The following is a 57671-nucleotide window of genomic DNA, read 5'->3' on the forward strand; positions in this document are numbered from 1 at the left end:
TTCCAGCCGTGCGCAGCGATCGAAGTGCAGGGCGCGCCGCGCGGGTGGCGGGTGTGGAGGATGCCGGTGCGGTGTTGGGCCCGCATGTGCACGCGTTGCGTCTCGATGGCGAACGGCTCGACCCGTGGTTCGTCGCCGGCTTCTTGACGGGGGCCGAGAACGTCTCCGCGACAAGAACGTCCACCGTTCGGTTCGACCCGAGCCGACTTCGGATACCGGTGCTTTCGTTGCAGGAACAACAACGATACGGTGCCGTGTTCCGGCGGCTGTTTCTGCTGCGAGCTACCGCCGGTCGCGCTTTCACCGCCGCCGAACACGTCACCGAGCTCATGACGACTGGACTGACGGCGGGAGCTCTTCTTCCCGACAGCTCGATCGATGTGGGAAAGGCGCGACCGTGACCGACGGCTGGAACGATTACGCCACCCTGCGCGCTGCACTGCTCGACCAACCGATGTCGATGCCGCCCGCGCTGCTACCCAACTCGGCGTCCCATGGCACGGTTCTGCTCGAGGACTTGGTCGAGGCGGAGGCGGTCTCCGTTCACGAGGCGCCACCGGCGATCGGGTCCGGTGGTGGTGACCTTCCGATGCTGTCGGCGAAAGACATCCGCCTGGATCGGCCACCTTCGAGACGGGGCTCGGCAGATGGTCCGGGCGCCGTTACGGTGCACACCGGTGACGTCGCGGTCGTCGTCGGCGTGGGTGCCGCGGTGAGGGTGTGTGCAGAGGACGGCGTACTGCTCGGGCCGGGTATTCACCTGGTCCGTGGAAACCCCGACACGTTCGATCCACGGTTTCTCGCGTGTGTGCTGCGGAGTGCGGTCGATGTCGCCGACGGCCTTCCGTTCGATCTGTACAGGGTCGAGGTCCCCCGTATCCCGTTGGCTGAGCAAGACTGTTACGGAACAGCTTTCGAGCAGCTGATCGAGCTCGAGTCGTCCTGGCGCCGTCGACGTGCGAGCATCGAACAAGTGGTGCGCGCGGGCATCGGGGGATTGGCTGCCGGGGTGCTGCGGCCCAGCCCGGCCGAATAGCTCGGCGTGTCAGCACATCAGGACTCACGGAGGTAGCGGCGGTGCAACCGCAGGTCGTCGGAGATCGGTACGAACTCGTCAGAGAGATCGGCGCCGGCGGAATGGGGCAGGTATACGAGGGATTCGATCGCCACCTGAAACGGCGCATCGCGGTGAAGTTCCCGCAGCCGGGTCTCGACAGCGATCCGGACTGGACCAAGCGCTTCTTCCGGGAGGCAGAACTCATGGCGCGCCTGCGTCACCCCGGGATGCCCGTGATCCACGATGCCGGCACGGTCCCGGGCAACCCCGAGCGGCCCTATCTGGTGATGGAGTTCATCGAAGGAGTCACCTTGGGCGAACTCCTGGACCGGCGCGGGCCGCTGGCGATCGGAGCGGTCGCGACGCTTGGAGCCCAGGCCGCGGCCGTGCTCGCGGCGACCCACCGAAACCGCATCTACCACCGCGATCTGAAGCCGTCGAATCTCATGCTGTGCGCCGACGGGACCGTGAAGGTACTGGACTTCGGGCTCGCTGTCATCCTCGATACCGACATGACCCGGTACACCAGCACTGGGCACACTCTCGGTACGCCTGCTTTCATGGCACCTGAACAAGTCGAAGGCCGGCCGGTAGTGCCGCAGACCGATCTGTACGCGCTCGGGTTGGTGCTGCACGAGCTGCTCACCGGAGATCGGGTGATGACCGGTAGCACGCCGTACGCGGTGTGGCAGAACCAAGTCCACCTGCCCTCGCCCGATATTCGCGAGATACGTCCCGAGATCCCTGCCGATATGGCCGAGCTCATCATGAGCATGCTCGCCAAGTCGCCTGACCAGCGACCCGAGGATGCGGCGACGGTGCATACCTTGCTGCTTCGGCATGCGACGGGGTTGGGGATGCTGCCGGAGATCGACGATCTCCACGGTCCGGCTTTCATGTATGCCAAGGCCGTTGGCGCGGCGTCGGCCCATGGAGACACAGCTGACCCCGCACTCGGTCCGGCCGTCGGTAGGCGAGTAGACCTGCCGGAAGAGATCGCGGTGACTGCCGATTTCAGCCGCGGCGATCTGCAACGGGCGGTCGAACGTGCACGCGATCTCGCCGATGACTCGCAATACGATCCGGCACTGCATGCGCTGGAAACCATGGTGGACTTCGCTGTTCCGCTGTTCGGGTCGCGCGATGCGGATGTGATCGAAGCCAGGATGCAGCTCGCCTCTCTCCGCTTCGAAGCCGGCGACTACTCCGGGGCGGCCGAGATATACCGCAGCCTCATCGACGACATCACCACCGAGCGTGGGCCGTACGACGAACAGGTCATGTTCTGTCAACGCAAACTGGCGAGCTGCGACGCGCACAACGGCGATGTCCAAGCTGCCCTAGCCAGGCTCCAGCATCTGCACAGTCAGATGGCGGTTCGGTATGGCGAACAGGATCGGCGCGTCATCGAGCTCGCGACATTGATCAGAAACATCGAAGCCATTTAGACATTCGATACGCCAATGCTCGATGGGCATCGGGATCCCCGCCAGGTTCAGGTGACTGGGAACTGCAGGAGCTCACGCGAGTCTCTCGCGTGTACGTTTCGGGATACCTCCGCGGCTCCACGCGGCGCTCGCACGCCACGAAAGCGCTGGCCGACTACCCGCTACCTCGACTCGGACGATACTCGCCGCACAGGCGCGCTCCGGGAGCGAGCGGCGTCGACCACCGGAATATCGAGCACTGCGGATTCGGTCCGCAGGTGTCCGGCACTCCATCGTGGGACACACGTGGCGAAAGCAATACGCCAGACCCGAGCGAAGTCGGCGAGGGTGCGAGCCCGGTACAGGAGAAACCGGTCCCATAGCGATGGGCTCCTGTCCCATTCGATCAGGGATTCCATGGTCGGCTCGTGATAGCTATGTATTTGCGATTAGCCTTCGCTGGGGGCCTACTTGCGGTAGGTGGGTCCGCAGTCCGAGTCGAATGAGTTGTGCAACACGAAGTTCGGCTCGCAGCGAGACGTACGATACGATTCTGATTGTCAGTTTGCGGCCCGACGGGCTTCCGCTGCGCGGATAGGCCCCCGCTGCACGAGGTTTCGTGCTGCCTAGGGGTAGAAGGCGTGGTGGAGAGAGCTCTGCGGTCGACCGCGGCGGAGGTGCTGGCCTGGTCGGCCGAAGCGACGCTCGCCCAGATGATCGCCGATCATCTGCGACGGCAAGCGGGGCACCGTAACTCCGAGCTGCGGTCCTGGGAAGCCAGTCTTCCACGGATAGCACGGGACTTGCAGGATGCCGGCCTAGGGCAGGTCGACATGCTGATCGAATTTCGGTTGCCGGAGACGAATTCCCGGGCGGACGTGGTTCTCAGCGGGATCGATCCGCGGACCGGTGAGGACAGCTATGTGGTTGTCGAGCTCAAACAGTGGAGCGCGGCCGAGCTGGCGTACAACAGCGACCGCATTGTCAGGGCTCGTGGGCTACCAGACGAACAGCTACATCCGATCGAGCAGGTACGCGGCTACTGCAAGTACCTCGCACAGTATGTCGAGGTGCTCCACGATCGTCCGCATGCGGTACATGGCGTCGCCTACCTGCACAACGCGTCCGAGAACTCGATCAGTACCTTGCGCGCCCGACATCCCGATCAATTTGGCCGCATGTTCACCGGAGAGGGACGCGACGAGTTTCTGAAGTTCCTGAAGAGTCGGTTCGCGCCGGTGTCGGACGTTTCGTCGTCGGAACGATTGTTGAAGAGCCCGATTCGTCCGCGGCCCAGCCTGTTTGCCTTGACGGCATCGGAATTGCGTAGTGCGGCAACAGAGTATTCATTGCTGGACAAGCAGGAGATAGCGTACCAGCGGGTACTCGATCAGGTCCGGTTGTCCCACGAGCGAGATCAGAAGAGCGTCGTGATCGTGACCGGCGGTCCCGGCAGTGGGAAAAGCCTCATAGCGGTCACGTTGCTCGCGGAACTACACCGCGAAGGAAAACGGGTCCGCCACGCGACCGGCGCACAGGCCTTCACCGAGTCGCTGCGGAAGTTCCCAGCGAGAGGTTCTACTGAGCTGAAGGGCTTGTTCCAGTACTACCGTACCTTCGCCGATTATCGGAAGAACGAGCTGGATGTACTGATCTGCGATGAAGCCCATCGCATCCGGTCGGTTTCGACCAACCGGTTCACCAAGAAGGAGAAGCGCACCGATCGGCCGCAGATCGACGAACTCATCTCCGCGGCCAAGGTGCCGGTGTTCCTTCTGGACGAACATCAAGTCGTTCGGCCGGGTGAAGTGGGTACTTTCGACGAGATCCATTCGCACGCAACCCGTGCCGGCTACCCGGTGCACCACATCGCCTTGGATGGGTTGTTCCGGTGCGGTGGTAGTGAAGAGTATGACGAGTGGGTACGTCGACTACTCGGCTTGCGGGTCGGCGGGCCGACTCCATGGTCCGGTGACCCGAACTTCGAGGTTCGGGTGGCGCAGTCGCCGCAACAGATGCAGGACTTTCTGCGGGCGAAGAACGACGTCGGGGAGTCGGCGCGCATCACCGCCGGGTACTGCTGGCCGTGGAGCGATCCGAACCCGGATGGAAGCCTGGTCGACGACGTTCGCATCGGGTCGTGGTCGATGCCGTGGAATTCGAAGTCGGATAGGGCGGTAAATGGAGTTCCGTCCAGGTTGTTCTGGGCGACCGATCCGGCCGGTTTCGATCAGATCGGCTGCGTCTATACCGCGCAAGGCTTCGAATACGATTGGGCGGGCGTCATCATCGGTCCCGATCTGGTGGTTCGCAACGGGCGTCTCGCCACCGTGCGGGGGAGCAGCCATGACAAGGCCATGAAGTCGAAGCGACTGTTCGACGACGATTTCGACCGGCTTATCCGCAATGTCTACAAGGTGCTGCTCACCCGTGGGATGCGGGGGGTGGTCATCTACGCAACGGACCCCGAGACCCAGGAGTTCCTCACCGATCTGGTGCCTTGAGCGCCGGAGTCCAGGTGGGGCAACTGTGCGAAGAGCACATCGATCAAGCGGCTAACCAGCACTATCTGGCAGGACTTCTCGGCGGTCGGTGCCAGCAGCCGCTGAACGAAAGCCATATTCGACAGCGCAAAATCTCTGCCTGCGCCGTCTTCCCCCGGTTTACGCCGACGGCTGCCGACCCGATGACGAATTCGGAGATTCATCCGAGCGGGACTGCCCGATCCCGGGGTCGAATGGAGGCGCTGGCACAGCCGTGGGCGCGAGCCACGGCTGTCAGCCGACGTCCGGCGGTATCAGCTGCCGAAGCGGGCCAGTACGGAGCTGGCTTCCTGGGAGGCCGTGCCTTCCTCGGCGAGATGGGCCATGGCCGAAGGGATTTCGCGGCCGTGGTGGGTCATTGCCTGGGCGTAGAGGCGGCCTGCTCGGTAGGAGGAGCGGACGAGGGGGCCTGCCATGACACCCGCGAAGCCGATTTCTTCGGCGACCTTGGAGTGTTCGACGAATTCCTCCGGCTTGACCCACCGGTCCACCGGGTGGTGGCGGGGCGAAGGGCGGAGGTATTGGGTGATGGTGAGGATGTCGCAGCCCGCCTCGTGGAGGTCGCGCATGGCTTGGGTGACTTCCTCAGGGGTTTCGCCCATGCCCAGGATGAGGTTGGACTTGGTGACCAAGCCAGCCTCGCGGGCCGCGGTGAGGACCGCGAGGGAGCGCTCGTAGCGGAACGCCGGCCGGATGCGCTTGAAGATGCGCGGAACCGTTTCGAGGTTGTGCGCCAGGACCTCCGGGCGGGAGGAGAAGACCTCGGCGAGCTGGTCGGGGTCGGCGTTGAAGTCGGGGATGAGGAGTTCGACGCCGGTGTTGGGGTTCAAAGACTTGATGGCGCGGACGGTTTCGGCGTAGAGCCAGGCGCCGCCGTCTTCCAGGTCGTCGCGGGCGACGCCGGTGATGGTGGAGTAGCGGAGGCCCATGGCCTCGACGCTTTCGGCGACGCGGCGGGGTTCGTCGCGGTCGAGGGCTGCGGGTTTGCCGGTGTCGATTTGGCAGAAGTCGCAGCGGCGGGTGCACTGTTCGCCGCCGATGAGGAAGGTGGCCTCGCGGTCTTCCCAGCATTCGAAGATGTTGGGGCAGCCCGCTTCTTCGCACACGGTGTGCAGACCCTCGCGCTTCACCAGGCCCTTGAGTTCGGTGTACTCGGGGCCCATGGTGGCGCGGGTGCGGATCCACTTGGGTTTGCGCTCGATGGGGGTTTCCGCGTTGCGGGCTTCGATGCGCAGGAGTTTGCGGCCGTTGGGTGCGGACGCGTTGTGCGGTGTCGGGGTGTCGACTGAGGTCACTTGATCGACCTTACGCCTCGGGTGTCGGCCGCTGCCGGGGTGGAGGGGGCCGTGCGGTGGGGTGCGTTGGTGGCGCTGTCCGCCGCGCGTGCCGGGTCGGTGCGCCTGGCAGTGTGGGGCATCGTGGACATGCCTGCGGGTTCGGTGCCGTTGTCGGCGACCTTCACGTCGGCGGTCGAACCTGTGGGTGTCGCGGAGTCAGCCTCGGGCACACCTGCGCCGTCGGCGGCTTTGGCGTCGGCCGTGGTGCGGTGGGCGGGGACGGCCGCGGTCCGGTTGATGTCGTGGTCGCTGACGGGGAGATCCCCGTTCAGCGCGCGCACGATCGCGTCGGCGACCATCGGCTTGATCTCGGCGACCGTGACTTCGCGGCCGAGTTCGCGGGTCAACGTGGTGACGCCTGCGTCGCGGATGCCGCACGGGACGATGGCGCCGAAGCCGTCCATGGAGTTGCAGTTGAACGAAAGGCCGTGCAGGGCAACGCCGCGCTGCACGCGGACGCCGATGGCGGCGATCTTGCGTTCGGGGGACCAGTCGTTGGCGGGCAGCCAGACGCCGGAGCGGCCATCGACGCGGCCGACGGTGAGGCCGAGTTCGGTGCACACCGAGATCAGCGCCTCCTCGAGGCGGCGCACGTACTGGACGACGTCGACGGGCTCGGCCAGCCGGATGATCGGGTAGCCGACCAGTTGGCCGGGGCCGTGCCAGGTGATCTTTCCGCCGCGGTCGACCTGCACCACGGGGCTTCCGTCGATCGGCAGGTCCGCTTCCTCGGTGCGGCGGCCTGCCGTGTACACGGAGGGGTGTTCGAGCAGCAGCAGGCGATCGGAGCCGAGGCCTTCGGCGCGTTCGGCGGCGATGGATCGCTGCAGGTCCCAGGCGGAATGGTAGTCGATGAGCCCGAGGTCCTCGACGACGATCGGGGTGCGATCGAAGCGGGCGGACCAGGTGGTGCGCGTGTCGTTCACGCCGTTGACGGTACGCCCTGCGGTTGCGCGCTCGTCAGGGACTCGGTGTGCGGTATGCCACAGGCTTGCGGGCCGCCGCCGTGCGTCCGGTCGGCCGCAGAGGCTCGGGCTCATCCGCCGGAGAGAAATGGTGGGGCGGTACGGCATCTTTGGCGCGACGGGGACGTGCGCAACGCTGCGGGGGCCGCGGGGGTGATCCGCGGAACTGAGGCTCGGCCGAACTCGGGAATTCTCGATCACAGCGGGCTTTCGGGGACAGCCCATTCCAGCTGGTGAACCGAGCCGGGCAGACGAGCGGCGGTGTGGTCTGTGTGCGAGACAGCCGGTCCTACGCCACCCTGCGAGGGGCCGTCGAACGTATCCGCTGGGAACGATGCGGTCAGTCCGCCACCTTCGGCGAGCCGCGGCGCTTGGTCTGCGGTCCGTCACCGGAACCGCGGACCGGCATGCACCCTGTGACGGGAGTTTGCCGCGACCCGGGGACGCGATGGATTCAATCCACCTCGACCGGCAGCGTCAGCTGCATCAACGTCAGATCCATCCAGCGGCCGAATTTGTGGCCCACCTCGGGCAATTGGCCGACCACCACGAAACCGAATCGCTCGTGCAGTGCGATCGACCCGGTGTTGCTCGACTCGATGGCGGCGATCATCGCGTGCACTCGCGCGGATGTCGCGGCGCGGTCGATCAATTCGGTCAGCAGGGCGCTGGCGAGGCCACGGCGCTGGAAGCGGTCGGCGATGTAGACCGAGTTCTCCACGGAGTAGCGGTATCCCACTTTCGGCCGCCACTGGCCGTAGCTGGCGTATCCGGCGACTTCGCCGTCGACCTCGGCGACGAGGACGGGCATGCCCGCCTCGACCCGGGCGCGGAACCAGGTCTGGCGCTCGTCGATGCCGACTTCGTCGATATCCCAGATGGCGGTGGAGGTGGCGATGTTGGCGTTGTGGATGTCGAGGATCGCGGATAGGTCACCTTCGCGCGCGTCGCGGATGACGGTGGCGTTGCGGGTGTCCATGGCGGTCAACGGCGTTCTCCGTGGGTTCGGCGAAGGAGGTAGGCGGCGCCCGGCATGCGCGGTGTGTGCGGGCCTACGGTGTTCGAATCCGATCATCGCGCGTCAGGGAACCTGCGGCAATGCGGGCTGGATCACCTGTCGTCGGCGTCGGGTGTGGTCGCGACGCCGCACTTGCGCGGTGCCGTGGACGCGCGGGGAGCGGCTGCCGGCCACTGAGCGAGTCCGAGTGAGGGCGACATCCCGCCACGTGTGGCAACGCGGCCGCAGATCGTCTTGACCGCGCAATGCTTGCTGATGGCCGTGGTTCGTGGGATGCCCGATAGCCGGACTACAACGGCCGCGTCTTGGTCATGGCTGCGGCAACACGACGCGCGGTGGAATGACTCACCGGTCGTCGGCGTCGCGGCCGATGGTCGCCGCCAACGCCGCGCCGATCGTGGGATGACGGAAGGGGTAGCCCGCCTCTTCGAGCGCCGTGGGGATCGCACGCGGTCCACGCAGGATGGCTTCGTCCGCGAATTCCCCGATCAGCCCGCGCAGCGCGAACGCGGGCAGCACCAGCGGGGTCGGCCGGTGCAGCGCACGTCCGAGCGCGCGGTTGAATTCGGCATTGGTGACCGGGGCCGGGCCGACCGTGTTGATCGGTCCGGACACGCTGTCGTTGGTGAGCGCGAAGACGATCGCGCCGATCTCGTCGTCCAGCGAGATCCACGGCGTGTACTGGCGCCCGTTGCCCAGCCGTCCACCGAGACCGAGCCAGTACAGCGGGTGCAGCATGCCGAGCATCCCGCCGTGCTTGGACAGCACGACGGCGCTGCGCAACAGCACCGTGCGCACGCCCGCGGCGCTGGCGGGGCCGGTCGCGGCTTCCCAGTCACGGCACAGCGTGGCGAGGAAACCCGAACCGGCGGGGGAGGATTCGTCCACGACGCGGTCACCGGTGGCGCCGCCGTAGTAGTGCACGCCGCTGGCGTTGACCAGCACCGGCACGCCCGCGGCGGCCACCTTGTTGGCGAGGACGTCGGTCGGGGTGATGCGGCTGTCGCGCAGCTCCTGTTTGTAGCTGCCGTTCCAGCGGCGCCGCCCGAGGCTCGCCCCGCACAGGTTGACCACCGCGTCCGCTCCGCGCAAAGCCCGCTCGTCGAGCTCGGCGCGGGCGGGATTCCAGACGAACTCGTCCGGGGCGGCGGCGGGACGGCGCACCAGACGGGCCACCTCGTGCCCGTCGCGGCGCAGTGCCGCGACGAGCGCTGTCCCGATCAGCCCGGACGAACCGGCGATCACGACCTTCATGCGGGTCGAACCTTCCCGGGTTACAGGCCCAGATCGGCCTCGAACGCGGCCTCTTCGAGGCGGTGGCGGATCGTGGTCAGGAAGCGACCGGCGTCCGCGCCGTCGATGAGGCGGTGATCGTAGGTGAGCGGCAGGTAGCACATGGAGCGCACGCCGATCGACTCGTTGCCGGTCTCGTCGGTCACCACCACCGGACGCTTGACGATCGCGCCGGTGCCGAGCATGGCCGCCTGCGGCGGAACCAGGATCGGGGTGTCGAACAGCGCGCCCTGGCTGCCGATGTTGGTGATGGTGAAGGTGCCGCCCGCCAGCTCGTCCGGCTTCAGGCCGCCGTTGCGCGCCCGGTCGGCGATGTCGGCGATGGCGCGGGCCAGACCGGCGAGCGACAGGTCGCTGGCGTTGTGGATGACCGGGGAGAGCAGGCCCTGCTCGGTGTCGACGGCGATGCCGAGGTGCACCGAGGCGTGGTAGGTGATCTCCTTGGTGCCCTCGTCGTAGGAGGCGTTGACGTTCGGGTGCACGCCGAGCGCCTCGACGACCGCCTTCGCGAAGAACGGCAGGAACGTCAGGTTGACGCCCTCGCGGTCCTTGAACGCGGCCTTGGCCTGCGCCCGCAGCGCCGCGATCTTGGTGACGTCGGCCTCGTGGACCTGGGTCAGCTGCGCGGTGGTCTGCAGCGATTCGCGGGTCTTGGTGGCGGTGATCTGCCGGATCCGGTTGGCCTTCTGGACGGTCCCGCGCAGGTGCGCCAGCTGGGCGGCGGCCGGAGCCGACGGAGCCTTGGCGGCGGGCGCGGCGGCGGCCGGAGCGGGCGCTGCGGCGGGAGCCGGGGCCTTCTTGGCCTCGGCCGCGGCGAGCACGTCCTGCTTGCGGATGCGGCCGCCGACGCCGGAGCCCTGCACGGAGGCCAGGTCGACGCCGTTCTCCTCGGCGAGCTTGCGCACCAACGGGGTGACGTACGGGGTCGCGCCGTTGCCGTCGGCAGCCGGGGCCTTGGCCGCGGCGGGAGCCGGGGCGGGCTTCGGAGCCGGGGCAGGAGCCGGAGCGGGCTTGGGAGCCGCGGCGGCGGGGGCCGGTTCGGGCTTGGGCTCGGGCTTCGGAGCGGGAGCCGGTTCGGGCTTGGCTTCGGGCGCGGGGGCCGGAGCGGGAGCCGGGGCGGAGGCGGCGGGGGCGCCGCTGCCGATCACGCCGAGCTGTCCGCCGACGGAGACCACGTCGTCTTCTTGCGCCGTGATCTCCAGCAGGGTGCCCGCGACGGGCGAGGGGATCTCGGTGTCGACCTTGTCGGTGGAGACCTCGAGCAGCGGCTCGTCGACCTCGATCTTGTCGCCGACCGACTTCAGCCAGCGGGTGACGGTGCCCTCGGTGACCGACTCGCCCAGCTCGGGCATCTTCACCGGGGTGCCCTCGGCGGCGCCTGCCGACGCGGCAGCGGGCTGCTCGGCGGGGGCCTGCTCGGCGGGAGCCGGTGCGGCGGGCTCGGGTTCGGCTTCGACCGACTCTTCGGCGGCGGCCGGTGCGGCGGCTTCTGGCGCGGGCGCGGTCTCGGCGGCGGGCGCCTCACCTGCGTCGCTGATCACGCCGAGCTCGCCGCCGACCTCGACCACGTCGTCTTCCTGGGCGACGATCTTCGACAGCACACCCGCCGCCGGGGACGGGATCTCGGTGTCGACCTTGTCGGTGGAGACCTCGAGCAGCGGCTCGTCGACCTCGACCGTGTCTCCTTCCTGCTTCAGCCACCTGGTCACCGTTCCCTCGGTGACGCTCTCACCAAGAGCCGGCATCTGGACGGAGAAGGCCATGTCCGTTGACTCCTCTGACTGCTCGACGGGTTCTACAACAGTTGATCTCTGGCGGGTCGCCCACCGCTGGTCGCGGTGAAAACCCGGAAGCCACCATCATTCTGAGTGGCACCGGAGATCTGTGCGGTTCTTGTACCGCGGTCCATCCTTGCACTCGTCCGCGTGGCGTGTAGCACAGGGCATGTCTCTACCGGGAAGCTGGCAGTATGGGAGGACCGGGTGTGAGCATTTGTCCGGTGTACGAAGGAGGTCGGCGTCGATGGGTTTGCTGGATCGTTTCCGTGGCGCTCTGAACCGGGGCGGTCCCGCCGGACGTGCAAAGACCTCGGGCAACGAGGACGCCCGCTACCTCGCCGACTGGGTGCGCACGCACATCGGCGTGGAGGGGTACCTGGAGCCGAAGACCACTATGACGGATGTCACGGTGGTGTTGGTCGCCGCGGACGGGGAATGGACGCGTCGGATCGTCGGGGAGCGCGGGGCTCAGCGGTTGGCGAGTGATCTGAGCATTCCGGTGTACGAGGTTCGCAAGACCGGGTATCCGCAGCGGATGCGAGATTACGACGCGCGGAAGAGGATCGAGCGGCAGCGGGCGTTCGAGGAGGAGTTGCGGGATCTGTAGGGGGCGGGTTCGGTTGCGAGCCCGAGTGTTCGGTGGGGGTGTGCGGTCCGGTGCTTGTCGCTGGGGCGGAGGCAGGATGCGAGTTCGGTCAGGTCGACGCGGTTGTCCAGTTTCGCGCGGCGGTGCTGGGGGCGGGGGATCGGTGAGTTCGGTTCAGGCCGGGTGGGCGACGTGCCCCGGGGTCCTTGTCCGTTTCTGGTTCCTACCCAGGTTTGCCTCGGAGCGGTGCTGGGCGCGTCATGTGTCGTACCCGGCTTACCTTCCGCAGTCGGTGAGCGTGGGTGCGGCTTCCGGCCGGGTCGACCGGCTCTGGTTGCGTTCAGCGAGTGCAACCCCGAAGAGCGGGCGCGGTCTGTCAAGCCCGCAACCGCCATTTGACTACGGTCGATAGAGAAATGGATTCGACGGTAGTCATATGGTGGCAATCGAAGATCGAATAGCAACCATTTGACTACCGTCGATTTTCACGCAAACTCGACGCCCGACCCACCCCGAAGAAACGCGACCACAGCCGGTCGACCACGCCGGAAGCCGCACCCGCGCAGACCAACCGCGGGAGGTAAGCCGGGTACGGCTCCCAACGCGCCCAGCACTGTTCGAGGAAAACCCTGGGGCGTAGTCGATCTGGAAAGGCATACACCGGGCGACGTCGCGAACAGCACCGCGCCGGAACTACCCGTTCCGCCCGCACCGCGCCACGACTTTTCGCTGCGCCCCGCACGGCGCTGGGCTTTTCGTTCTGCCTCGCACGGCGCTGGGCTTTTCGTTCCGCCCCGCACCGCGCCGAAACCACTCGTTCCGCCGCACCGCGCCGGGACTTCTTGTTCCCTGCGGTATTGCGCCGCATACGACGCGTTCAGCCGTGAAGTGCCCCTCCCAGCCGCTAGCGAGCCACCAGTCCACCTGCGCTCTGCCGACCACGCATGGCGATCGAGTCCGACGACGCTTCACACAGCACCCGGCCGAGAGAAGTCGCCGTCGGACTCGGGACGAAGCGCAACCGCGACAGCAGCGTCACGATGCGCCGCCCGCCACCGTCGACAGCGAGTACCGCGCCGTCAGCCAGAACAGAACGCGAAAGACGGAAAGCGCGCCGCCCGCTGTCGATCGCGAAACAAGACCGAAGAGTGCGCCGCTCGATCCAAATCGCACGGCGCACTCCCGAACTCACTCCCCGGCGATGTCCTCGATCACTGCGATCAACGTCCGCACCGGTACACCGGTGCCACCCTTGCCGATGTACCCGAACGGCCCACCCGTGTTGTACGCGGGTCCCGCGACATCCAGGTGCGCCCATTCCACGCCCTCCGGCACGAACTCCTTGAGGAAAAGCGCCGCGGAGAGCATGCCGCCCCAGCGGTGCTGGGCGACGTTGGCGAGGTCGGCGATCTTGGAGTTCAGGTCGGCGCGGAGTTCGGCGGGAAGGGGCATGGCCCAACCGTTTTCGCCGACCTCGCGGGAGAGGCGAGCGACGCGGTCGCGGAAGTCGTCGGTGCCCATCACGCCCGGGGTGCGGGTGCCGAGGGCGACCATCTGGGCGCCGGTGAGGGTGGCGACGTCGATGAGGTAGTCGGGGGAGTCCTCACCGGCGCGGACGATGGCGTCGGCGAGGATCAGGCGACCCTCTGCGTCGGTGTTGAGCACCTCGACGGTGGTGCCGCCGTACTGGGTGAGCACGTCGCCGGGACGCTGCGCGGTGGCCGACGGCATGTTCTCGGCCATCGGGACAGTGGCGGTCACGGTGACCGGCAGGCTCAGACGCGCGGCGAGCAGGGTGGTGGCGATGACCGCGGCGGCGCCCGCCATGTCCGAGGTCATGTTCTCCATGTTCTGCGCGGGCTTGATGGAGATGCCGCCGGTGTCGAAGGTGATGCCCTTGCCGATCAGCGCGATCTTCTTCGGTCCGCCTGCGTAGGTGATCCGCACCAGCCGCGGCGGGCGCGAGGAGCCCTTGCCCACGCCGAGCACGCCGCCGTAACCGCCCGCCTCCAAAGCCTTTTCGTCGAGAACCTCGACCTCGAGACCGGCGGCCTCGGCCAATACCTGGGCGCGCGAGGCGAATTCGGCCGGGTACAGGTGGCTGGGCGGGGTGTTCACGAAATCGCGTGCGGTGGCGACGGCTTCGGCGATCAGCTGGGCGCGGAACAACGCCTCCTCGCCGAAATCCGCCTCGGGGACCAGGAATTCGATGCGGGCGACGGGCTGTTCGTCCGGCTTGGGCGCGGACTTCTCGGACCGGAACGGGTTGAACGAGTAGGCGCCGAGGTAGAAGCCCTCCGCGGCGGCGCCGAGATCCAGGCCCGACAGCGTGGTCGCCACCAGTTCGGTGCCGTTGAGCGAGCGGCCCGCGACACCGGCGGACCGGCGGATCTGCTCCGCGTCCACCTTGTCGGCGGCGCCGAGTCCGACGGCGAGCACGCTGGTGACGTTGTCCAGCGCGGCCGGTGCGGGCACCCTGGTCAGCTCTTCGGCCTTGCCCTTGGCGCCGACCGCGCCCAGCTGGTCGAGCAGCTCCGCGCGGATGTCGTCGGTGAGCACATCGCCGAACAGGTCGTCGGGCGCGATCGACGGACCGTTCTCCGAGGACGTCAATCCGATCACCAGCACGTCGGTGTCCGGCCCGATGGTCAGGGTGCGCGCCAATTCCGGTCCGAGTGAGCGATCTGCAACAGCGGTCATTGGCACAGGCTATTCGGTCTGCTTCGACAGCCGCATGGCGACGCCGTCCAGCAGCAGCTCGACGCCGGTGGCGACCAGCTCGTCGAGGTCGAGCTCGGGGCCGGGCGGTCCGGCGGCGAACAGTTTGCGCATGGTCGGCCTGGTGTCGACCAGTTCGGCGAATTCGGCGCGCAGCGACTCCGGCAGCGTCTCGAACTGCTCTCCGCGGTCGGAACGCAGCAACGCCAAGCCCTGGACCAGGCCGGAGTAGGCGAGATAGACCGTGATCACCTCGTCGCGGGTGAGGCCGCTGGCGTCCAGCGCGGTGAACGCGCGCTCGAGGACGTCGAACAGGGCGGGACCGATCGGCGGCTTGGTCCGCGCCAGCACCGGCAGCACCCACGGATGGCGCTGGTAGAGCAGCCACTCCTGTTCGGCCTCGTGGGTGAGCGCGGCGCGCCAGTCGGCCGGGGGCACCGGGGGCGGCGGGCTTTCGGCGAGGACGAGTTCGGTCATCGCGGTCAGCAGCGCCTCCCGGTCGGGGAAGTAGCGGTAGAGAGCGGCCGTCGCGACGCCGAGATCGCTGGCGAGGCGGCGCATGGTGAGACCGTCGATGCCCTCGCGGTCGGTCAGCTCGACCGCGGTCCTGGCGATTCCGACCGCGGTGAGCCGGGCGGGGCGCGGACGGGCGGCGGGCACGCGCCGATCGCGGCGGGCGCGGTAGGCGCGGGCCTGGCAGGAGCGCGAGCAGTAGCGGCGTGATCGGCCGCGGCTCGGTTGGGTCAGCGCCTTCCGACAGGTGGCGCAGGCCGGTGATTTCGACACACCAATAAGTGTGACGAAATGGTGGCTGTACCGCGCTGTGCTTCATAAATTGGCGAACGTTGACATCGTTCACCACGGGAGGTTCACCATGCAGCCCACAGTTCGCCGCGCGGGGATTCAGGAGATGGACGCCGTCGCGGCCGCCTTCGCGCGGGGGTCCGCCGACGAGGCGGTGACGGCCTGGGTGGTCGCCGACCATCCCGAGGTCGCGGAGGCCTTTCGCACCGAACACGCGCCACGCCTCGTCGAACGCGCGCTCCGCGAGGACGAGGTCTGGCTGGCCGGAACCGACGACGAGATCTGGGCGGTCTCGCTCTGGCAGAAAGTGACCTCGGCCGATCGGGTCCGCGCCGAGGCGGCCGAAGCGCGCGCCATGGCCGAGGCGGTCCCGAACGTGCGCCCACTGGAGCGGCTGGTGGCGGTGACCGCGCTGCTCGCCGAACACCATCCGCGCGAGTTCCCGCACCGCTACCTCCAGGCGATCGTCACGGTGCCCGAACACCGCGGCAAAGGGGCGGGCGGAGCGATCCTCGCCGACCGGATCAAGGCGTACTCCGACGCGTCCGAGACCGCGTTCCTGGAGGCGAGCACCGAACGCTCGTCGCGGCTCTATGCGCGCAACGGGTTCGTCCGCACCGGCGTCACGCATACGTTGCCCGACGACGGGCCGACGCTGATTCCGATGTGGTTCCGGGGCTGACCAGCAGTGGAGGCGCTCCGGTGTGGGCGGGTCGCCTCCGGTTCGTCCTGATCACGCTGTGGTTCCGGAGCTGACGTGTGGAGGAGCGGTGCCGGTCGCACGGCACGCTCATCGTGGTGCGCCGCGTAGTCCCCATTCGTCGAGACCGCCATCACAGATGACTGACGAAACCACCGTTGTAGACGCGGGCGACCCGCAACCTTGGTTGGTCGAAGCCTACGGCCTCTCCGGTATGGATCGCGATCAGCGAATCCGGCCCTCGCCACCATGTATCGGCAAGGCCTCGAACCTCGGGCACGGGTTCGAAATCGCGGGGCGGCAGCTCATCGATCGCGTCACCGCGAATTGTGGTGATCTGTCGAGCCCGAGTGGACGCGTGGTGAGCCAGCGCGACCGATTCGATCCAGCCTTCGATGCTCGCGTGCAGGGGCACCCACTGATCTGCGTCGATGCCGAATTCACCTGCGGGACCGATCATGAACGCGTAGCCCATCGACACACGCTGCGCACCCGCGTCGAACCACCCGACACGCTCGGGCTTCCCCGCGGGCAGGTCGCCCCACAGCATTTTCGGCCCGCCGTCGTAGTCCACCGACGGCGGCAGGACGAGTCCACCCCAGCGCTTCTGAAAATCCAGAATGCGATCGACCTGTGTTGCGGGAATACCGAACTCGAGCCACTGGTCCCCCAGCTTCTCGAAACTGGGCGATTCGACGCGAACACACTGCGTCGAAACAAACCACTCACCCCGACGCGTCAGAGGCTCAGCCGAATCGATGACGGGCCGCGTATCCACGCGACCGACGGTAACCGACTCGCGCGAACACGCGCTCCTGCCGCCTCCCCCGCGAACTTGAACGGTTTCCGTTCGTTGCCGCTGGCGCACCCTGAGGTGCGATGAGTTCCCCGGTCGACCCACACCCGGTTGTTCGGGACGCCGTGGCGCCCCGCCGAGCGGTTAAGCTCGCCGGGTGACCGAGACGAACCTGCTGCAAGGGCCGATCCATCAAGTCCACGTCGAGTTGGGTGCGACGTTCGCGCCGTTCGGCGGGTGGGAGATGCCGGTCTCGTACGCGGGGACGGTCGGGGAGCATCAGGCGGTGCGGACGGCCGTCGGCCTGTTCGATGTGAGTCATCTCGGCAAGGCGTCGGTCGCGGGTCCGGGCGCGGCGGCGTTCGTGAATTCGGCGCTGACCAACGACCTCGGCCGGATTCGGCCCGGCAAGGCGCAGTACACGCTGTGCTGCACGCCCGAGGGCGGCGTGATCGACGACCTGATCGCCTATTACGTCAGTGACGACGAGATCTTCCTCGTGCCGAACGCGGCCAACACCGCGGCGGTGGTCGCGGCGCTGCGCGCGGCGGCGCCCGAGGGGATCACCGTCACCGACGAGCACCGGGAGTACGCGGTGTTCGCGGTGCAGGGTCCGCGCTCGGCCGAGGTACTCGATGCGCTCGGCCTGCCCACCGACATGGAGTACATGGCTTACGCCGATGCCGAGTGGGACGGGCGCCCGGTCCGCGTCTGCCGCACCGGCTACACCGGCGAGCACGGCTACGAGCTGCTGCCGCGCTGGGCCGACGCCGAGGCGGTGTTCCGCGCGCTCGCAGCACAGGTGAAGGCCGCGGACGGCCAGCCAGCCGGTCTCGGCGCGCGCGACACCCTGCGCACCGAAATGGGCTACCCGCTGCACGGACACGAACTGTCCCTGGACATTTCGCCGGTGCAAGCGCGGGCAGGCTGGGCGGTCGGCTGGAAGAAGCCGGAGTTCTGGGGCAAGTCCGCACTGGAACAGGAGAAGTCGGCGGGACCGCGGCGAACCCTGTTGGGGCTCAAGGCACTCGACCGCGGCGTGCTGCGTCAAGGCCAGTCGGTGCTGCGCGACGGCGAACCCGTCGGCGAGACCACCTCGGGCACCTTCTCGCCCACGCTCAAGGTCGGCATCGCGCTCGCCCTGCTGGACACCGATGCCGATCTCCAGCCGGGCGAAGAGGTCGAGGTGGACGTGCGCGGCCGCCGGTTGCGCTGCGAGGTCGTCAAGCCGCCGTTCGTGCAGGCGCGCACCGCCTGAAACGGATTCGGCCGCGCCCGGTGTGGGCTGTAGCCCTTACCGGTGGGCGGCGGTGTGGCCTACCCGCGGGCTGGTTGGTCTTGCGATCGGCGCCGCCGCAACGCAGGCGCGGTAGTTGCTGTCTCGCCAGCGATAGCGGTGTCGATCCGTCGCCGATGACCGCGTTGAGGCCAGCGGCGTGCGCCGCGGGCGGCCCCACGGTTCGAGCCGATCCGGATGCTGATCGCATTTCGGTCACCGGTGTCGAGACGTCGCGGGTGACTGCCTGGCCGGTCGGACATTCGCCGAAATCGAGGTGGACGTGTCGCGGTCGCCGGTTGCGCTGCGAGGTCGACGAGCCGCCGTTCGTGCAGGCGCGAATCGCCTGAGAGGGATTCGCCGCAGCCGGTGCGGGCTGTCGCTCTCACCTGCGGCAGCGATGGCCGATGTGGGGCGGGCTGTTGTTCTTGCGAAAGCCGCCGCCGCCACATGGCGCGGGTGGTCGCTGTCCTCGCCAAGCGATAGCGGTGTCGATCCGTCGTGTGGCTGTCAGTGGTCAGCTGTCCTCGGCGGCCGCCTGTCCGGCCCGAGCCGAGCGCAGGTGTGCGGGGGCGGCGGCCCGACGGCTCGAGCTGATTCGTCTGCCGATCGCGCGGGCGCCGAGCCGATTCCCGACAGGTGGACAGACGAGAATCGGGCACCGATAGGATCACCTGCATGACCGTTGCCGCACAGTTCGCCCATGTTCCGCATCCTGCGCCCGCTCCGGCGCAGCGGGTACAGGAGATTCTGGCGGCGCCGGGGTTCGGCCGGTTCTTCACCGATCACATGGTGTCGATCGACTACACCGCTGGCGAGGGCTGGAGCAACGCGCGGGTCGAGCCGTACGGTCCGCTGCCGCTGGACCCGGCCACCATGGTGTTCCACTACGGGCAGGCCATCTTCGAGGGTCTCAAGGCGTACCGGCAGAGCGACGGCAGCGTCTCCTGCTTCCGTATCGACGCCAACGCGGCCCGCTTCCGCAAGTCCGCGCGCCGCATGGCGATGGCCGAGCTGCCGGAGGAACTGTTCATCGAGTCGGTGCGTCAGCTGCTCGCGGTGGACGAGCGTTGGGTGCCCGCGGCGGGCGGCGAGGATTCGCTCTACTTGCGGCCCTTCATGTTCGCCACCGAAGCGGGTCTCGGCGTGAAGCCCGCCGCCGCCTACAAGTACCTGCTGCTGGGATCGCCCGCGGGCGCGTACTTCCCGCGCGGTGTGAAGCCGGTGCGGGTGTGGCTGTCGACGGAGTACGTGCGCGCGGCGCCGGGTGGAACCGGCGAGGCCAAGGTGGCGGGCAACTACGCCGCCTCGCTGCTCGCCCAGGCGCAGGCCTCCGAAAAGGGCTGCGACCAGGTGGTGTGGCTGGACGCGTGCGAGCGCCGCTACGTCGAGGAGATGGGCACCAACAACCTGTTCTTCGTCTTCGGCTCCGGTTCCGAAGCGCGGCTGGTGACCCCCGAACTGTCCGGCTCGCTGCTGCCCGGCATCACCCGCGACTCGCTGCTGACTCTCGCCGCCGACGCGGGTTATGTCGTGGAGGAGCGCAAGATCTCGGTGGAGGAGTGGCGCAAGGGCGCCGAATCCGGCGCGATCACCGAGGTTTTCGCCTGCGGCACCGCCGCCGTGATCACCCCCGTCGGCTGGGTGCGTTCGACCGAGGGCGAATTCACCATCGGCGGTGGCGAACCGGGTGAGGTCACCATGGCGCTGCGCGACACGTTGACCGGAATCCAGCGCGGTACCTTCGCGGACATCCACGGCTGGATGCGCGGTATGTGAGCAGGGCTCCCCCCGGGGAGTGGGTGGGCCGTAGGCTCCGGCGGGACAGCCGGGGATTTGGGAGGGACGTCGTGCGTCGATCGGTAGTTGCCGGAATCGCGTTGGTGAGTATGGGTGTTTCGGCCTGCGGGGGTGGGGCGTCGGCGCCGGACAACGCGCTCAGCAGCACCACCACTATTGCCGCGCCGACCAGCACCGGGCGTCCCGCCAATCCCGAACCGGTGTGGTCGAAAGCCGCTCTGGAAATCGACAATTCACCACTCTCGTGGATCTCGACGGCCGGTGACGCGGTGCTGGTCCCGACGAAGGAAGCGCTGGTCGCGGTGGATCGATCGACCGGTCGCGAGCTGTGGCGCAGGGAACCCAAGCGGCCCGAGCAGTACTCCTACCGGGTGAGCGGCGACGCCGTCGTCTTCCTGGAGGACCAGGGCAAACCCGGCGACCCGGCGTTGGTGGAGGTGGTCGAGGCCGCCGACGGCCGGACCCTCTGGCAGACAAGCGCCGATGACGTGGTGGTCTTCGACAAAGCGATCTACACGGCCGACTGCGCGCGCGGCCGCGCGGACTGCACCTCCATGCGCCACGACCTCCGATCAGGGGAACCCACGTGGCCCGGCCCGGCTCAGGGATCGGTCGACGGCGATACCGTTGGCACCTGGCGCAATCGCGCTCCGCTGGAACCGGAGCTGGTGGCCATCGCGGTCGAGGACCCGGTCTCCACGGCGAAGCGCCCCTGGGCGGTCGTGGAGGCGTCGACGGGGACCGTTCTTCCGGGCCGGGCGGAGCATCATGCCTGGCATCAGCTCGGTGCGGGCGACCTCCTCGTGGTCACCGATCACCACGCACCCGGCGACTGCCGCGTCGCCATCAGCGCGACGGCCGCGCGCGACGGCGTCGAGCGCTACGACGCCGAGGTCTACAGCGGCCGCAAGAAGAACGGCGAGTGTCAGAACATGCTCGGCCCCGTCTTCGGCGACCAGTTCATCGGCGCGGGCACCCGCATAGCGGCGGTCACCGATTCCGGCGCGCCGCAACTGTTCGACCTCGCCACCGGCACGACGGTGTGGACCGGATCGGGCGTCGGCAGTCCGCTGGACGGCGACGACCGGTCACTGTTGTTCAGCGAGTTCGCCGACCAAGGCGCGCTGTCGTTGCTGGACATCACGACCGGCGCGACGAGATGGACGTTGCCGGATCCTGGCTTCTCGACAGCGGCGACGCAGCAACGCACGATCGTCGCCGGTGACCGGGTGGTGATCGGGGGCTTCTCCGCGTCAGAGACCGACCGCGGCTACCTCACCCTCGTCTACGACCGGGAATCGGGCCGCGAACTTCAGCGATACCGCGGCTACCTGTGTGGCGCGGGACCGGACTGGGTGGCTGTCTCGGCCGAGCGGGATGGGAAGCCGGTGCTGGAGTTCCATCGCTGAGGGAAGCGGATCACGGTGGATGTGGCCGGGTCCCTCGTGCAGCTCGGGCGCCCGGCCGCTAGGTCGCAGGGCGGGCGTGACAGCTCGGCGGTGCCCAGAGCCGAGGCCGTCGCCAGCGCAGGGCGCCTCACCCCTGTGATGGTGGGCGGCCGAACGCTCGAGGCGCGGCGGCCGGGCGCGGATGTCGCCGGGCCGCGGACTGCCACCTCACCCGTACAGTCCGGACCGTCGGTCGTCAGCCGGCACGAAGGCGACGGTGGTCGGGCAGCGGATGTGGCCGAGCCCGGCGGACAGCGCCGGCGGTCGGACGGCGGGGCCGCGGAGAGCGGTCGGCCGAGATGCCGGACGCTCAGCCCGGCATCAGCATCTGCCACTGCTCCAGGGTCTGCGGGCGCATGACGTAGTTGTGGTCGCGGATGGTCGACAGGGCGGCGCTGGGCTCGTGGGAGTACCAGTGGCCCGGGTAGACGACGGGGTCGCCGGGTAGGCCGGCGAGGTAGCGCAGGCTGCGGAACATCTCGTCGGAGTCGCCGCCGGGGAAGTCGGTGCGGCCGCAGCCGTCGACGAAGAGGGTGTCGCCCGCGATGAGGCGGTTGTCGAACAGGAAACACTGGCTGCCTGGCGTATGGCCAGGGGTGTGTAATAGCTCGATGTCGAACGCACCGACTTCGACCTTGTCGCCGTGCTCGTGGCCGGTGAGCTCGCTGGGTGCGATGCCGGTGACGTTGGCGACCCAGGCCAGTTCCTTGTTGTTCACGTGCACCGGGACGCTGGTCTTCTCGAGCAGCTCGCGCACACCGCGCAGGGTGAAGCCGAGCATGGTTCCGCCGACGTGGTCGGGGTGGTGGTGGGTGGCGAGGACGCCGGTGAGGCGCAGGCCGTCGGCCTCGGCGATGGACACCAGATCGCCCGCGGCGTACGCCGGATCCACCACAACGCATTCGCCCGTCTCCCGATCACCGATCAAGTAGGCGAAATTTCGCATCTGCGTCGCGATCGGATCACCGACGGCGTAGTCCCGCCCGGACAGCAGTTGCCGAAAATAGAGGCGCTCGGAAGACATACCGCCCACATTAGATCCTGGCCCAGACGGTTCGTGCGCCAAGTGCGTGAAAGATTCCGATAGGTCGGATCACGGCGTGCGCAAACAGGTGGCGAGTGGGTAGTGTTCCCGTCTTCGGGTGCGCGACGGAGGTCTTGATCGTCGGTGCGCAAAGCCACCGACGCCGAGCCCTCGCCGACTTCGATTGTCTGCCAAAGGTTTTCCCGGCTTGTGCGCTCGGCGCACGAACCTGGCCGAACATCGCCGCGCGACGCGACTCCGCCCGAGCCTCCTCGAAAACAGTGGTCAGCGAACCGCTCCGCAACGCGATGTGTCCATTCACGCCGGGCGGGAGAGAGACGAAGTTCATACACCGTCCAACGCGATATGAATTCGCGTGATACCGACGGTTACGTGAATTTGCGAATTATCCGGCGAGCGAGAGTCCGGCCGCCGCGATGGTGACCGAAATCTCGATTGCCGCGCCGAGCACGTCGCCGGACAAACCGCCGAATCGGCGCAGCATGTGCCGCACCACCACCACCGCGGCGACGCCCACCGCCACCGCGATGGCGACCGGTCCGAGCCAGGGATGCTCCGGCACCGCTAGGACGCCGCAAGCCAGCGCGACGATCACCCACGCCGCCCCGGTCAGCGGAGACTGGCTGTCCGCCACGAGCGCGCCGAAGGCGGTGCCCGGTGCGGGAGGAATCCCGCGGCGACATGCCAGGACGACAACGACCCGCCCGACCGCGACGGCCAGCGCCACCGCGAACCACCGTCCCGCGTCGGCCAGCGCGGCGAAGGCGAACGCCTGTACCCCGATGGCGAACACCAGCGCGGCCACTCCGAACGGCCCGACCCCGCCGCTCTTCATGATCTGCCGGGCCCGCTCCGGCGGCCCGTAACTGCCGAGACCGTCCATCGAGTCGGACAAGCCGTCGAGGTGCATGCCCCGCGTGAGCAGCGCCAGCGCCGCCACCGTCACGAGTCCGGCCAGCGGTGCACTCGCCCCGGCGGAGGTCAGCGCCCACAACAGGCCCGCCGCGATCGCGCCGAGCAGCACACCGACCAGCGGGGCCAGCGCGATCGCGCGACCCGCCGCTGCGCGATCGACGTCGTCCGGACCGCGCACCGGGAGCACGGTCAGCCACGAGACCGCCAGGCGAATCCCGCCGCCCGGTGTCATTTGGTCAGGTTGGGTGCGGCCGGGGTCTCCGCATCGGAAGTGCTGACGCCCGCCTCACCGAAAGTGGCCATCTCGGCGAGCGCGGCGACCGCGGCGCGCAGGATCGGCAAGACCGTGAGCGCGCCGGAGCCTTCGCCGAGTCGCATGCTCAGGTCGACCAGCGGTTCCATGCGCAGCTGCTTCAGCGCGAGGTCGTGCGCGGGTTCGGTGGAGCGGTGCCCCGCCAGCCACCAGGCGCTCGCGCCCGCGGCCAGATCCTCGGCGACCAACGCCGCCGCGGTGACCACAACGCCGTCCAGGATCACCGGCGTGCGCCGGGTCGCGGCCTGCGCGAGGAATCCGGCGATGGCGGCGATGTCGGCGCCCGCGGCGACACGCAGCAGATCCACCGGATCCTTGAGCACGGGTCGAGCGCGGCGCATCGCATCGCGGATCGCCGCGACCTTGCGCGACCAGCCCGCGTCGTCCACGCCGGTGCCGCGCCCGACCGCGACCACCGGCTCGGTGTCGGTGAGCGAGGCGATGAGAACGGTTGCGGGCGTGGTGTTTCCGATGCCCATGTCGCCCGCGACGAGCAGGTCGGCGCCGCTGTCTATCTCCTCGTCGGCGATGGCGCGGCCCGCGGCGATGGCGGCCTCGACCTCCGCTTGACTGAGCGCGTCCTCGCGGTCGATGGAACCGCTCGACCTGCGCACCTTGTGCTTGCCGACGACCGGATCGGTCTCGGCGTCGACCGAGATGTCGGCGACTCGCACGGTCGCGCCCGCGACGGCGGCGAGCGCGTTGACCGCCGCGCCGCCCGCGAGGAAGTTGGCGACCATCTGCGCCGTCACCTCACTCGGATACGCCGAAACACCGTGGCGCGCGACGCCGTGATCACCGGCGAAGACGACGACCCTGGCGCGCTCGAACTGCTTCGGCGGGCACACGCCCTGGCACGCGGCCACCCAATTGCCCAGCGTCTCGAGGCGGCCCAGCGCGCCTGCGGGTTTGGTCAGCTGCGTCTGCCGCTGTTCGGCGGCCGCGCGAATCCGCGCGTCGGGGGGCGCAACCGGTCCGAATCCGTGTGTCACTGTCGAGCCTCTCCGGTCGGGCGGCGTCGGCCGCACGTGCTTCCGACGCCCAATCTTGCCCGGAACGCGCCGCCCGCACCGCACCCGCCTCCGCCACCGACCGCCATTTCGCTATCGAGCGGAGTCATACGGATTCGACGGGAGTCGAATGGCGGTTCGACACGCCCGCCGAGCCACCATTTCGCTGCAGGGCATTTCTACTTCAGGCGGACGGGCAGCCCGGCGACGACGAGGAAGGCTTCGTCGCAGACCGCGGCGAGGCGCTGGTTCAGGATGCCGATCTCGTCGCGGAACAGGCGGCCGGAGCGAGTCGCGGGGATGACGCCCATGCCGACCTCCGGGCTGACGATGATCAGCCGGTCGCGGTAGTCGGCGACGGCGGAGACGAGGGCCTCGACGTCGGGGGTGACGGTGCCGCGCGGGGAATCCCAGGCGTTCAGCGCGTCGATGCGCGCGGTCAACCAGGTGCCGATGTCATCGACGAGCGTCGCGGCTCCGGGGGCGGGATCGGCGAGAACCGCTGCGGCGTCGACGCTTTCGACCACCGACCAGTCGCCGGGCCTGCGCTCCCGATGGCGGGCGATGCGTTCGGCGAAGTCGTGGTCGTCGGGATCGGGGACCGAGGTCGCCAGGTATCGCACTACCCCCGAGGCAGCGGCGAGCTGCTCCGCGAACGCGGACTTCCCCGAGCGAGCCCCGCCGAGCACAAGCGTCCGCGGCGGACGCGCGATTCCGGAATCCTGCGACACCCCCGCACGCTATCAACCGCCCGCCCACGCCACAGCCAACGCTCGGCAGTCCGATTCTCTGCTTGCAGCGGGAGCGAGCCGCCCTCCGGAAGGCTTCGGTGGCGGGGCGGGTATTCGGGCACACTAGGTGCCGCACGTCATCGCAGAATGTCGACGTTCCGGTGCTCGAGCTGAGCGCCTTCGGCTTCGGCGCGACGCAGGTGGCCTCGCCGCCGCCAGCATTGGGCGACGCCCGGTGAGCATCGCTGGACGGACTGTCCGCCCACGCCGAAGCGGTGGGACGAATCGCTCAGCTCGTCGGCGACGTAGCCCCGAAGCGGCGGCGGTATTCCGTCGGCGAGATGCCGACCAGGCGTTGGAAGTGGTGGCGGAGGAGGGCGCCGGAGCCGAAGCCCGCGCGGGCGGCGATCTGTTCGAGACCCTGCTCGGTGTCTTCCAGCAGGTGCTTGGCGTAGAGGACGCGCTGGTTGGTGAGCCATTTCACCGGTGTCGTCCCGGTCTCGGCGGCGAAGCGGCGGGCGAAGGTGCGCGTCGACATCATCGAGCGCGCGGCCAGGTCGTCGATGGTGTGCGGCAGATCCAGGTTCTCGCTCATCCATTGCAGGGTGGCGGCGAGGCTGTCGGACGTGCACGCGGGGACCGGGCGTTCGATGAACTGGCGTTGCCCGCCGTCGCGCTGCGGCGGCACGACCATGCGGCGGGCGATGCCGTTGGCGGCGGCGCTGCCGATCTCCCTGCGCACCAGGTGCAGGCAGGCGTCGATGCCAGCGGCGGTGCCCGCGCTGGTGATGAGGTTGCCCTCGTCGACGAAGAGCACGTCGGGGTCGACGGTGGCCGACGGGTAGCGCGCGGCGAGCTGATCGACGTAGCGCCAGTGCGTGGTGCATTTGCGTCCGTCGAGCAAACCGGCCGCGCCCGCGACGAACGCACCCGAGCAGACGGTCAGGATGATGGCGCCCGCGTCGGACGCGGCGCGCACGGCGTCGACGATCCGGGGGTCGAGTCCGTCCGAGAGCGCGGTGGCGGGCGCGGCGGGAATGGCGACCAGGTCCGCCTTCGGGAGTTCGTCCAGCGTGAACTCCGGTGTGATCGTCACGCCTGGCGTGGTGGAGCGGAGCGGGCGGCCGGGTTCGGCGCCGCAGACCTTGAAGTCGAAGCCGGGCAGTCCGTCGGCGGTCCGGTCGAGCCCGAAGACCTCGCAGACCACGCCGAACTCGAACATGGCCAGCTTCTCGAACAGCACGACGGCGACCTTCGACAGCATGATCCGAGGGTACCTGGCCGGATCTTTGCGAACAATGACTTTGCTGCCACTTTCGGCGGAAAATTGGTCAGCGCAAAATTACTGCCATGCTGACTTTCTTTCTCCTCGCGACAGTCATCGTGGCCGCGTCCCTGTTCCTCGCTCGCGGTCGCGGACTCACCGGCTCCACGCACGTGACCGACCGCGACGCGCAGCGGCTGCGGTCCGAACTCGACGCCATCCGCTTCTCGCACCACCGCTGAAACACGCCGTTGCCAACGCGCCGTGCGACCGCTGTCGCCGGTCAGCGCCGTTGGCGGCGGCGATCAGCGGCGAATCCGCTTGGCCGAGCCGCCGCGGTCGGTGCGGTCGGTGCGAAACGCCGAACGGCCGTTCGCGGCACCCGCCACGAACGGCCGAACTCGAGTAAGACGCAGCCGGTGCCGCGACCAGAATGGTCGGTGCGGTAACCGACCGAAGGCCGCCTTCATCCCGCCAGACCGACTGGACGTGACCTTCATTCACCCGATCTGCGTGCACCGGTGAACCGACCGAGGGTGACCTTTGGTGCGGTGGGGCGACCAATGGTGACCTTTGGTTGGCGTTGGGTGGCCAACCTTGTGGACGGGGCGCTAGAGGCGCTGCCGGACGAAGTCCATCTACAGCCCCGTGGTTGGAGCGAACGCGGAGGTGCGCCCTACACCGCGTCGCCGGGCGAGACCCGCGGCTTCGGCGCCCGCATCTTGCGGATCTGCGAGGCGCGGACGAAGGCGTACCAGCCGAGGCGGAAGCCGGTGTCGGTGCTGTCGGGGAACCGCTCGCGGACCCGGTTGTTCACGATCCGGCCGAGGATGACGCCCTCGATGATCATGAACAGCATCATCACCAGCATGGCCAACGTCACGATCGTCTGCAGGCCGGGCGCGGCGAACATCGACATGATCAGCACCAGCGCCATCGGCATGAACAGGCCGACGAGGTTGCGCCGGGCGTCGACGAGGTCGCGCACGTAGGCGCGGACCGGACCCTGGTCGCGCGGCAGCAGGTACTTGTCCTCGCCCGCGAGCATGCGCGCCCGGCGCTCCTGGGCCGCCTGCCTGCGCTCGGCGCTCGCGGCCTTGCGCTCTTCCTTGGTGCCGCGGGTCGCCTTGCGGCGGGCCCTGGCTTCCTTGGCGGTCAACGGCGCAGGCGCGACGGGCCCGCGCCGCTTGCCTTCGGCCTCACGGCGTTTCGGGGTCGGACGGCCTTTGCCCGGGGTGAGCGTGGGCGTCGTCTTGGTGGTGATGGCGGTCGAGCCGCCGTCCGCGTCCGCCGTGGTGTCGGCGGTCGCGTCGGTGGTGCTGGACTCGCCGCGACGGAACAATTTCACAGCAACCAGGCTATTCGATGCGTCAGCCGGCCGGAAATGCGGTCGTGCGATACACCACTGAACACCGAGGTTGTGTCATCGCGCGAGGGGCCGAGTGGCAAGATGGGGAATAGCAGCCCGCTGAGTGGTGTTGACTCCACGAGCCGTGCGCTGTTCACGGGTTGACCCACAGCTGTCCTTAGGAGAGTTCATGACTGTGCCGAACGAGACGACCACCCACGGTGTGACGCTGACCGATGCCGCCGCCTCGAAGGCCAAGGCGCTGCTGGATCAGGAGGGCCGCGACGACCTGGCGCTGCGCATCGCGGTGCAGCCCGGTGGCTGTGCGGGTCTGCGCTACCAGCTCTTCTTCGACGACCGCTCGCTCGACGGCGACCTGACCGTCGACTTCGGCGGCGTCACCCTGGCCGTCGACCGGATGAGCGCCCCCTACGTGCAGGGCGCCTCGATCGACTTCGTCGACACCATCGAGAAGCAGGGTTTCACCATCGACAACCCGAACGCCACCGGCTCCTGCGCCTGCGGCGACTCCTTCAACTGACCCGCGAAAAGAGCGCATTCGCTCGAAGTGTGCGCGGCTGTCGACCACTCGCGTCCAGCCGCGCCACCTGACGCCAGTGCCTCTGTAGCGCACCGCGGATCGGCTACGGTGGGAGCGGGATCACGATCTTCGCTCCCACCGCCTGCCGCCTACCGTTGAAGGGCTCAGCCTCGTGTCTATCGCCGTGTCCGCGTCCATCGCGACCGACCACCTCATGCGTTTCCCCGGACGGTTCGCCGATGTGCTCCTGGCCGATCAGCTCGACCATGTCTCGCTGAGCTTTCTCGTCGACGATCTGCAGATCCGCCGCGGCGGCGTGGCGGGCAACATCGCCTACGCCATGGGCGTGCTGAACCGCGAGCCGCTGCTGGTCGGCGCGGTCGGCGCCGATTTCGCCGACTACCGCGCCTGGCTCGAGCGGCACGGCGTCGACTGCTCGACCGTGCACGTCTCCGATCGCGCGCACACCGCCCGCTTCGTCTGCACCACCGACGACGACATGGCGCAGATCGCGTCCTTCTACCCCGGCGCGATGAGCGAGGCACGCGACATCTCCCTCGCCGAACTCGCCGAGACCAAGCAGCTGGATCTGGTGCTCGTCGGCGCCAACGACCCCGAGGCGATGCTGCGCCACACCGAGGAATGCCGCGAGCTCGGCATCCCGTTCGCGGCCGACCCCTCCCAGCAGCTCGCCCGCCTGGACGGCGATCAGGCGGTGCGCCTGATCGACGGCGCCGCTTACCTTTTCACCAACAAGTACGAGTGGGCGCTGCTGCTGCAGAAGACCGGCCTGAGCGAGGACGAGGTCGCCAAGCGGGTCGGGATCCGGGTCACCACGCTCAGCGCCGACGGCGTGCAGATCATCGACAACGACGGCACCGAGATCCACGTCGGCGTGGTCCCCGAGCGCACCAAGGTCGAGCCGACCGGCGTCGGCGATGCCTTCCGCGCGGGCTTCCTCACTGGCCACACCGCCGGCCTGAGCCTGGAGCGCTCCGCCCAGCTCGGTTCGCTGGTCGCGGTCCTGGTGCTGGAGACCATGGGCACCCAGGAGTGGACGCTCAACAAGGACGACGCGCTCGAGCGCCTCACCGAGGCGTACGGCGCCGAGGCCGCCGCCGACATCAAGCCGCTGCTCTGAGCATCGGATAGCGGCCGCCCGTCGACGGCGGCCGCATCGGACCCGGCCGGAGCGACATGGACGAACGCCGGAGCTCGCGAGACGACAGCACAGCGCCCCTCGGTCCACCGACCGAGGGGCGCTGTTGTCTTCGAGGCCTACGGCGTTGTCTTCGGGGCTTGACGACGCGCGCGTTTGCGGGCCGCTACAGCGACACCGGGTACACCGGCTCCTGGATCTCCGGCTTGATCCGATCCTCGACGAAGATGCCGTGCCACACCATGAACACCAGCAGCGTCCACAGCCGCCTGCTGTGATCGGAACGTCCCGCGCGGTGGTCGTCGAGCATGGTCTTGATCGCAGCCTTGTCCAGCAGGTGGTCGGTCTGCGAGTCGGCGATCTGCGCCTGCGCCCAGTCGTAGAGCTCGGTGCCGCGCAACCAATGCCGCAGCGGGACCGGGAAGCCCAGCTTGGCGCGGTGCAGCACGTGCGGGGGCACGATGCCCTCCAGCGCCTGACGCAGCGCGTACTTGGTGGTCTCCTTGGTGATCTTCTGCTCGAAGGGCAGTTGCTCGGCGACCTTCAGCACCTCGGCGTCGAGGAACGGCACGCGCAGCTCGAGCGAGTTGGCCATGGTCATCTTGTCGGCCTTGACCAGGATGTCGCCGCGCAACCAGGTGAACAGGTCCAGGTGCTGCATCCGCGCCACCGGGTCCCAGCCGCGCGACTGGCCGTAGATCGGGGCGGTGACGTCCTGGTGGGTCCACTCCGGGCGGAACTCGCGCAGCACGGCGCGCAGCTGAGCGTCGTTGAAGCTGCGGGCGTTGCCGTAGTAGCGCTCCTCCAGCGTCAGCGAGCCGCGGTGCAGCAGGCTCTTGCCTCGGGTGCCGTCCGGAATGCGGTCGGACAGCTTGCCCGCCAGCTTGCGCACACCCTTCGGCAGATACTCGAAAGGCTTGAGCGACAACGGTTCCCGGTAGATGGTGTAGCCGCCGAACAGCTCGTCGGCGCCCTCGCCGGAGAGAACGACCTTGACGTGCTTGCGCGCCTCTTTGGCGACGAAGTACAGCGGAACGAGCGCCGGGTCGGCCACCGGGTCGTCCAGGTACCAGACGATCTCGGGGATGGCGGCGGCGAATTCGGCGGGGGAGACCACCTTCACGATGTGGCGGGCGCCGATCGCCTCGGCGCTCTCGGCGGCCACGTCCACCTCGGAGTAGCCCTCGCGCTCGAACCCGGTGGTGAACGTGATCAGCTTCGGGTTGTGCCGCATGGCCAGCGCCGCGACCGCAGTGGAGTCGATGCCGCCGGACAGGAACGACCCGACGGTCACGTCGGCGCGCATGTGCTTGGCGACCGAGTCCTCGAGCGCCGCCGCGATCTCGCGGTAGCGAGCGGCTTCCGAACCCGCCGCGAACGGACGCACCTGGAAAGTCGGCCGGAAGTAGCGGGTGAACTTCGGCTCTTCGCCGGGACGGACGGTCGCGTAGGTGCCCGACTCCAGCCGCCGGATGCCCTTGTGCAGGGTCTCGGGCTCCGGCACGTACTGCAACACCGTGTAGTGCTCCAGCGCGCGCGGGTCCAGCTCGTCGGAGGACCGCAGCGCGGGCAGCAGGTCGAGCAGGCTCTTCTTCTCGCTGCCGAAGGCCGTGCCGCCGGGGCCGGTGGCCAGGAACAGCGGCTTGATGCCGAACGGATCGCGGGCAAGGAACAGTTCGCTGGTCTCGGTGTCCCAGATCGCGAAGGCGAACATGCCGCGCAGCCGCCGCACGGCCTCCGCGCCCCAGTAGTGGAAGGCCGCGACGATCGCCTCGCTGTCGCCCTCGGTGGCGAACATCTTCCCGTCCGGGAATTCGGCGCCGTGCGCCGCCGCCAGCTCCTCGCGCAGCTCGATGTAGTTGTAGATCTCGCCGTTGAAGGTCAGCGCGTAGCGCTGCGGGTTCTCGGCGGGTCCCCAGCGCAGCGGCTGGTGCGAGTGCTCGATATCGATGATCGACAGGCGGTTGAAGCCGAAGACCAAGTGGTCGTCGTGCCAGGTGCCGCGCTCGTCGGGGCCGCGGTGGCGCATGCAGTGCAGCGCGTTGTAGACCTGGTCGACCACGTCGGATGTCGCCGCGTCAGATGTCAGGAATCCGAGCAGTCCGCACACGGTGTCGGCAACCTCGTTTCTCCGGTGGGGACGCCACGCGTTCGGGCGTCCGGATGGCTGGGGGTGCTGCGGCGCGCGCCACGCACACCGCGGGCCGAAATGTTGTGTCCGAGTATGCCGCACGCGGGGGATCCGCGCGGCGCGCGCGTCCTGTCCTGCGCGGATGCGCTGGTGACCGCGCTTGCCCCCGCCCCGGCGGAGTGTCGAACGCGACCCGACGACAAGGAGGACGCCGGTTTGGTCTACGCTGCGTAGTACTCAGGCCATTCTCAGGCGACGCGTGCGCGGAGTCGGATGCCCGCCGGGACGGCCTGACATGTGCTTGGAATGTGTCGTCAGGGCGGATCGCGGCCCCGGCGGCGCACTGTCGGAATGTGTGGCGACCAGGAAGGCGTGAGCGTGGCGCACAAGGCGAGCGAAGAGATCGGGGCACGACCCGTGAAGGGTCGGCAGGGCCGCGTCCTTCGGCGGGCCGGGCTGGCGGTGTCCTTGGGGATCACCGCGATGCTCGTCTCGGGCTGCTCGATCGACAATGTTTGGCTGCGGTTCGGCTGGCCCTCGGGTGTCACGCCGCAGGCCACCCGGATGCGGGAGCTGTGGACCTGGTCGGTCGTCGCCGCGCTGGCGATGGGTGTGCTGGTCTGGGGTCTGACCTTCTGGACGATCGCGTTCCACCGCAAGAAGAAGGACTCCCCGGAGTTCCCGCGGCAGACCGGTTACAACGTGCCGCTCGAGCTGACCTACACGGCGATCCCGTTCGTCATCATCGCCGTGCTGTTCTACTTCACCGTGGTCGTGCAGAACTACGTCCACGAGAAGGTCGACAACCCGGACGTGACGGTCGACGTCACCGCTTTCCAGTGGAACTGGAAGTTCGGCTACCGCGAGGTCGACTTCAAGGACGGCTACCAGTTCAACGGCATCGACTCCGTCCGCGAGGACGCCGCGCAGGCGCAGCTGCGGGAGTACGAGGAGCGGACCAAGGACGGTCACCCGCAGCCGGGCCCGGTGCACGGCAAGCCGGAGAACGACATCCTCTCCTACCTGCACTACGACACCGTCGAGACCGTCGGCTCCAGCAGCGAGATCCCGGTCCTGGTGCTGCCGACCGGCAAGATCATCGAGTTCCAGCTCGCCGCCGCCGACGTGATCCACTCCTTCTGGGTGCCGGAGTTCCTGTTCAAGCGCGACGTGATGCCGAACCCGAAGGAAAACCAGTCGGACAACGTCTTCCAGATCACCAAGATCGAGAAGGAAGGCGCGTTCGTCGGCCGTTGCGCCGAGATGTGCGGTACCTTCCACTCGATGATGAACTTCGAGGTCCGCGCCGTTTCGCCGGAGAAGTTCACCCGGTACCTTGACGAGCGTCGCGCGGGCAAGACCAACGCCCAGGCGCTCGAGGCCATCGGTGAGTCCCCCGTCGCCACCTCTACCCGGCCGTTCAACACCGACCGCTCGGTCAAGAGCGCGGCCGCGCCCGAGACCAAGTGAGGACTGATCTGACATGAAGATCGAAGCGCGCATTTTCGAACTGCTGACGGTGTTCTTCGTCATCGTCGGCATCGTGTACGGCTTCTTCACCGCCCAGTCGCGCACCGGCATCGAGTGGGCGGGCACCACCGCGATCGTGCTGACCGCGGGCCTGTCGCTGATCATCGGCACCTACTTCCGGTTCGTCGCCCGTCGTCTGGACCTGCGTCCTGAGGACTACGAGGACGCCGAGATCGTGGACGGCGCAGGCGACCTCGGCTTCTTCTCGCCGGGCAGCTTCTGGCCCATCACCCTGGCGGCCGCCGGTTCGGTCACCGCCCTGGGCCTGGCCTTCTTCGAGCCGTGGCTGATCGCGGTCGGCGTGCTGTGCGTGCTCGCCGCGGCGGCGGGCCTGGTGTTCGAGTACCACCTCGGTCCCGAGAAGCACTGAGCGTAAGCACGAAGCGCCCCACCGGAATTCCGGTGGGGCGCTTTGCTGTTCCGGGACGGGCTCAGAGGCCGAAAGCGTGGCGCAGGCGAGTGGTGGAGCGGGGCGCGACGCCGACCAGGCCGCGCAGGGTTCGGGCGAGGCGCGAGTGTTCCGCGTCGCGGGCGGTGATGGCGGCCTCGACGGCACGGGCGACTTCCGCGGGGCCGCGGTCGTACTCGTCGGCGAATGCCGCCTCCGTTCCGGCCGCGGCGGGATCGGCGTGCACCGCCGGATAGTCGATCGCGGTGACCTGGATGCCGCGCGAGCCGAGTTCGGCCTCGGCGCACTCGGCGAAGGTGGTCCAGGCGGCCTGCGAACTCGCGTAGGAGGCGAAACTGGCCGCCGCCGCGGCATTGTGGTGCGCGGGGCCGACATTCACGACGTGGCCGGAACCGGAATTGAGCATCGCGGGCAGCAAGCCGAGCGTCAGCCGCAGCGGGCCGAAGTAGTTGACCGCCATCATGCGCTGATAGTCGCGGAAGCGGTCCAAGGATTCCGCGACCGGGCGGTGTAGCGGGCGTCCGGCGTTGTTCACCAGGACGTCGACCGAGCCGAATTCCGCGAGCACCCAGGTGACGAGCTGATCGACATCGCCGAGGGCGGAGATGTCGCACCGGAACCAGTGCGCCCGGCCCCCGGCGGACGTGATCTCCTCGCAGGTGGTGATCAGCTGATCACCGCGCCGGGCGACCAGGAGCAGCTGGGCGCCGCGATCGGCCAGCAGCGCGGCGGTGGCGCGGCCGACCTCGGAGCATGCGTCGGTGAGCAGGACACGCTTGCCCGCCAGGGAATCGGCGGCGGACTGGTCTGCGCCTTGATGATTCGCGCCAGCTCGATCCGCACCGTTTCGATTCGCGCCAGCTCGATCCGCACCGGTTCGATTCCCGCGGGATCGATCTGCGCTGGGTCGGTTCGCACGGGGTTGGTCTGCGCTGGGTCGATCGGGTTCGTGCCGGTCTGCGCCGGGCCGATCCGCACCGGGATCCGCACCGCCTCGGCGGCCGCCGGATTGTCCGGCGCGCGGTGCTGACGCGCGAAGCTTGCGTTCGACGAAACGGGCCGGGGCGGGGCGGAATTCGAGCATCGACACAGCTACCTTCGCATTGGAGACACGCTGAACGAACCCATCGGCACCCCGCCGACAATGCCGAGTCGACCGCGGCCGCCGAGTGGCTAGGGAGCTACCACTCGGCGACTCGTACGGTGCGGCACAGTCTAATCGGCCGATTCGTAGCGCATGGCGTGTTCGGACGCGCAGATCTCATCGATTCCGGCGACGATGTCGCGCAGCAGTTCCGAGGGCAGCGCGGACGGACGCAACCGGCAGGTGAAGGTGATCAGGCCGTGGTCCTCGGCGGGCAGGTTGCGCGCGGCGGCCTCGGACCGCAGGTAGGTCGAGCGCACGCCGTAGGTCATCGCGGAGATGACGGTGAAGCAGCCGGTGCGTTCCCGGTGGCCGGAGAACAGGTCGTGCAGCCGGTAGAACACCGACGCGTAGGTCGACAGCGGCGCGAAAACGCCCACGCGGTAGGCGGGTCCGCGCTCCGAGGAGCTGATCACCGTGTCGGCGAGGTACTCCGCGTCGCGCAGCGTGAGCACCTTGGGGGCGAACATCAGCGCGCCCGCCGCGGCGTTGCGCACCGGCATGCCCGCCTTGCCGCCCGCGTGCGAGGCGATGGCGCCCAACGACTTCCGGGTGCGCGTGCCGACCTCGCGGCGGGCACGCAGCGAACGAGTCGGCGTGGTCGGGTACAGGCTGGACCACTGACCGAAGCGCACGGTGCCGAGTTGCACGTGGCCGGTGCCGACCGGCCTGGCCACCTTCAGCGGCGCGGTGTCGACCCAGCGGCCGACCTGCAACGCCGCGTTGCCCGGGCGCGCGATCTCCGAATGCGCGTGCTCGACGAAGGAATCGAAATCGAGGAACCGGTCGGCGTCGGTGGTGAGCCAGGTGTGGTCCTTGTCGATGTCGACCGCGTCCAGGGTGAGCGCGGTGATGATGCCCGCGCGCCCGCCCGCGCCGAGGATGCGGTGGAAGCGCTCGGTGTGGTGGTTGCGTCCGCAGGTGCCGATGCGCCCGTCCGGGTCGACGTATTCCAGATCCACGATCTGGTCGATGAACAGCCCGTAACGGTGCGAGGCGCTGCTCACGCCGCCGACCGAGGCGAATCCGCCCGCGGTGATGTCGCGATGGTCGCCGACGATGGGCAGGCCGAGTCCGTGCGCGCCGAGGCGGCGGTCGATGTCGGAGAGCTTGGCGCCCGCCTGCACGCGGACGGTGCGACGGCCCAGGTTGATGTCGAGCACCGAATTCATCCGGCGCAGCGAGACGACGGTGCGCTGATCGGGCAGCGTCAGGTTGTCGTCGATCGGCTCGCCGCCGCGGACCGTCAGACGTTCCGCGCGACCCCGTGAATCCCGCACCGTGCGAACGACATCCGCGGTGTCACGGGGTAGATATTCTTCGGCGGAGACAGTCTGCGGCGTGCTCATGGCACGACAGCTAACCACAGTCTGGCGCTCGGTGCGCACCCGAAGTCGGAGGCTCTTTCCCCGCACCCGAACAACCCCTTTCGACCTGCGGTTATGCGGATTTCGCACGCCTCGGGAATCGGCCCTTCGGACACTCGAATCGGCACGGCGCGCATCGGCTCTCGATCGTGGCTCAGCGGCCGGGCGCCGGCAGGCGCTGAGCGAACAACACCGCGCCCGTCGCGTCGCACAGATTCACCGTCAGCTCGGCGGTGCGGCCGTCGATGTGGACCTCGCCGAAATGCTGATAGGCGGCGTCCAGCGGCGAGGTGTTCGGTACGGGCGGCGCGTGCACGAACACCGCCTCGGGACCGAACGTGGGATCGAGTTGGTTGGGGCCGAAGGCGCCCGCGTTGAGCGGTCCGGAGACGAACTCCCAGAACTCGTCGAAATCGGTGAACGCCGCGCGTTCGGGGGAGTAGCGGTGCGCCGCCGTGTAATGGACGTCGGCGGTCAGCCACACCACGCCGGTCACCCGGTTCGCTTTGATCGCCGAAAGCACCTGCGCGATCTCGGTTTCCCGGCCCGATGGTGCGCCGGGTGCGCCGTTGGCCGGCCCCTCGAACGCGGTCTTGCCGTCCGGCACGATCACGCCGAGCGGCAGGTCGGCGGCGACGATCTTCCAGGTGGCTCGGGAGTCGCGCAGGCCCTCGATCAGCCATTTCGTCTGTGCCGCACCGAAGACCCTGCCTTCGGGCGCGGTGTTGGCGCCGTTGGCGTCCTTGTAGGCGCGCATGTCCAGGACGAATACGTCCAGCAGCGGGCCGTAGGAGATCTTGCGGTACAGCCTGCCGTCGACGGCTTCCTTCGGATCCAGCGGCATCCACTCGTGGAACGCTTGCCAGGCGCGGGTGGCCAGGGTGTCCATGCTTCGCTCGGTGTAGCCCTTGTCCGCGGCGACGGTGCCGCCGGGGGACCAGTTGTTGACCGTCTCGTGGTCGTCCCACTGAACCAGTTGGGCCACCGAGGCATTGAACCTTCGATAGTTCTGATCGGTCAGGTTGTAGGCGTATTGGCCGCGGAACTGGTCGAGGGTCTGCGCGACCGCGCTCTTGGCCTCGGTGACGGTGTTGCGCCAGATCCGGCCGTCGGGCAGGGTGACCGACTCCTGGAGCGGGACGTCGGCGTAGACCACGTCGCCGGAATGCAGGAACAGGTGCGGGTCGCGCGCGGCCATGGTGGCGAAGATCGTCATCCCGCCGAGGTCCGGGTTGATGCCGTATCCCTGACCCGCGACGTCGCCGGACCATTGAATCCTGATGTCGGACTGGGTGGTCGGCGCGGTGCGGAACACGCCCTGCAGCGGCTCGGAGGTCGCGCCGTCCTCGGCTTCGAGGGTGACGCGGTAGTGCACCAGCGAGCCTGCGGGCAGGCCCGCGACGCGGACCCGTCCGGTGCCGTCGGTGTCGGGGGTGAGCAGCGGGCCGGTGAAACGGCGCGCGTCGGTGAAGGATTCGGTGGCGGCTGTCTCCACGATCAGCGTGGCGGGCCGGTCCGAGCGGGCCCAGATCAGCGCGCCGTCCGAGCGCGGGTCGCCGACCGCGAGCCCGTGCGTCAGATTCGGACGCTGGCGGACCAGCCCCGGACCGTCGTCGCCGCAGGCGGCCAGCGCGGGCGCGGCCACCAGGCCGAGCGCGGAAGTACGCAGCAGGGTGCGCCGGGAGAGTGCGGAATGACCGGGAGCCATGGATTTCAGCCTCACGCAGGGAATTCAACGTGGGGTGAACGGGTGTGGTCCGCGGGGCCAACAGGCGGTTGGCGGACACACGAATCTGTGCAGGCTCGCCGAAGGTGGCGGCGGCTGGGCGCGCCCAGCTCACCGACGTACGGGCGCGGTCATTCGCCGTGCTGACTCGCGCTCGGTGGCCACCGGTGCCGCGGCGGGTCGCGTGGGGTTCGGCGGCCTTCGCTCAGGACTCGAGTCGAATGTTCGCCGTGCGAGGCCTTCGCTGTGGCCGCTCGTCGCCCGCGGCGAGTGCGGCGGTGGCTGTTCAGCGTTCGGGTGCTCGCTGGGCGGTCGGTCGCACCAGCCTCGCGCGTCGGGGAGGCGTGGGTATGGCGGGCGTTGGCCGGGTCGTCAGGTGGCGACCCGCGGTCGTGCTCGGGCTGCGGGCGTTCAGGGCTCGCGGGCGAGTCTCCGCCCCCGAGGTCGTCCGTGGCGGCAGCCGGTCGCGTGGCGAGTTCGACGGCGGCTGTTCAGCGTTCGGGCGGTCGCTTGGCTGCCGGAACGTCCGTAGTACCAGCACTTCGCGCGTCGAGGGCGGTGCGCGTCCCGGGCGTTGGTTGGGTGGTGTCCGCGGTTGAGGTGATCGGGGCGATCGCCAGTCGGACGGGGTTCAGGCGGCGCAGTGGTTCGGTTGGGCGGTCGGGCATCCATGGTGAGTTCGCGTCGTCCAGGCCGAGGGCCGCGATGACGTCCGGGAACCAGCGGGTGCACTCGGTGCGCAGAGGTAGTTCGGGCTGGAGTTGCGACATCACGCTGACGCCCGCGAGAAAGGTACGCAGCATGGGGGTGTGTTCGGCGGGCATGGTGAGCTGGCGGATGACGTTGGACAGGCTCAGATCCACCGTCGCCGAGACTCGCTTGCGCAACCAGTCGGTGGTCAGGCGGAAGGTCGGGTCGAGCATGGCGTCGCGCATCGGCGCCAGTTGTTCGAGCACGGTGTGGCTGTCCAGCGCGCGGTCCGGTTCGACGTAACCGCGGCGGCGGATCGCGGCCTCCAGGTCGGTCGGGTCGCCGGAGAGGATCGCGCGGGCGATATCGGTGAGCGCGTCCAGGTAGCCGGGCGGGAACGGCGCGCACGCGCCGAAGTCGACGACACCGAGTCGGCCGTCGGGCATGATGCGGAAATTGCCCGGATGCGGATCGCCGTACAGCAGACCGGCTTTCGTGGGACCGGACAGCAGGAAGCGCAGCACGAGCAACCCGATCCGGTCGCGGTCGAACGGCGCGCCCTGCGCGACCATCCGCGACAGCGAGACGCCGTCCAGCCATTCGGTGATCAGCACGTCGCCCTGTTGCGCGACCACGTCGGGGACGACGAAATCGGGGTCGTCGGCGTAGGCCGCGGCGAAGCTGCGCTGGTGCGCGGCCTCGATTTCGTAGTCGAGCTCCTCGCCGATGTACGCGCACAGCGCCTCGATCACCGCGCGCGAATCCGCGCCGGGCAACAGTGCGGTGAACAGTGGCGCGATCTGCCGCAGCGCTTGCAGATCACTGAGCACCGCCTCGCGCGCGCCGGGATACATCACCTTCACGGCCACCCGGCGGCCGTCGTGCCACACCGCGCGGTGCACCTGCCCGACCGACGCCGCCGCCGCGTGCCGGTCCTCGAACTCCAGGAACAGCTCGCGCCAGTCCGGACCCAACTGGGCCGCCAGCGCCGAGTGCACCATCGGGGGCAGCATGGCGGGCGCCGAATCCTGTAGTTGGTTCAGCGCGTCGCGGTACGGCGCGGCGAAATCGGCGGGCAGCGCCAGCTCGTACAGCGACATCAGCTGTCCGAGCTTCGCCACACAGCCTTTGAGCTCGCCGAGCACGTCGAACAGGTGCTGGGCGGTCCGCGCTTGGATCTCGCGATTCACCTCGTCGGCGGAACGGCCGAGCATGCGTTTGCCCGCGCCCGCGACCCGCCTGCCCGCGAACGCGACCGGTAGCCCGGCCAGCTTCGTGGTGCGGGCGAGTCGGCCCGTCGGCGGATCACCGGCGGGCTCGGCGTCGATACGCCTGGGCAGCTTCAGAATTCGACCACCGGTGTCGCGGCGGACCATGCTCACCTCACTCGCACGCCGAGAAAGACCACCCCTACCCGTGGTCCCGCGTCGACGTTGTGCGTGACAAGGCTACCAACGCTGCCTCAGCCCGCGAGCCGCGCCAGGCGGTGGTGCAGTTCGCCCGCCCAGTCGACGCCCTCGAGCCGCTGGTAGTCGACCCACAGCGCGTCGAAGACATCGCGGCCTTCGGAGATCCAGCCGCCGCGCTTGTCCGCCTCCAGCACGACGCTCATGCCGGTCTCGGTGGCGACGAAGGTGACCTCCAGCTGGTTCAGCCGCGGGTAGTGCGGCGAACCGGCGAACTCGATCTCCTGGTAGAACGGCAACGTCTGCGGCGTGTTGTGCACCCGGCCCGACTCAACGTCGGCGCTGCGCAGGTGAAAACCCAAGCGCTCCACGGCCGCGAGCAGCACGTGCTGGGCGGGCAGCGCGCCGACGCCGATCGGGTCGGTGTCGGCGGCGTCCACCGCGCCGTGGATCTCCACGATCGTGCGCAGCGAGACCACCGTGCCCGGCAGATGCCTGCCGTTGTAGAACGTGATCGGTGTTTCCATCGGTGCGCGCGCCGCGAAACGGAAATCCAGCACCGCGCCGGGCGGCAGGTGCAGCGGACCGTGCACGCCGGTGCGCCCGAACGCGATGTCGCGCAGGCCCTCGTGGTCCTCGTACTCCTGCTCGGCCCTGGTCACGAATTCCACCGCGACCTGCGCGATGTCCTGCCCGACCTTCCCGCCGCGCAGCCGAACCACGCCTTCGACCACCCCGCCCGGCTGCACTCCCGGCGTGAACAACTCGGTCTCGACCTCGGCCCCGCCGACCCCTGCCGCCGCCAACAACTTCTTGAACATGCCCCGAAGTCTCCCCGCCCCGCCTTACCGCCACCTTGTCGTTGCCTTGCGCTGTGACCAACGTCATCCGCGGCCTCGCGCAGCGCCTTCGTACGCCTGATCGAGTTGCCGCGTGTGCGAGGCGAGTGTTCAGGCCGCCCGCCAGGATGACGGGGCGGCCGAGCTCGCGCAGGTCGTCGACGATCGCCGCGCTCACGGACCAGTCGTGGGTGCGGCCGGGCGGTCGGTCGTGCGCGAATCCAGCGCGACCGCATCGCAATTCGCCGCAGCCGCTCGGGCGATATCGACGGCGTCGGGGCCGGTGACGTGCACGGCCGGATTCCGCACAGCTTGGCACGCACCGGCATCGGGCCCACGATACCGCCGTGGAAAAGCAACGGCCCCGGGGCCTTTGGGGGCTCCGGGGCCGGTGGGGGGGAGGTCAGCTGGCGGCGGTGTCGGGGATGCGGGGGGCTTCGGGTTTCGAGCCGGAGGGGACGCCCTTGAGGCTGTGGGCGTAGACGTCGACGTATTCCTGGCCGCTCAGGCGCATGAGCTCGTACATGACCTCGTCGGTGACGGCGCGTTCGACGAAGCGGTTGCCGCTCATGCCCTCGTAGCGGGAGAAGTCGATGGGGGCGCCGTACTTGATGGTGACCTTGCGGCGGCGCCACTTGAAGGGGCCGGGCGGGGAGACCTCGTTGGTGCCGATGACGGCGACGGGGATGACGGGCACGCCGGTCTCGAGCGCGAGCCGGGCCAGGCCGGTCTTGCCCTTGTAGAGGCGGCCGTCGGGGGAGCGGGTGCCCTCGGGGTAGAGGCCGACCAGGCGGCCCTCGTCGAGCAGCTTGCGCGCGGCGTTCAGCGCGTCTTCGGCGGCGTCGGCGCCGCTGCGGTCGATCGGGTACTGGCCGGTGCCGCTGAAGAAGAACTTCTGCAGGCGCCCCTTGAGACCGGGGGTGTTGAAGTACTCGGCCTTGGCCAGGTAGTTGATCCGTCGCGGGCTGGTCAGCGGAGCGAACAGCCAATCGGCGAAGGATAGGTGATTACCCGCCATGATGGCCGGTCCGTCCGCCGGGATGTTCTCCACGCCTTCGACGGTCGGCCGATTGTAGAAGCGAATGAAGGGTCCCACGAGCACGAACTTCAGCAGCCAGTAGAACATGACGTCCTTCCCCCGGGACCGGGATAGTAGCGGGCAACCTGCGTCAGTTGCCGACTTTACCGCTGGCTGGAGATCACATCCAATTGCAGCGGTGTATCTCACCACAATCGGGGAGAAGCGGCTCCCGAAGGTCCCTCCGCCGCCGACTGATTCGAACGCGTGTGCCCTTGCGCACCGAAGTCAGCGCCCGCTGCGCGCGACTCGCGACGGGCGCCGACCCGGTTCGTCGAGCACCGCGCGGGCCAGTTCGGCGGCGCCGATCATGCCCGCCGCTTCGCCGAGCTGGGTGGTGCGGATGCGAGCCAGCGGACGGTGTCCCGCGCCGGTGAGGGCACGGGCGTACTCCTCGCGCGCCTCGTCGAGGAACAGCGGCGCCGAACTGCTCACCCCGCCCGCGATGACGATGAGATCGGGATCGAAGATGTCGCTGACGAACGCGAGCCCGAGACCGAGCCAGCGCGCGAAATCGGCCATCGCGGCGAGCGCGACCGGATCGCCGTCCTGGGCCGCGCCCGCCACCCGGCGGCCCGTGAGCGAACCGGGATCGCGGTACACCTCCCTGGCAAGCACCGTCGAGCGCGCCGGGTCGGTGGCCAACAGCTCGACCGCGGTGTCGGCGAGCGCCGTTCCGCTGCAATACCTTTCCCAGCAGCCGTGTTTGCCGCACGGGCAGACCCGCCCCTGCGGCACCACCTGCAGATGACCGAGTTCCGGCGCGACGCCGTGCGAGCCGCGATAGAGCTTGCCCTCGATGAGCAGCGCCGCCCCGATGCCGGTGCCGATCGCGACGAGTACCACGTTGTGCCCGCCCGCCGCCGCGCCGAACCGGTACTCGGCCCATGCCGCGGCGTTGGCGTCGTGCTCGAGGATGACCGGCAGCTCGAGGCGCTCGCCGAGCCGCGCCGCGACGGGCGCGTCCTGCCAGGGCAGGTGCGGTGCGAACCGGACGGAGGAGCGATCGCCGTTGATGAAACCGGCGACGGCCAGACCGACCGCGCCGATCGGGTGGCGGCGGCACAGCTCGCGCACGGCGCGGTCGAGCGCGTCCTCCAGGGCGCGTGCGCTGTGCGGTGTCGGCGACTGCACGGTGTCGAGCACCTCGCCGTCGCCGTCCACCACCGAGGCGCGAATGTTGGTGCCGCCGACGTCGATTCCGACGGTCAGCGGGAGCGCGGCTGCCACCTGGTGCGTCATGCCTTGATCGTGACGGGGATACCGACGTATCCGGACCTCTTGCTCCCGGCGGGGCGCTTGGCCGAGTGCGCGTCGGACGAGAGGGGCGCGGTGGTGCGCTGGTCCGGCGATGCGTCGGTGGAGGGGGAGCTGTCGCCGCGCTCGTTGTCGGCGCGGGAAGCTTCGGCGCGCACGTCGCCTTCCGTGTTGTCTCGCCTACCCGGAGGGACCTGCGTGCCGCTCGACCGCGCCGCGTTGCCGTGCCCGTCACCGTCCCGGCGCGAGTCCGTGCCCCGCCCACCCGAGACAGACCCAACCTCGTGCCGATCGGCCGAGCCCATGCGTTGGTGACCAAGCCGCTGCCCCGCACCCCGACCGCCCTCGGCCCCGTGCCGGTCGCCAGCCCGTGACGTATCCGTGTCCGGTCCGCCGGAGCGCGCCCCGGCGTCGTGCCGCTCACCGCCCTGGGACGCGTCTGTACTCCGTGCGTCCGAGCGGTGTCCGGCGGCGCGCCGGTCGCCGTCGCCGGACGCGCCCATGCCCTGTCCGCCGGAACGGTGCCCGGCAGCATGCTGGTCGCCGGCCCGGGATGCGTCGGTTCCCCGTCCGCCCGAGAGGTCCTCGGCGTCGTGCCGGTCGCCCGGCCCCGTGCGCCGGTCACCAGGCTGCCGCGCCGCACCCGCCCGACTCGAACCGTCCCCGGCACCATGTCGAGCAGCCGATCGCGGCCCCGCACCCGGATGACGATGCCGCACACCGTTTTCCGAGTCCTCGTCGTCGGGCAGCAGCGGATCCACCGGCACCCCGGCCAGCGCCTCGCGCAGCACCGTGACGATGGCGGTGCCGTGATCGGCGATCGCCGCGACCACGTCGTGGTGTTCCCCGCGCACCAGCGCCGCGGCCGCGCAGACCGGGCACCAGCTGCACGCCGACCAGTCCGGCTGTCCCTGCGTCGCGCTGCGCCGTAGCACCGGTTCGACGCGTTCGAGCACCGCTTCCGCCAGCAGCTTCAGTTCCTCGGCGAATTCGCTGAACCCGTCGCCGTGCGGGTCCGACATCTCGCGCTCCATCTCAGCGGCCCTCGGGCGTCAGCGGCCACACGTCCGGATCCGGGCGGAATCGGACGACCAGGTATCCGCTGTCGAGTTCGGCGTCGTCGACCGTGCACCGCCGCAACACCGGCGCCAGACGCAACCGGCGCCGCACCCCGTCCGCTCCCACGATCAAATCGTCCTCCACTCGTCCCAGTCGCAGCGTCGCCGGATCGACGACGGGCAGGTGCATCCGCATCGCGTACACCGAATGCAGACCCGTGCCCGATTCCAATCGAACCACCGGTTCACCGGAACGTGTGCGAACCTCCGCCGGATTGTCGCCCAGCATAGGTCCAGTTTCGGCGTCCGACGCGGCGGAATCGACACCGAAGGACAGCGCCTGCAGCGACCCGAGACCCACCGGTTCCGCGCCGGTGTGCTGGGCGATCAGCACCGGGATGTCGCGCATGGCCTTGCCGAGCGCCTCGATCACGTCGAACTGTTCGGCCCTGCGGTTGTGGTACCAGTGCACCGCGGGGTGCGCCTCCTCGGCAGGGCCGGACGGCTCGGGCATCGGCGGCAGCACCTTGTTGACGATGACCGCGTCCAGCCGCAGCCCGAGCAACGCGGCCGCCGAACGCACCCGCCCCGACTCGGCGAGCGCGACCCGCTCGGCGACGGTGACCAGTCGCGCGCCCGTGCGGTCGTGGTCGGCGAGCAGGTCGCGCACCTCGCCGACGGCCTTGACGATCCGGTCAACGGTGGCGGCGAGCACCGCTCGACGCAGGTCGGTGCCGATGGTGCTCATCGCCCGCGCGTGCGGGGGCCAGACCCGTTCCAGATAACCGAGCAGCGTGTCGGGCGCGGTGACGATGCGCAGCATGTCCGCCGAGGGCGGGCAGTCCACGACGACGACGTCCCATTCGTTCTCGTCGGCGAACTGGGCGATCTCCACCAGCATCAGCAGTTCCTGCACGCCGGGCAGACCGGTCAGCTCGGCGGGGTCCAGCGCGGCCAGGTCGATGCCGTGGTCGTGCGCGTGCGCGCCGCCCGCCGACAGCATTCGGGTCACGTCGCGAAACCGATCCTCCAGCAGCGCCAAAGAATCCACCTCGATGACGTCGAGTCCCGGCAGCACCCTGGTGATTCCGGTGACCGTGCCAGGGTCGTGCGGGAAGCGGAAACCGAGCGCGTCGCCGAGCGAATGCGCCTGATCGAGGGAGGCCAGCAGCACGGTCTGCCCGGCGCGGGCGTAGGACATGGCGGTGGCGCAGGCCAGGGTGGTCTTGCCGACGCCGCCCTTGCCGACGAACAGTTCGAGCCGGGTCCGCTCGCCGGGCTTGCGCTGCCCGGTCAGCCTTCGACCCGTTTCTTCAGTTCCTTCAGCGCCGTATCGGTGATGACCTTCTCGGCCTTGCGCTTGAACATGCCGATCATCGGGATGTTGAGATCCACGGTGAGCTCGTAGATCACCTGGGTGCTTCCGTCGGGCTGGTCGACGAGTTCGTAGGTCCCGTCCTGCGCCTTCTGCAGCTCACCGCTGATCAGCTTCCAGCTGACCGCCTTGTCGTCGGCGCGCCAGGTGTAGGTCAGCACGTAAGTGTCCTTGACGACGCCCGCGTCGAGCACGAAGCGGGCGGTGCGCGCCCGGCCCGCCGCGTCCTTCTCCAGCACCTCGACGGACTTCGCCGCCGAGACCCACTCCGGGTAGGACTCCAGATCGGCGATGACGGCCATCACCCGCTGCGAGGGGGCCTCGATGAGGATCGACCTCTGGGTCCGGTCGGCCATTGTGGTCAACGGTTCCTTTCGGTGTTGATTGGCCGCGCGGGCGCGGCGGGTTCGCGGCCCTTGGTGTCTCGCGTCCGAGCGGTCGAGACTTGCGCCTGCGGCGCGTGCGCTTCGACCGCTCGGACGCGAGACGGCCGCGAACGGGTCGCTCGTAAGACTCGCTCCGCGCGGGTCGGGTGGGGTATGAGCCTCGTCGTCGGATCCTCTCTACCCTGCGCCGCAGCCGTCAGGCCGCCGCGGTCCTCAGGCTGCGGGTGTCACCCCGGCCGGGCGGCCGGCTTCGAGCCGCGCCTTGATCTCGAAAGACATGTTCTTGCCCGCGACGCGGCGGGCCCGGTTGGCGGCGAGCAACTCGCGCGGCGACATCCGTTCGGCGCCCTGCGGTTCGCAGTGCAGGAAGTAATGCAGGATGACCCCGTCCAGCGAGGGTTCCAGCCACACCTCCATGCTGCCCGTCAGCGCTCCGGACACCGACCAACGAATTCCCTTGTCGCCGCGGTTCTCCCGCACCTCGAGGGTGAGATCCGGCCACCACTGGCGCCATTTGTTCGGACCCTCGAGCACTTCGGCGACCGCCGCGCCCGAGGCGGCGACGAACGTCTGGTCCGCGACCTGAATACTGCTCACACCGCTGAGCGTAGTTGATCGGGGTTCCCTCAGCGGAGGAGGTGGCGCAGGCGCGCGCCGAGGGTGTCCCAGCGCCAGTTCTGCTCCACCCAGGCGCGTCCCGCGGCGCCCATGGCCGCGGCGGCGTCGCGGTCGGCGAGGATGTCGACGAGCGCGTCGGCGATCTCGGTGACCTTGCGTCCGTCCACCACTCGGCCGGTCTTGCCCTCCAGCACGGTTTCCGGCGCGCCGCCGGAGCGGCCCGCGACGACCGGAACGCCGGTGGCCGAGGCCTCCAGGTAGACGATCCCCAGACCTTCGACGTCGAGTCCGGCCCCTCGGGTGCGGCACGGCATGGCGAAGACGTCGGCGATGGTGTGGTGCGCGGCGAGTTCGGCCGAGGGCACCCGGCCGGTGAAGACCACGCTGTCGCTCACTTCGAGCGCTGCCGCGAGACCGCGCAACTTGTCCTCGTAGGGTCCGCCGCCCGCGATGACGAGCACCGCGCCGTCGACGCGGTCGCGGATCTCGCGCATCGCCGCGATCAGCACGTCCTGGCCCTTGCGCGGGACGAGCCGGGAGAGGCACAGGATCGTCGGGCGATCGCCGAGCCCGTAGCGCTCGCGCAGTTCGGCGCGGGCCGCGGGATCGGGGCGGAACACCTCGGTGTCGACGCCCGGCGGCAGGTATTCCAGCGCGGCGTCGGCGCCGAAGGCGGAGGCGAACCGGCCGCGGGTGTACTTGCTGACGTAGGTGACGACGTCGGTGTGCTCGCCGATCGCACGCAGCGCCTGTCTCGCGCCGGGCAGCATCGACCAGCCGACCTCGTGGCCGTGCGTGCTGGCCAGGATGCGTTCGGCGCCCGCCCGGCGCAGCCGAGGCGAGAGCAGGGCGAGCGGCGCCGCCGCGCCGAACCAGACGGTGTCGCACTTCTCGTCGCGCAGCAGCCGCGCGGCCCTGCGCAGGACCAGCGGCGTCGGCAGCATCAGGGTGGTGGGATGGCGGACCACCTGGAACTTCTGCTTGGCATCGAACTTCAGGTGCGAGTCACCGCGCCAGCGCGGCGCGTAGACCACCAGATCGTCGGGCGGCAGCTCTCCGGCGAGCGCCTGCAGATACGACTGGATACCGCCCGGCCGCGGCGGGAAATCATTGGTAACCAGCAGAGTTCGGGCCATGGGGACAACCTACTTGGTGCGATCGGCTCGCCGCCGATCCGGTCGGGCTGCGCGGTGACCTGCTCACATGGCCTGAGCGGAGAGCCAAGCGCGCCAGTCGGCGACGAAATCGGCGCGCCCGACGCCGAGCACCTCGCGCAGGACACGATCCTCGCCAGCGGCGTCGAGGCGGTCCGCGGCGATGCGCCGGTAGAGCTCGACGAGGCGGTGCTCGTCGTACTTCTCGGCGACGAACGCGCTGACCGTCCACGCCTCCTCATAGGCGGCGACGGCGGTGCCACCGGCGAACGCGGTGTCGCGCGGCAGATCGGCGGGCAGCGTCCCGGCGCGCAGCGCGGCGTCCACCGTCGGCGCGATGTCGGCGAAGGCATGGCCCTCGCCGCGGTGGGCGGCGTACTCGGCGAAGCCTTCGAGCATCCACTGCGGAGCGCCGTCGACCGTCACGGCGCGGGCCGCGATATGCGTCAGTTCGTGGCGCAGCAGCGTACGCAACCCGTCGGGGGAAAGGCGCCGGCCCGCGTCGGGGCTGAAAACCACGCGCTGACCGGTCGGTTGACTGCCGCGCACGAATGGATCGGCCACCGAAGCCGCGGCGACCTCTCGTGGCATCTCGGCGCCCGCCCGCACCAGCGCGGCGAACTCCGACGGATTGGCGGCGACCACGACGAGCGCCGACTGGGCCCAGTCCGGTCCCCACAACTCGGTGATCGCGGCCGTGGCGGCGGGCAGCTCGCGCGCGAGCACCTCGAGCTCGGCGCGGTGGCCGGGGTGACCGACCACCAGCGACTCCGTGCCGTCACCGCCGGGGACGCGCAGCGTTTCGATCGGCCCGAACGGCTCGAGGGTGCGGCGCACCGCGGCAAGGCGCGGGTCGTCGGCGGGCGCTTGCCCCAGGTTCTCGGTGGAGACGTGTTGGGCGGCGCGGATTTTCGGCAGCGCCCACTTGGGCGCCATGGCCAGTGCGCAGCAGAGGCCCGTCAACAGGGTGACCATCGCGACGGTGAGCACGAACTGACACCGCCCCTTGGCCATGCACCAGCCGCGTGCCCGTCGCCATCGCTCCATAGCGGATCAGTATCGCCTAGCGGAGTGGAACGGTGTCGTCCCCATGGGTGCTACGGCCACCGGAACGCCGAAAGTGGAGGCGTGCAACATGAGTCCGTTGCCCGCGTAGATGCCGACATGCGAGATGTCGGAGTAGAAGAACACCACGTCGCCGGGCTGCATGTTCTCTTTCGACACGGGTGTGCCGTAGGACGCCTGCGCGGAACTGGTGCGCGGCACGTTCTTGCCGACCTGTTTGAACGCCCACTGCACCAGACCCGAGCAGTCGAATTTGTCCGGTCCGGTCGCGCCCCAGACGTACGGGTCGCCGACGCGGGTGAGCCCCGCGGCCAGCGCGCTGGTTCCGCTGCCGGGAACCAGTCCCTGCAGCAGCGTGTCCCGATCGAAGCCGGGCGGGAACGGCGATCCGGCAAGCGCGGACCTGTCCTTGCTGGACAGCGAGCTCCACGCCTCGATCACCTGGGCGATCGCGCCGCCCAGCTCGCTGCGCTTGCGTTCCAAATCGGCGCGCACCTGGTCGGCTTTCTCGGCGGCGCCGCGGGCCGCGTCGGCGGCGGCGCGCGCGGCGGACTCGGCGGTCTCGGCCGCGTCGGTCGCCTTCTTGAACTCTTTGAGCTGATCGGCGGTCTGCGCGCTGAGCACGTCCAGCGTGGACATCTGATCGAGCAGCTGCTGCGGGGAATCGCTGACCAGCACGGCGTACATGCGGTTGGTGCGCGCGCCCTGGTAGGTGGCGATCGCGGTGCGGTCGATGACCGGCTGGAACTTGCGGACCTCGGCGCGCGCGGCGTCGGCGACCTCGGTGGTCGCGGCCAGCTTCGCGTCGGCCTCCTGCTGCACGGCGAGTTTGGCGTCGAGCTCGTCCTGGGCGCTGAGCGCCTGCTGATTGAGCTGCTCGGATTGACGCGAGAGATCGATCATGCGCTGCACCGCTTCGCTCGCGGTGCTCGGCAGTGCGACGGGGTCCGCGACCGCGGGACCGCTCGCGTACAGGGCCGTGGCCAGCACTCCGGCCGCCAGTACTCCACTCACCAGACGATTCGTGCGCAGTCTTCGGTGACCAGCTGTCACTGGCGTGCCCCGTTCTCTCGTAATGCCGACTCGTGAAATCGAAAGCGACGCAGCCGCCCACACACGGTTCGCGGAGACGGGTTTCGCAGCTCTGCGACCCGGGTAGGTCTCATTTAGATTACGAAACGGCAGCGGTCGGTGTCCAGTGGGGAACGAACCGATCACGGCCGTGGGGAGATCGAGCCGGGCCGCGCGGCGGCCCGGCTCGACCGGATCAGAAGCGGCGCGCGCCCGCGATCGGCATCGAGTCCATCGAGGCGATCATGACCGGGGTGCCGGAGGTGGAGGCGTGGATGACGTTGCCGTCGCCCGCGTACAGGCCAGAGTGGCCGCCGCCGTAGAACGACACCAGGTCGCCCGGCTGCAGGTCGTCCAGCGAGACCGGGGTGCCGGAGGCCAGCTGGGCGCCGCTGGTGCGCGGCAGCTCCATGCCCGCCTGGCGGTAGGACCACTGCACCAGGCCGGAGCAGTCGAAGGCGTTCGGGCCCGCGGCGCCGTACACGTACGGGGAGCCGAGCTTGGACATGGCCGCGTCCAGGGCGACCTCGCCGAGGGTCTTCTGCGGAGCGACGAACGGAAGGGGAGCGCCGCCGGGCGGGGTGCCGAACTGCACGCCGGGGATGTCGGCCGGGATCGGGATCTCGTTCGGAACCTCGAACGTTCCCACGCCGGGGATGGTCACCGGCTGAGCCGACGCGGGGGCGGCGGGAAGGAGGAACGCGCCGATGGTGGCAGCGCCGACGGCTCCGGCGGCAACGGCACGCTGCGCCTGTCGCTTGACGGTGTTGGTCGCCATGATGCGGGTTACTTCCAATCTGCCCCACGACGCCACACCCGGTGGTGCGGCGGACTGCGTGCTGCCGCTCCGTTCGGTGCGGCGGACTCCGTGAGGTCTCGAAAAGGTTACGAACACATCACGGTCATTTGTAAAGCCCGGGGCATCCGAAATGGCGATGATCAACAATTTCCGCCATGCATATCTGCGAGGTATCTCACAGCAATCACGAAACGATAACGAGGCCCGGTTATCAGCGGGCGTCCGCCTCGCTACCCCCAGCTGTCCCAGGTGGTGACGTGGTCCATACCCGGCGTGCATGACCGCTGTTTTCGCAGGTGGATGCGCTCGAGGCGGTGCTTGACGCGTCCTTGATCAGGGCGGTTGACCAAGGTGGCTCCGGCAGCGCGGCAGCACGCCCGGCGGGGGTGGTCGGCTGTACCGGACACGCCCGGGCGCTGATTCATTCGCGACGGAAATGTGATCTGGGTCGCTTTCTGGTGTTCTAGATCATTTCGCGGGTATCGCAACGAGAACCTCGCGCGACAAATCGGACGAATGGTGCGCGATTTCGCGCGCCCGGAGGTTGTCGTACCGGGGCCCTACGCTGCTCGCCGTGCCCGACCCCGCGCCGCGCCAGGCCGCCGCCAAGCAGCTGGCCTTCGACGAACTCGATACGCCGCTCCACGACACCACTTTCGTGGTCGTCGACCTGGAAACCACCGGGACGCGCGCGGACGGCGACGCGATCACCGAGATCGGCGCGGTCAAGGTGCGCGGCGGCGAGGTGCTCGGCGAGTTCGCGACGCTGGTGAACCCCGGCAGGGAGATACCGCCCGCGGTCGTGCACGTCACCGGGATCACCACGGCCATGGTCTACGCCGCCCCGCGCATCGAATCGGTGCTGCCGGGATTCCTCGAGTTCGCGGCGGGCGCGGTACTCGTCGCGCACAACGCCCGATTCGATATGGCCTTCCTGCGCGCGGCCGCGGCGCGCTGCGAGACGGAGTGGCCCAAGGGGCCCGTGCTGTGCACGGTGAAGCTGGCGCGGCGGGTACTCGGCAGGGACGAGGCGCCCTCGGTCCGGCTCGCGTCGCTGGCCCGGCTGCTCGGCGCGAGCACCCAGCCGACGCACCGCGCACTGGACGACGCGCGCGCCACCGTCGACGTGTTGCACGCGCTCATCGCCCGGGTGGGAAACCAAGGCGTGCACAGCCTCACCGAGCTGATGGACTACCTACCGGACGTGAGCTCCGGGCAGCGCGCCAAGCGGGTGCTCGCCACCGACCTGCCCGCCGCGCCTGGCGTCTACCTCTTCCGCGGCCCGACCGACGAGGTCCTCTATATCGGCACCGCGGTGAATCTGCGCCGCCGCGTGCGCAATTACTTCACCGGCTCGGAGACGAGGGGCCGGATGAAGGAGATGGTCGCGCTTGCCACCCGCGTCGATCACGTGGTGTGCGCGCACGCGCTGGAGGCCGGGGTTCGCGAGCTGCGGCTGCTCGTCGCGCACGCGCCGCCCTACAACCGGCGCTCGAAATTCCCCAAACGCGGATGGTGGATCGCGTTGACCGACGAGCCTTTCCCGCGTTTCGCGATCGTCCGCACGCCGACGCGGGATGCGCTGGGCCCCTTCACTTCTCGCCTGGACGCCGCCGACGTCGCGGCGACCGTCGCCGAGCACGCCGGACTGCGCACCTGCACGACTCGGCTGCCCCGCGGCGGGCGCCACGACTGCCCGCCCGCGGCGGTCGGCGGCTGCCCCGCGGCGACCCCTTCCGGAATCCCTATAGATACAAAGGAATACGCGCCCGCTCCGGCCGCGGTGCGCGCGCTGTTCCGCGGCGATTCCGACGCCACCGTGCGGGCGATGCTCGACCGCATCGAAACGCATTCCGCTGCCGAGCATTTCGAGGCCGCCGCGCGCCTGCGCGATCGCACCGTCGCGGTGATCAGGGCGCTGCGGCGCACCCAGCGGCTCGCGGCCGTCGCTCGGATCGCCGAACTGATCGCCGCGCACCCGGACGGCGCTGGCGGCTGGGAGTTCGCCGTCATTCGCTACGGCCGCTTGGCGGGCTCGGGTACCGCCCGGCGCGGAACGCCCCCGATGCCGATCGTGGAACAGATAGTCGCGGCCGCCGAGACGGTCGTTCCGGAGGGCGGCGAGACCAGCGTTCGGGTCGGCGGCGATCTCGTATCCCCGGCGCTCGAATTCGCGGGCGACGCTTCGGCGGAAGTCGGGACGGCTGATGGCGACGCGGCCTTCGATGCTCCGCCGCTGCGTGGCGCGTCGTCGGAGGAGGTGGGTTTGGTCGCGCGCTGGTTGGCGCGGCCGGGCGTGCGGATCGTACGCAGCACGCAGGGGTACTGCGAGCCGCGCTACGGTGCTGGCCGCTGGCTGGGCTGGGCCGAGGTGGCCGACGCGGCGGCCAGACCCGACCGAAGGTGACATTCGGTCTGTCCGACCGGGTGGCGGACGCCTTCGGTCGGGCTGGACGCGACCGGTCAGGTCGAGCAGACGGTGGGGCCGGGTGCGGGCTGAGGCCGACTTTGCCCGGCCACGCCGATTACGCTGACCGCATGATTAACGCGATCGTGCTGATCCACGCCGACAACGGCCGTATCCCGGAGACCGCGCAGGCGGTCGCCGACACCGAGGGCGTCACCGAGGTGTACTCGTGCGCGGGCGATGTGGACCTGATCGCGATCGTGCGGGTGCGCGATCACGAGCAGGTCGCCGAGGTGGTGACGCACCGGATCGACAAGACGCCCGGCGTGCTGCGCACCACCACCCACATCGCGTTCAAGTCCTACTCCCGCGCCGACGTGGAGGCCGGTTTCTCCCTGGGGGAGTAGCCGGTCAGAGCGCCGAGACGGCCGAGCCGGTGATCGAGCGGGATTCACCCGGCTGGAGTTCGGCGACCGTGTCACCCTGGCATTGGCTGTCGACGTACACGCCGACGACGCGGTCGGTGTTGTTCTCCACCATGAGCTCGTCGGGATTGTCGGCCACCTGGACGCAGCCCACCGGGTCCGCGATCACCTCTCCGTTCACGAGCAAGTCGCCCTCTTGGGCGCTGGCGACCGGCGCGGCGAACAACAGGCCCGCGGTCGTGATTCCGAGTAGTGCGCGCTTCATAGTCAGCTCCTCACGTGTCGGACCGGACGGCGCGCCGACGCACGTCGGGGCCGTGCCGGTGGGTGCCACGGCGGTCGGGTGACCGCCGGGATCGTGATATGCAGACTTGTTGCCACGGGCGCATCGCTGCGGTCGATCCGTCCCGCGATGGGTCAGTCTAATCGTCCGTTACCTGCGCGGAAGTGATTCGGCCGCACTCTGATCGAGCGTTCGCCCGATGTTCACCGATCGCCGAGCGTGTTCGAAAGCTTGGCCCAGCTGTCCAGCAGCGCCGCCGCCTGACCACTGTCGATCGCGGCGGCCGCGCGCTCGATGCCCGCGGCGAGCGCCTCGTGTACGTCCGCCTCGGGATCGCCGACCCCGCGCGACAGGTCGTAGGCGACGATGGCGGCCGCGGAGTTCACCAGCACCGCGTCCCGCACCGCGCCCGGCGCGCCCGCGAACACCGATCGCGCCACACCGGCGTTGGTCTCGGCGTCGCCGCCGCGCAGCGCGTCCAGTTCGACGCGCGGAATGCCGAGGCGGGTCGGGTCGATGGTGGTCTGCCGCTTCCGGCCGCCCGAAACCACCCAGGCGTCGGTGGTGTCGGAGGTGGTGATCTCGTCGAGCCCGTCGTTGCCGCGCACCACAAGGGCGCTGGCCCCGCGCTCGGCGAACACGCCCGCGACCACCGGAAGCAGGTCGGGGAAGGCGCAACCCACCAAGCCCGCGCGCGGCTGCGCCGGGTTGGTCAGCGGTCCGAGCACATTGAAGACGGTGGGAATCCCGATCTCCTTGCGCGCCGGACCGGCAAAGCGCAGCGCGGGATGGAACAGCGGCGCGAAACAGAAACCGATCCCGACCTCGCGTACGCACTGCGCCACCGCGTCCGGGCCGAGAGTGAGCCGCACGCCGAGCGCCTCGAGCACGTCGGCGCCGCCGCTCTTGGACGAGGCCGCCCGATTGCCGTGCTTGACCACCGGCACCCCGGCGGAGGCCACCACGACCGAGGACATGGTGGAGATGTTCACCGAACCGGAGCGGTCGCCGCCGGTGCCGACGATGTCGACCGCGTCGCCGTCGATGTGCACGAGACGGGCGTGCGAGAGCATGCCGGAGGCCATGCCGGAGAGCTCGGCCGGCGTCGGGCCCTTGATCTTCATCGCGACGCCGAACGCGGCGATCTGGGCCTGCGTCGCGTTGTCGGTGAAGATCTCGTTGATGACCCACGCCGTATCGTCCGCGGCCAGGTCGCCGCCGTCGGCGAGGGTACCGAGCACCTGGGGCCAGCTGCGCACGATCATCTCCACTTCTCCCGTCCCACTGGTTCGCCAACCAGTTTCGTTGGGAGCAGCCTAGTGCGCCCAGGTCCGCCCGGCGGAAGAGGTTTTCAGCGCGCGGTGCCCGCAGGTCCCGGCTGCAGGACGTCCCAGCCGTCGGCGAATCCGTCGTGCCGCTGGGCCAGCCCCGCCATCCTGGACCGCTCCTGCGCGCAGTGCAGCGCATCGATCAGCTGCACCCGCTGGAGTATCAGAGTCTCCAGCTCGCCCGCGGCGTCCGTGCGCGGGGCGGGTGCGTACCCGTCCTGTGCCGCGATCTCGCAGACCCGCGCGACCTGCTCCGCCGGAATCCTCAGGTGATGGCGCAGCACCGCGGGCGCGTCCTCGGTCAGCCCTTCGGCCCTGGCCAGCGCGGCCGAGCAGGCCTCGGCGTCGTCGAAACTCGCCGCGACGACCACCAGGTCCGCGCGGGCCGGGTTCAGCGGGGCAGGGGCGCCGCGCCCCAACAACCGCCGCCAGATACGCGGTGCCACATCCGCCTCCTCGTCTCAGCTTCTACTTACTCTCGCCTGTCATCATGACCGCGTCCGCGCAGGTCGGCGCGTTCGGTGCGGCGGCTTCCCTCGGAACGGACACGGACATGCCAGTCCCGGTCCGTCCGTGCGTTTTCCGACACGGACGGCCAAGTTTCGTACCCGCCTACTGCTGTCGTACTACGACGAGTCATACTTACCCCCGTGACGACCGCAGTAGGGACCCCAGGATCGGCCATTACCCAGCGTGTGCACTCGCTGAACCGGCCCAACATGGTCAGCGTCGGTACCATCATCTGGCTGTCGAGCGAGCTGATGTTCTTCGCCGGCCTCTTCGCCATGTACTTCGTCGCGCGCGCCCAGGCCCACGGAAACTGGCCGCCGGAACCGACCGAGCTGAACCTGAAGCTCGCCGTGCCGGTCACGGCCGTGCTGGTCGCGTCGTCGTTCACCTGCCAGATGGGTGTGTTCGCCGCGGAGAAGGGCGACGTGTTCGGCCTGCGCCGCTGGTACGTCATCACCTTCCTGATGGGCGCGTTCTTCGTCGGCGGCCAGGCCTACGAGTACTACCACCTGGTCCACGAGGGCACCTCGATCTCGAGCAGCGCCTACGGCTCGGTGTTCTACATCACCACCGGCTTCCACGGTCTGCACGTCATCGGCGGTCTGATCGCCTTCGTGTTCCTGCTGATCCGCACCAAGATCAGTAAGTTCACGCCCGCGCAGGCCACCGCCGCGATCGTCGTCTCGTACTACTGGCACTTCGTCGACATCGTGTGGATCGGGCTGTTCGCCACGATCTACTTCGTCCGCTGAGCCAGCCCGAATCTTTTGCACAAGTCGGTTCCGTCTACTCCAAAGGGACACAGATGAGTTCATCTCCCCCGTCAGCGCCTGAGCCCGCCAGCCCCGGGAACGGCGAGGCCAGCAAGACCCGCAAGCAGCGTCGCCTTCGCAGGCGCATCGCGGGCGGTCTCGCGCTCCTGGTGGGTCTGGTCGGAGCCGGCTTCCTCGCGACGGCTCTCACGCCCGAGCCCCAGGTGGCGACGGCCCACCAAGACCAGTCCGCGCTGATCCGCGAGGGCAAGCAGCTCTACGACACGTCCTGCATCACATGCCACGGCGCGAACCTGCAGGGTGTGCCGGACCGCGGTCCCAGCCTGATCGGTGTCGGCGAGGCCGCCGTCTACTTCCAGGTGTCCTCCGGGCGCATGCCGCTGGCCGCCAACCAGGCGCAGGCCACGCGCAAGCCCGCGAAGTTCGACGCCCAGCAGATCGACGCCCTCGGCGCCTTCGTCGCCGCGAACGGCGGCGGCCCGTCCGTGGTGCGCGACGCCAACGGCGAGATCGCCCAGGAATCGCTGCGCGGCGACGACATCGCCCGCGGTTCCGAGCTGTTCCGCATGAACTGCGCGTCCTGCCACAACTTCACCGGCAAGGGCGGCGCGCTGTCCTCCGGCAAGTACGCGCCGCCGCTGGAGCCCGCCAGCGAGCAGCAGATCTACGCGGCCATGCTGACCGGCCCGGAGAACATGCCGAAGTTCTCCGACCGCCAGCTCACGCCCGAAGAGAAGCGCGACATCATCGCGTACATCAAGAACGCCGCCGAAGAGAAGACCCCGGGTGGCTACGGCCTCGGCGGCTTCGGCCCCGCGACCGAGGGCCTGGCGATCTGGGTGGTCGGCATCGTGCTCACCGTCGGTGCGGCAATGTGGATCGGATCCCGCTCATGACCGGTCAGCCTTGCACGGCCACGGAGAGCGTCCGGGCATGGGCGAAAGGACTGCCCATGACCGGTCAGCGCCCG

51 protein-coding genes and 1 pseudogene (1 of these 52 only partly in view) are annotated in these 57671 nt (G+C 69.2%); 19 read left to right on the forward strand and 33 right to left on the reverse strand.

All coding sequences use genetic code 11. The features are described 5' to 3' along the window. From CRP45_RS17680 to CRP45_RS17695, 4 genes are all read left to right on the forward strand, one after another. On the forward strand, positions 1-401 hold the end of the coding sequence (locus CRP45_RS17680; protein WP_097245978.1) for an N-6 DNA methylase. The gene continues 1594 nt to the left of window position 1, outside the view; only the last 401 of its 1995 coding nucleotides appear in the window; its start codon lies beyond the left edge, outside the window; its stop codon occupies positions 399-401. Further along, positions 398-1036, forward strand: a complete 639-nt coding sequence (locus CRP45_RS17685) for a hypothetical protein (RefSeq protein ID WP_097245979.1) — start codon at positions 398-400, stop codon at positions 1034-1036. The genes CRP45_RS17680 and CRP45_RS17685 overlap by 4 nt, the downstream gene beginning before the upstream one ends. A 41-nt stretch (positions 1037-1077) precedes the next feature. Beyond that, the gene (locus CRP45_RS17690; RefSeq protein WP_097245980.1) at positions 1078-2505 is read left to right on the forward strand and encodes a serine/threonine-protein kinase; all 1428 of its coding nucleotides are present in this window, start codon (positions 1078-1080) and stop codon (positions 2503-2505) included. Positions 2506-3125: 620 nt separating this feature from the next. Beyond that, positions 3126-4988, forward strand: coding sequence for a DNA/RNA helicase domain-containing protein (locus CRP45_RS17695; protein ID WP_342747024.1), 1863 nt, complete (start codon positions 3126-3128; stop codon positions 4986-4988). Between the two features lie 293 nt (positions 4989-5281). Here the strand turns inward: CRP45_RS17695 and lipA are convergent, their stop codons facing one another. From lipA to sucB, 5 genes and pseudogenes are all read right to left on the reverse strand, one after another. Beyond that, positions 5282-6322, reverse strand: coding sequence for a lipoyl synthase (gene lipA / locus CRP45_RS17700; protein WP_097245981.1), 1041 nt, complete (start codon positions 6320-6322; stop codon positions 5282-5284). A 233-nt stretch (positions 6323-6555) separates the two neighbouring features. Then, positions 6556-7290 (reverse strand): annotated as a pseudogene (gene lipB / locus CRP45_RS17705) (lipoyl(octanoyl) transferase LipB); the annotation flags it as partial. A gap of 493 nt (positions 7291-7783) precedes the next feature. Continuing rightward, a complete protein-coding gene (locus tag CRP45_RS17710) occupies positions 7784-8308 on the reverse strand; it encodes a GNAT family N-acetyltransferase (RefSeq protein WP_097245982.1) in 525 nt (174 codons plus the stop codon). A gap of 384 nt (positions 8309-8692) precedes the next feature. Beyond that, positions 8693-9601 (reverse strand): TIGR01777 family oxidoreductase, encoded by a 909-nt coding sequence (locus CRP45_RS17715; protein ID WP_097245983.1) that lies wholly within the window; start codon positions 9599-9601, stop codon positions 8693-8695. Positions 9602-9621: 20 nt separating this feature from the next. Further along, a complete protein-coding gene (sucB, locus tag CRP45_RS17720; RefSeq protein ID WP_097245984.1) occupies positions 9622-11403 on the reverse strand; it encodes a 2-oxoglutarate dehydrogenase, E2 component, dihydrolipoamide succinyltransferase in 1782 nt (593 codons plus the stop codon). A gap of 259 nt (positions 11404-11662) precedes the next feature. Here sucB and CRP45_RS17725 point away from each other — a divergent pair, with 259 nt between their 5' ends. Then, positions 11663-12025, forward strand: coding sequence for an oxidoreductase (locus CRP45_RS17725; protein WP_245910191.1), 363 nt, complete (start codon positions 11663-11665; stop codon positions 12023-12025). 1167 nt (positions 12026-13192) lie between these two features. Here CRP45_RS17725 and CRP45_RS17730 read toward each other — a convergent pair. Then, entirely contained in the window at positions 13193-14704 is a 1512-nt protein-coding gene (locus tag CRP45_RS17730) for a leucyl aminopeptidase (protein WP_097245985.1), read from the reverse strand. 9 nt (positions 14705-14713) lie between these two features. Beyond that, the gene (locus CRP45_RS17735; RefSeq protein WP_097245986.1) at positions 14714-15508 is read right to left on the reverse strand and encodes a TetR family transcriptional regulator; all 795 of its coding nucleotides are present in this window, start codon (positions 15506-15508) and stop codon (positions 14714-14716) included. Positions 15509-15596: 88 nt separating this feature from the next. Here CRP45_RS17735 and CRP45_RS17740 point away from each other — a divergent pair, with 88 nt between their 5' ends. Continuing rightward, positions 15597-16208: a GNAT family N-acetyltransferase gene (locus tag CRP45_RS17740; protein WP_097246136.1), complete on the forward strand. Its 612-nt coding sequence runs from the start codon at positions 15597-15599 to the stop codon at positions 16206-16208. 151 nt (positions 16209-16359) lie between these two features. Here the strand turns inward: CRP45_RS17740 and CRP45_RS17745 are convergent, their stop codons facing one another. Then, entirely contained in the window at positions 16360-17004 is a 645-nt protein-coding gene (locus CRP45_RS17745; protein WP_097245987.1) for a hypothetical protein, read from the reverse strand. Positions 17005-17179: 175 nt separating this feature from the next. Between CRP45_RS17745 and gcvT the strand changes: the two genes are divergently transcribed. The 3 genes from gcvT to CRP45_RS17765 all read left to right on the forward strand — a co-directional run bounded on the left by gcvT (position 17180) and on the right by CRP45_RS17765 (position 21507). Continuing rightward, positions 17180-18280 (forward strand): glycine cleavage system aminomethyltransferase GcvT, encoded by a 1101-nt coding sequence (gene gcvT / locus CRP45_RS17750; protein WP_067785889.1) that lies wholly within the window; start codon positions 17180-17182, stop codon positions 18278-18280. 696 nt (positions 18281-18976) lie between these two features. Then, positions 18977-20077, forward strand: coding sequence for a branched-chain amino acid aminotransferase (locus CRP45_RS17760; protein ID WP_067786188.1), 1101 nt, complete (start codon positions 18977-18979; stop codon positions 20075-20077). Positions 20078-20187: 110 nt separating this feature from the next. After that, positions 20188-21507, forward strand: a complete 1320-nt coding sequence (locus CRP45_RS17765) for an outer membrane protein assembly factor BamB family protein (protein ID WP_097245989.1) — start codon at positions 20188-20190, stop codon at positions 21505-21507. A gap of 349 nt (positions 21508-21856) precedes the next feature. On the opposite strand, the gene CRP45_RS17770 is transcribed toward CRP45_RS17765, so the two are convergent. The 5 genes from CRP45_RS17770 to CRP45_RS17790 form a co-directional block, all read right to left on the reverse strand. Then, positions 21857-22570 carry an MBL fold metallo-hydrolase gene (locus CRP45_RS17770; protein WP_097245990.1) on the reverse strand — a complete coding sequence of 238 codons (714 nt, stop codon included), beginning with the start codon at positions 22568-22570 and terminating at the stop codon, positions 21857-21859. Positions 22571-22976: 406 nt separating this feature from the next. Then, entirely contained in the window at positions 22977-23738 is a 762-nt protein-coding gene (locus tag CRP45_RS17775; RefSeq protein ID WP_097245991.1) for an adenosylcobinamide-GDP ribazoletransferase, read from the reverse strand. Further along, entirely contained in the window at positions 23735-24811 is a 1077-nt protein-coding gene (gene cobT, locus CRP45_RS17780; protein ID WP_097245992.1) for a nicotinate-nucleotide--dimethylbenzimidazole phosphoribosyltransferase, read from the reverse strand. The genes CRP45_RS17775 and cobT overlap by 4 nt, the downstream gene beginning before the upstream one ends. 197 nt (positions 24812-25008) lie before the next feature. After that, entirely contained in the window at positions 25009-25560 is a 552-nt protein-coding gene (gene cobU / locus CRP45_RS17785) for a bifunctional adenosylcobinamide kinase/adenosylcobinamide-phosphate guanylyltransferase (RefSeq protein ID WP_097245993.1), read from the reverse strand. Between the two features lie 289 nt (positions 25561-25849). Continuing rightward, positions 25850-26824, reverse strand: a complete 975-nt coding sequence (locus CRP45_RS17790) for a helix-turn-helix domain-containing protein (RefSeq protein WP_097245994.1) — start codon at positions 26822-26824, stop codon at positions 25850-25852. 86 nt (positions 26825-26910) lie between these two features. Between CRP45_RS17790 and CRP45_RS33910 the strand changes: the two genes are divergently transcribed. Beyond that, the gene (locus CRP45_RS33910) at positions 26911-27066 is read left to right on the forward strand and encodes a hypothetical protein (protein ID WP_157107755.1); all 156 of its coding nucleotides are present in this window, start codon (positions 26911-26913) and stop codon (positions 27064-27066) included. Between the two features lie 434 nt (positions 27067-27500). Here CRP45_RS33910 and CRP45_RS17795 read toward each other — a convergent pair whose 3' ends face one another. Beyond that, entirely contained in the window at positions 27501-28172 is a 672-nt protein-coding gene (locus tag CRP45_RS17795) for a DUF3043 domain-containing protein (protein WP_097245995.1), read from the reverse strand. Positions 28173-28362: 190 nt separating this feature from the next. On the opposite strand from CRP45_RS17795, the gene CRP45_RS17800 reads away from it, so the two are divergent. Both CRP45_RS17800 and CRP45_RS17805 read left to right on the forward strand, forming a co-directional pair. Then, a complete protein-coding gene (locus tag CRP45_RS17800; protein WP_067785873.1) occupies positions 28363-28713 on the forward strand; it encodes a HesB/IscA family protein in 351 nt (116 codons plus the stop codon). Between the two features lie 172 nt (positions 28714-28885). Beyond that, complete coding sequence (locus CRP45_RS17805) at positions 28886-29854, forward strand: carbohydrate kinase family protein (protein WP_067785871.1); 969 nt, start codon at positions 28886-28888, stop codon at positions 29852-29854. Between the two features lie 184 nt (positions 29855-30038). Here the strand turns inward: CRP45_RS17805 and asnB are convergent, their stop codons facing one another. Beyond that, positions 30039-31982 carry an asparagine synthase (glutamine-hydrolyzing) gene (gene asnB, locus CRP45_RS17810; RefSeq protein WP_097245996.1) on the reverse strand — a complete coding sequence of 648 codons (1944 nt, stop codon included), beginning with the start codon at positions 31980-31982 and terminating at the stop codon, positions 30039-30041. Between the two features lie 438 nt (positions 31983-32420). On the opposite strand from asnB, the gene ctaC reads away from it, so the two are divergent. Together ctaC and CRP45_RS17820 are read left to right on the forward strand one after the other, a co-directional pair. Then, complete coding sequence (ctaC, locus tag CRP45_RS17815) at positions 32421-33473, forward strand: aa3-type cytochrome oxidase subunit II (RefSeq protein WP_097246137.1); 1053 nt, start codon at positions 32421-32423, stop codon at positions 33471-33473. Between the two features lie 13 nt (positions 33474-33486). Further along, the gene (locus CRP45_RS17820; RefSeq protein ID WP_067785865.1) at positions 33487-33903 is read left to right on the forward strand and encodes a cytochrome c oxidase subunit 4; all 417 of its coding nucleotides are present in this window, start codon (positions 33487-33489) and stop codon (positions 33901-33903) included. Positions 33904-33964: 61 nt separating this feature from the next. Here the strand turns inward: CRP45_RS17820 and CRP45_RS17825 are convergent, their stop codons facing one another. Further along, positions 33965-34666, reverse strand: coding sequence for an SDR family NAD(P)-dependent oxidoreductase (locus CRP45_RS17825; RefSeq protein WP_245910214.1), 702 nt, complete (start codon positions 34664-34666; stop codon positions 33965-33967). Here CRP45_RS17825 and CRP45_RS34650 point away from each other — a divergent pair. Next, positions 34565-34972, forward strand: coding sequence for a hypothetical protein (locus CRP45_RS34650; protein WP_245910220.1), 408 nt, complete (start codon positions 34565-34567; stop codon positions 34970-34972). The genes CRP45_RS17825 and CRP45_RS34650 overlap by 102 nt on opposite strands. 185 nt (positions 34973-35157) lie before the next feature. Here the strand turns inward: CRP45_RS34650 and CRP45_RS17830 are convergent, their stop codons facing one another. The 14 genes from CRP45_RS17830 to CRP45_RS17895 all read right to left on the reverse strand — a co-directional run bounded on the left by CRP45_RS17830 (position 35158) and on the right by CRP45_RS17895 (position 50954). After that, a complete protein-coding gene (locus tag CRP45_RS17830; RefSeq protein WP_067785856.1) occupies positions 35158-36435 on the reverse strand; it encodes an FAD-binding oxidoreductase in 1278 nt (425 codons plus the stop codon). A 172-nt stretch (positions 36436-36607) separates the two neighbouring features. After that, positions 36608-38161 (reverse strand): alkaline phosphatase D family protein, encoded by a 1554-nt coding sequence (locus tag CRP45_RS17835; RefSeq protein ID WP_097245998.1) that lies wholly within the window; start codon positions 38159-38161, stop codon positions 36608-36610. Positions 38162-38670: 509 nt separating this feature from the next. Next, positions 38671-40245: an ABC1 kinase family protein gene (locus CRP45_RS17840; RefSeq protein WP_097245999.1), complete on the reverse strand. Its 1575-nt coding sequence runs from the start codon at positions 40243-40245 to the stop codon at positions 38671-38673. Between the two features lie 86 nt (positions 40246-40331). Next, complete coding sequence (locus CRP45_RS17845; protein ID WP_097246000.1) at positions 40332-41096, reverse strand: sporulation protein; 765 nt, start codon at positions 41094-41096, stop codon at positions 40332-40334. A gap of 421 nt (positions 41097-41517) precedes the next feature. After that, positions 41518-42240 (reverse strand): lysophospholipid acyltransferase family protein, encoded by a 723-nt coding sequence (locus CRP45_RS17850; RefSeq protein WP_097246001.1) that lies wholly within the window; start codon positions 42238-42240, stop codon positions 41518-41520. A 180-nt stretch (positions 42241-42420) separates the two neighbouring features. Continuing rightward, entirely contained in the window at positions 42421-43434 is a 1014-nt protein-coding gene (locus CRP45_RS17855) for an ROK family protein (RefSeq protein ID WP_097246002.1), read from the reverse strand. Continuing rightward, complete coding sequence (locus CRP45_RS34655) at positions 43431-44471, reverse strand: hypothetical protein (RefSeq protein WP_245910193.1); 1041 nt, start codon at positions 44469-44471, stop codon at positions 43431-43433. Before CRP45_RS34655 ends, CRP45_RS17855 begins: the two co-directional genes overlap by 4 nt. A 13-nt stretch (positions 44472-44484) precedes the next feature. Next, positions 44485-45708, reverse strand: coding sequence for an ArsA family ATPase (locus CRP45_RS17865; RefSeq protein WP_067785838.1), 1224 nt, complete (start codon positions 45706-45708; stop codon positions 44485-44487). A gap of 92 nt (positions 45709-45800) precedes the next feature. Beyond that, on the reverse strand, positions 45801-46238 hold the full coding sequence (locus CRP45_RS17870) for an SRPBCC family protein (RefSeq protein ID WP_067785835.1): 438 nt from the start codon (positions 46236-46238) through the stop codon (positions 45801-45803). Between the two features lie 243 nt (positions 46239-46481). Continuing rightward, complete coding sequence (locus CRP45_RS17875) at positions 46482-46865, reverse strand: polyketide cyclase / dehydrase and lipid transport (RefSeq protein ID WP_097246003.1); 384 nt, start codon at positions 46863-46865, stop codon at positions 46482-46484. A 29-nt stretch (positions 46866-46894) separates the two neighbouring features. Continuing rightward, the gene (locus CRP45_RS17880; RefSeq protein WP_097246004.1) at positions 46895-48022 is read right to left on the reverse strand and encodes a glycosyltransferase family 4 protein; all 1128 of its coding nucleotides are present in this window, start codon (positions 48020-48022) and stop codon (positions 46895-46897) included. 63 nt (positions 48023-48085) lie between these two features. After that, positions 48086-49087, reverse strand: coding sequence for a M48 family metalloprotease (locus CRP45_RS17885; protein WP_097246005.1), 1002 nt, complete (start codon positions 49085-49087; stop codon positions 48086-48088). Positions 49088-49093: 6 nt separating this feature from the next. Then, complete coding sequence (locus tag CRP45_RS17890; RefSeq protein ID WP_245910194.1) at positions 49094-50119, reverse strand: NlpC/P60 family protein; 1026 nt, start codon at positions 50117-50119, stop codon at positions 49094-49096. A 253-nt stretch (positions 50120-50372) separates the two neighbouring features. Continuing rightward, positions 50373-50954, reverse strand: coding sequence for a C40 family peptidase (locus CRP45_RS17895; RefSeq protein WP_097246007.1), 582 nt, complete (start codon positions 50952-50954; stop codon positions 50373-50375). 595 nt (positions 50955-51549) lie between these two features. Between CRP45_RS17895 and CRP45_RS17900 the strand changes: the two genes are divergently transcribed. Together CRP45_RS17900 and CRP45_RS17905 are read left to right on the forward strand one after the other, a co-directional pair. Continuing rightward, a complete protein-coding gene (locus tag CRP45_RS17900) occupies positions 51550-53382 on the forward strand; it encodes a DEDD exonuclease domain-containing protein (protein ID WP_097246008.1) in 1833 nt (610 codons plus the stop codon). A gap of 131 nt (positions 53383-53513) precedes the next feature. Beyond that, the gene (locus CRP45_RS17905) at positions 53514-53789 is read left to right on the forward strand and encodes an Lrp/AsnC family transcriptional regulator (protein ID WP_067785820.1); all 276 of its coding nucleotides are present in this window, start codon (positions 53514-53516) and stop codon (positions 53787-53789) included. Between the two features lie 4 nt (positions 53790-53793). Here the strand turns inward: CRP45_RS17905 and CRP45_RS17910 are convergent, their stop codons facing one another. The 3 genes from CRP45_RS17910 to CRP45_RS17920 form a co-directional block, all read right to left on the reverse strand. Beyond that, entirely contained in the window at positions 53794-54072 is a 279-nt protein-coding gene (locus tag CRP45_RS17910) for a hypothetical protein (RefSeq protein WP_067785818.1), read from the reverse strand. A 221-nt stretch (positions 54073-54293) separates the two neighbouring features. After that, a complete protein-coding gene (trpD, locus tag CRP45_RS17915; protein WP_067786182.1) occupies positions 54294-55355 on the reverse strand; it encodes an anthranilate phosphoribosyltransferase in 1062 nt (353 codons plus the stop codon). 86 nt (positions 55356-55441) lie between these two features. Continuing rightward, entirely contained in the window at positions 55442-55864 is a 423-nt protein-coding gene (locus CRP45_RS17920; protein ID WP_097246009.1) for a hypothetical protein, read from the reverse strand. A gap of 204 nt (positions 55865-56068) precedes the next feature. On the opposite strand from CRP45_RS17920, the gene ctaE reads away from it, so the two are divergent. Continuing rightward, positions 56069-56680, forward strand: a complete 612-nt coding sequence (gene ctaE, locus CRP45_RS17925; protein WP_084482978.1) for an aa3-type cytochrome oxidase subunit III — start codon at positions 56069-56071, stop codon at positions 56678-56680. A gap of 53 nt (positions 56681-56733) precedes the next feature. Then, entirely contained in the window at positions 56734-57597 is an 864-nt protein-coding gene (qcrC, locus tag CRP45_RS17930) for a cytochrome bc1 complex diheme cytochrome c subunit (protein ID WP_084482977.1), read from the forward strand. Positions 57598-57671: the final 74 nt, after the last annotated feature.

It is taken from the genome of Nocardia amikacinitolerans (assembly GCF_900215415.1).
Lineage (GTDB): Bacteria > Actinomycetota > Actinomycetes > Mycobacteriales > Mycobacteriaceae > Nocardia > Nocardia amikacinitolerans.

Excerpts from the sequence above, each read along its gene's own strand:
- CRP45_RS17830 (WP_067785856.1), bottom strand. The coding sequence starts at position 36,435 with ATGAGCACGCCGCAGACTGTCTCCGCCGAAGAATATCTACCCCGTGAC.
- CRP45_RS17740 (WP_097246136.1), top strand. The coding sequence starts at position 15,597 with ATGCAGCCCACAGTTCGCCGCGCGGGGATTCAGGAGATGGACGCCGTC.
- CRP45_RS17885 (WP_097246005.1), bottom strand. The coding sequence starts at position 49,087 with ATGGAGCGATGGCGACGGGCACGCGGCTGGTGCATGGCCAAGGGGCGG.
- CRP45_RS34655 (WP_245910193.1), bottom strand. The coding sequence starts at position 44,471 with ATGTCGGACCCGCACGGCGACGGGTTCAGCGAATTCGCCGAGGAACTG.
- CRP45_RS17760 (WP_067786188.1), top strand. The coding sequence starts at position 18,977 with ATGACCGTTGCCGCACAGTTCGCCCATGTTCCGCATCCTGCGCCCGCT.
- CRP45_RS17820 (WP_067785865.1), top strand. The coding sequence starts at position 33,487 with ATGAAGATCGAAGCGCGCATTTTCGAACTGCTGACGGTGTTCTTCGTC.
- sucB (WP_097245984.1), bottom strand. The coding sequence starts at position 11,403 with ATGGCCTTCTCCGTCCAGATGCCGGCTCTTGGTGAGAGCGTCACCGAG.
- CRP45_RS17715 (WP_097245983.1), bottom strand. The coding sequence starts at position 9,601 with ATGAAGGTCGTGATCGCCGGTTCGTCCGGGCTGATCGGGACAGCGCTC.
- CRP45_RS17880 (WP_097246004.1), bottom strand. The coding sequence starts at position 48,022 with ATGGCCCGAACTCTGCTGGTTACCAATGATTTCCCGCCGCGGCCGGGC.
- CRP45_RS17865 (WP_067785838.1), bottom strand. The coding sequence starts at position 45,708 with ATGTCCTACGCCCGCGCCGGGCAGACCGTGCTGCTGGCCTCCCTCGAT.
- CRP45_RS17800 (WP_067785873.1), top strand. The coding sequence starts at position 28,363 with ATGACTGTGCCGAACGAGACGACCACCCACGGTGTGACGCTGACCGAT.
- CRP45_RS17725 (WP_245910191.1), top strand. The coding sequence starts at position 11,663 with ATGGGTTTGCTGGATCGTTTCCGTGGCGCTCTGAACCGGGGCGGTCCC.
- CRP45_RS17710 (WP_097245982.1), bottom strand. The coding sequence starts at position 8,308 with ATGGACACCCGCAACGCCACCGTCATCCGCGACGCGCGCGAAGGTGAC.
- CRP45_RS17845 (WP_097246000.1), bottom strand. The coding sequence starts at position 41,096 with ATGTTCAAGAAGTTGTTGGCGGCGGCAGGGGTCGGCGGGGCCGAGGTC.
- CRP45_RS17770 (WP_097245990.1), bottom strand. The coding sequence starts at position 22,570 with ATGTCTTCCGAGCGCCTCTATTTTCGGCAACTGCTGTCCGGGCGGGAC.
- CRP45_RS17765 (WP_097245989.1), top strand. The coding sequence starts at position 20,188 with ATGGGTGTTTCGGCCTGCGGGGGTGGGGCGTCGGCGCCGGACAACGCG.
- CRP45_RS33910 (WP_157107755.1), top strand. The coding sequence starts at position 26,911 with ATGCTGACTTTCTTTCTCCTCGCGACAGTCATCGTGGCCGCGTCCCTG.
- CRP45_RS17790 (WP_097245994.1), bottom strand. The coding sequence starts at position 26,824 with ATGCTGTCGAAGGTCGCCGTCGTGCTGTTCGAGAAGCTGGCCATGTTC.
- CRP45_RS17895 (WP_097246007.1), bottom strand. The coding sequence starts at position 50,954 with ATGGCGACCAACACCGTCAAGCGACAGGCGCAGCGTGCCGTTGCCGCC.
- trpD (WP_067786182.1), bottom strand. The coding sequence starts at position 55,355 with ATGATCGTGCGCAGCTGGCCCCAGGTGCTCGGTACCCTCGCCGACGGC.
- CRP45_RS17850 (WP_097246001.1), bottom strand. The coding sequence starts at position 42,240 with ATGTTCTACTGGCTGCTGAAGTTCGTGCTCGTGGGACCCTTCATTCGC.
- qcrC (WP_084482977.1), top strand. The coding sequence starts at position 56,734 with ATGAGTTCATCTCCCCCGTCAGCGCCTGAGCCCGCCAGCCCCGGGAAC.
- CRP45_RS17775 (WP_097245991.1), bottom strand. The coding sequence starts at position 23,738 with ATGACACCGGGCGGCGGGATTCGCCTGGCGGTCTCGTGGCTGACCGTG.
- CRP45_RS17870 (WP_067785835.1), bottom strand. The coding sequence starts at position 46,238 with ATGGCCGACCGGACCCAGAGGTCGATCCTCATCGAGGCCCCCTCGCAG.
- CRP45_RS17835 (WP_097245998.1), bottom strand. The coding sequence starts at position 38,161 with ATGGCTCCCGGTCATTCCGCACTCTCCCGGCGCACCCTGCTGCGTACT.
- CRP45_RS17730 (WP_097245985.1), bottom strand. The coding sequence starts at position 14,704 with ATGACCGCTGTTGCAGATCGCTCACTCGGACCGGAATTGGCGCGCACC.
- CRP45_RS17910 (WP_067785818.1), bottom strand. The coding sequence starts at position 54,072 with ATGAAGCGCGCACTACTCGGAATCACGACCGCGGGCCTGTTGTTCGCC.
- CRP45_RS17905 (WP_067785820.1), top strand. The coding sequence starts at position 53,514 with ATGATTAACGCGATCGTGCTGATCCACGCCGACAACGGCCGTATCCCG.
- CRP45_RS17840 (WP_097245999.1), bottom strand. The coding sequence starts at position 40,245 with ATGGTCCGCCGCGACACCGGTGGTCGAATTCTGAAGCTGCCCAGGCGT.
- CRP45_RS17855 (WP_097246002.1), bottom strand. The coding sequence starts at position 43,434 with ATGACGCACCAGGTGGCAGCCGCGCTCCCGCTGACCGTCGGAATCGAC.